This is a genomic window from Ruegeria sp. BG9 (assembly GCF_056538305.1).
Genome location: NZ_JBQFSY010000008.1, coordinates 168091 through 222251 on the forward strand (window position 1 = coordinate 168091; position 54161 = coordinate 222251).

General features: G+C 60.9%; 60 protein-coding genes (2 of these 60 only partly in view). 26 read left to right on the forward strand and 34 right to left on the reverse strand.

Going from position 1 to position 54161, the window contains the following annotated elements; all coding sequences use genetic code 11:
* Window positions 1-1226, reverse strand: the 5' portion of a protein-coding gene (argH, locus tag ACR0I8_RS15085) for an argininosuccinate lyase (RefSeq protein WP_170691532.1). 163 nt of this gene lie to the left of the window's left edge; 1226 of the gene's 1389 nt are visible here — the first part of the coding sequence; the start codon lies at window positions 1224-1226; the stop codon falls past the left edge of the window.
* A 21-nt stretch (window positions 1227-1247) separates the two neighbouring features.
* On the opposite strand from argH, the gene ACR0I8_RS15090 reads away from it, so the two are divergent.
* The 9 genes from ACR0I8_RS15090 (at window position 1248) to yddG (ending at window position 8818) form a co-directional block, all read left to right on the forward strand.
* Window positions 1248-1814: a TlpA disulfide reductase family protein gene (locus tag ACR0I8_RS15090; RefSeq protein WP_170379012.1), complete on the forward strand. Its 567-nt coding sequence runs from the start codon at window positions 1248-1250 to the stop codon at window positions 1812-1814.
* A 64-nt stretch (window positions 1815-1878) separates the two neighbouring features.
* Window positions 1879-2265 carry a hypothetical protein gene (locus tag ACR0I8_RS15095; RefSeq protein WP_480703334.1) on the forward strand — a complete coding sequence of 129 codons (387 nt, stop codon included), beginning with the start codon at window positions 1879-1881 and terminating at the stop codon, window positions 2263-2265.
* Window positions 2262-3233 (forward strand): sterol desaturase family protein, encoded by a 972-nt coding sequence (locus ACR0I8_RS15100; RefSeq protein WP_170691534.1) that lies wholly within the window; start codon window positions 2262-2264, stop codon window positions 3231-3233. Before ACR0I8_RS15095 ends, ACR0I8_RS15100 begins: the two co-directional genes overlap by 4 nt.
* A gap of 94 nt (window positions 3234-3327) precedes the next feature.
* The gene (locus ACR0I8_RS15105; RefSeq protein WP_170379018.1) at window positions 3328-3516 is read left to right on the forward strand and encodes a hypothetical protein; all 189 of its coding nucleotides are present in this window, start codon (window positions 3328-3330) and stop codon (window positions 3514-3516) included.
* A 76-nt stretch (window positions 3517-3592) separates the two neighbouring features.
* Window positions 3593-4426 carry an EAL domain-containing protein gene (locus tag ACR0I8_RS15110; protein WP_170691536.1) on the forward strand — a complete coding sequence of 278 codons (834 nt, stop codon included), beginning with the start codon at window positions 3593-3595 and terminating at the stop codon, window positions 4424-4426.
* A gap of 195 nt (window positions 4427-4621) precedes the next feature.
* Entirely contained in the window at window positions 4622-5797 is a 1176-nt protein-coding gene (locus ACR0I8_RS15115) for an acetyl-CoA C-acetyltransferase (RefSeq protein WP_170379022.1), read from the forward strand.
* A gap of 187 nt (window positions 5798-5984) precedes the next feature.
* Window positions 5985-6707: an acetoacetyl-CoA reductase gene (phbB, locus tag ACR0I8_RS15120; RefSeq protein ID WP_170379024.1), complete on the forward strand. Its 723-nt coding sequence runs from the start codon at window positions 5985-5987 to the stop codon at window positions 6705-6707.
* A gap of 300 nt (window positions 6708-7007) precedes the next feature.
* Window positions 7008-7955 (forward strand): transcriptional regulator GcvA, encoded by a 948-nt coding sequence (locus ACR0I8_RS15125; RefSeq protein WP_170469054.1) that lies wholly within the window; start codon window positions 7008-7010, stop codon window positions 7953-7955.
* On the forward strand, window positions 7952-8818 hold the full coding sequence (yddG, locus tag ACR0I8_RS15130) for an aromatic amino acid exporter YddG (RefSeq protein WP_170661210.1): 867 nt from the start codon (window positions 7952-7954) through the stop codon (window positions 8816-8818). Before ACR0I8_RS15125 ends, yddG begins: the two co-directional genes overlap by 4 nt.
* Here the strand turns inward: yddG and ACR0I8_RS15135 are convergent.
* The 3 genes from ACR0I8_RS15135 to ACR0I8_RS15145 form a co-directional block, all read right to left on the reverse strand.
* Window positions 8815-8979 (reverse strand): YdcH family protein, encoded by a 165-nt coding sequence (locus tag ACR0I8_RS15135; RefSeq protein ID WP_170379030.1) that lies wholly within the window; start codon window positions 8977-8979, stop codon window positions 8815-8817. The genes yddG and ACR0I8_RS15135 overlap by 4 nt on opposite strands.
* 115 nt (window positions 8980-9094) lie before the next feature.
* Window positions 9095-9874, reverse strand: coding sequence for a methyltransferase (locus ACR0I8_RS15140; RefSeq protein WP_170691538.1), 780 nt, complete (start codon window positions 9872-9874; stop codon window positions 9095-9097).
* Complete coding sequence (locus tag ACR0I8_RS15145; protein ID WP_037316655.1) at window positions 9871-10086, reverse strand: putative signal transducing protein; 216 nt, start codon at window positions 10084-10086, stop codon at window positions 9871-9873. The genes ACR0I8_RS15140 and ACR0I8_RS15145 overlap by 4 nt, the downstream gene beginning before the upstream one ends.
* A 56-nt stretch (window positions 10087-10142) precedes the next feature.
* On the opposite strand from ACR0I8_RS15145, the gene ACR0I8_RS15150 reads away from it, so the two are divergent.
* Complete coding sequence (locus tag ACR0I8_RS15150; RefSeq protein WP_170691539.1) at window positions 10143-11141, forward strand: polyprenyl synthetase family protein; 999 nt, start codon at window positions 10143-10145, stop codon at window positions 11139-11141.
* On the opposite strand, the gene ACR0I8_RS15155 is transcribed toward ACR0I8_RS15150, so the two are convergent.
* The gene (locus ACR0I8_RS15155) at window positions 11134-11955 is read right to left on the reverse strand and encodes a 4-(cytidine 5'-diphospho)-2-C-methyl-D-erythritol kinase (protein ID WP_170691541.1); all 822 of its coding nucleotides are present in this window, start codon (window positions 11953-11955) and stop codon (window positions 11134-11136) included. The genes ACR0I8_RS15150 and ACR0I8_RS15155 overlap by 8 nt on opposite strands.
* On the reverse strand, window positions 11945-13660 hold the full coding sequence (locus ACR0I8_RS15160; protein WP_480703337.1) for a tetratricopeptide repeat protein: 1716 nt from the start codon (window positions 13658-13660) through the stop codon (window positions 11945-11947). The genes ACR0I8_RS15155 and ACR0I8_RS15160 overlap by 11 nt, the downstream gene beginning before the upstream one ends.
* 357 nt (window positions 13661-14017) lie before the next feature.
* Between ACR0I8_RS15160 and ACR0I8_RS15165 the strand changes: the two genes are divergently transcribed.
* Together ACR0I8_RS15165 and ACR0I8_RS15170 are read left to right on the forward strand one after the other, a co-directional pair.
* Entirely contained in the window at window positions 14018-16471 is a 2454-nt protein-coding gene (locus ACR0I8_RS15165) for a GcvT family protein (protein ID WP_170642756.1), read from the forward strand.
* A gap of 58 nt (window positions 16472-16529) precedes the next feature.
* Window positions 16530-17543, forward strand: a complete 1014-nt coding sequence (locus tag ACR0I8_RS15170) for an Ldh family oxidoreductase (RefSeq protein WP_480703339.1) — start codon at window positions 16530-16532, stop codon at window positions 17541-17543.
* Between the two features lie 24 nt (window positions 17544-17567).
* Here ACR0I8_RS15170 and ACR0I8_RS15175 read toward each other — a convergent pair whose 3' ends face one another.
* The 8 genes from ACR0I8_RS15175 to soxR all read right to left on the reverse strand — a co-directional run bounded on the left by ACR0I8_RS15175 (window position 17568) and on the right by soxR (window position 25338).
* Complete coding sequence (locus ACR0I8_RS15175) at window positions 17568-18302, reverse strand: SDR family oxidoreductase (RefSeq protein WP_170691545.1); 735 nt, start codon at window positions 18300-18302, stop codon at window positions 17568-17570.
* Window positions 18299-19030 (reverse strand): SDR family oxidoreductase, encoded by a 732-nt coding sequence (locus ACR0I8_RS15180; RefSeq protein ID WP_170691547.1) that lies wholly within the window; start codon window positions 19028-19030, stop codon window positions 18299-18301. The genes ACR0I8_RS15175 and ACR0I8_RS15180 overlap by 4 nt, the downstream gene beginning before the upstream one ends.
* A gap of 3 nt (window positions 19031-19033) precedes the next feature.
* On the reverse strand, window positions 19034-20158 hold the full coding sequence (locus tag ACR0I8_RS15185) for a mandelate racemase/muconate lactonizing enzyme family protein (RefSeq protein WP_170691549.1): 1125 nt from the start codon (window positions 20156-20158) through the stop codon (window positions 19034-19036).
* Window positions 20155-21249, reverse strand: a complete 1095-nt coding sequence (locus tag ACR0I8_RS15190; RefSeq protein ID WP_170691551.1) for an alcohol dehydrogenase family protein — start codon at window positions 21247-21249, stop codon at window positions 20155-20157. Before ACR0I8_RS15190 ends, ACR0I8_RS15185 begins: the two co-directional genes overlap by 4 nt.
* Window positions 21246-22361: a mandelate racemase/muconate lactonizing enzyme family protein gene (locus ACR0I8_RS15195; RefSeq protein ID WP_480703341.1), complete on the reverse strand. Its 1116-nt coding sequence runs from the start codon at window positions 22359-22361 to the stop codon at window positions 21246-21248. Before ACR0I8_RS15195 ends, ACR0I8_RS15190 begins: the two co-directional genes overlap by 4 nt.
* 34 nt (window positions 22362-22395) lie before the next feature.
* A complete protein-coding gene (locus ACR0I8_RS15200; RefSeq protein WP_170691553.1) occupies window positions 22396-22947 on the reverse strand; it encodes a TetR/AcrR family transcriptional regulator in 552 nt (183 codons plus the stop codon).
* A 152-nt stretch (window positions 22948-23099) separates the two neighbouring features.
* A complete protein-coding gene (locus ACR0I8_RS15205; RefSeq protein ID WP_170691555.1) occupies window positions 23100-24746 on the reverse strand; it encodes an electron transfer flavoprotein-ubiquinone oxidoreductase in 1647 nt (548 codons plus the stop codon).
* Window positions 24747-24882: 136 nt separating this feature from the next.
* On the reverse strand, window positions 24883-25338 hold the full coding sequence (gene soxR, locus ACR0I8_RS15210; RefSeq protein WP_170691557.1) for a redox-sensitive transcriptional activator SoxR: 456 nt from the start codon (window positions 25336-25338) through the stop codon (window positions 24883-24885).
* An 88-nt stretch (window positions 25339-25426) separates the two neighbouring features.
* Here soxR and ACR0I8_RS15215 point away from each other — a divergent pair, with 88 nt between their 5' ends.
* The 3 genes from ACR0I8_RS15215 to ACR0I8_RS15225 all read left to right on the forward strand — a co-directional run bounded on the left by ACR0I8_RS15215 (window position 25427) and on the right by ACR0I8_RS15225 (window position 27517).
* On the forward strand, window positions 25427-25807 hold the full coding sequence (locus tag ACR0I8_RS15215; RefSeq protein ID WP_170691558.1) for a VOC family protein: 381 nt from the start codon (window positions 25427-25429) through the stop codon (window positions 25805-25807).
* Between the two features lie 234 nt (window positions 25808-26041).
* Entirely contained in the window at window positions 26042-26512 is a 471-nt protein-coding gene (gene greA / locus ACR0I8_RS15220; RefSeq protein WP_170379061.1) for a transcription elongation factor GreA, read from the forward strand.
* A 15-nt stretch (window positions 26513-26527) separates the two neighbouring features.
* A complete protein-coding gene (locus ACR0I8_RS15225; RefSeq protein ID WP_170691560.1) occupies window positions 26528-27517 on the forward strand; it encodes a hypothetical protein in 990 nt (329 codons plus the stop codon).
* On the opposite strand, the gene ACR0I8_RS15230 is transcribed toward ACR0I8_RS15225, so the two are convergent.
* The 5 genes from ACR0I8_RS15230 to ACR0I8_RS15250 are packed head-to-tail and all read right to left on the reverse strand — an operon-like array spanning window position 27514 to window position 32245.
* Window positions 27514-28107, reverse strand: coding sequence for a GNAT family N-acetyltransferase (locus ACR0I8_RS15230; protein WP_480703344.1), 594 nt, complete (start codon window positions 28105-28107; stop codon window positions 27514-27516). The two genes, ACR0I8_RS15225 and ACR0I8_RS15230, sit on opposite strands and share 4 nt — an antisense overlap.
* The gene (locus ACR0I8_RS15235; protein WP_170691701.1) at window positions 28104-30149 is read right to left on the reverse strand and encodes a molybdopterin-binding protein; all 2046 of its coding nucleotides are present in this window, start codon (window positions 30147-30149) and stop codon (window positions 28104-28106) included. Before ACR0I8_RS15235 ends, ACR0I8_RS15230 begins: the two co-directional genes overlap by 4 nt.
* A 20-nt stretch (window positions 30150-30169) precedes the next feature.
* A complete protein-coding gene (mobB, locus tag ACR0I8_RS15240) occupies window positions 30170-30661 on the reverse strand; it encodes a molybdopterin-guanine dinucleotide biosynthesis protein B (protein WP_170379066.1) in 492 nt (163 codons plus the stop codon).
* The gene (gene mobA, locus ACR0I8_RS15245; RefSeq protein ID WP_170691562.1) at window positions 30658-31311 is read right to left on the reverse strand and encodes a molybdenum cofactor guanylyltransferase MobA; all 654 of its coding nucleotides are present in this window, start codon (window positions 31309-31311) and stop codon (window positions 30658-30660) included. The genes mobB and mobA overlap by 4 nt, the downstream gene beginning before the upstream one ends.
* On the reverse strand, window positions 31304-32245 hold the full coding sequence (locus ACR0I8_RS15250) for a formate dehydrogenase accessory sulfurtransferase FdhD (protein WP_480527333.1): 942 nt from the start codon (window positions 32243-32245) through the stop codon (window positions 31304-31306). The genes mobA and ACR0I8_RS15250 overlap by 8 nt, the downstream gene beginning before the upstream one ends.
* Here ACR0I8_RS15250 and ACR0I8_RS15255 point away from each other — a divergent pair.
* Complete coding sequence (locus tag ACR0I8_RS15255) at window positions 32244-32960, forward strand: AzlC family ABC transporter permease (protein ID WP_170691563.1); 717 nt, start codon at window positions 32244-32246, stop codon at window positions 32958-32960. The two genes, ACR0I8_RS15250 and ACR0I8_RS15255, sit on opposite strands and share 2 nt — an antisense overlap.
* On the forward strand, window positions 32957-33289 hold the full coding sequence (locus ACR0I8_RS15260) for an AzlD domain-containing protein (protein ID WP_170553701.1): 333 nt from the start codon (window positions 32957-32959) through the stop codon (window positions 33287-33289). The genes ACR0I8_RS15255 and ACR0I8_RS15260 overlap by 4 nt, the downstream gene beginning before the upstream one ends.
* Here ACR0I8_RS15260 and ACR0I8_RS15265 read toward each other — a convergent pair.
* The 7 genes from ACR0I8_RS15265 to ACR0I8_RS15295 all read right to left on the reverse strand — a co-directional run bounded on the left by ACR0I8_RS15265 (window position 33278) and on the right by ACR0I8_RS15295 (window position 39776).
* Window positions 33278-33910 carry a hypothetical protein gene (locus tag ACR0I8_RS15265; RefSeq protein ID WP_170553704.1) on the reverse strand — a complete coding sequence of 211 codons (633 nt, stop codon included), beginning with the start codon at window positions 33908-33910 and terminating at the stop codon, window positions 33278-33280. The two genes, ACR0I8_RS15260 and ACR0I8_RS15265, sit on opposite strands and share 12 nt — an antisense overlap.
* Window positions 33911-33927: 17 nt before the next feature.
* Window positions 33928-34062 carry an aa3-type cytochrome c oxidase subunit IV gene (locus ACR0I8_RS15270; RefSeq protein ID WP_170379077.1) on the reverse strand — a complete coding sequence of 45 codons (135 nt, stop codon included), beginning with the start codon at window positions 34060-34062 and terminating at the stop codon, window positions 33928-33930.
* 67 nt (window positions 34063-34129) lie between these two features.
* The gene (locus ACR0I8_RS15275) at window positions 34130-34690 is read right to left on the reverse strand and encodes a hypothetical protein (RefSeq protein ID WP_170691565.1); all 561 of its coding nucleotides are present in this window, start codon (window positions 34688-34690) and stop codon (window positions 34130-34132) included.
* Window positions 34677-36515: a glycerophosphodiester phosphodiesterase gene (locus ACR0I8_RS15280; protein ID WP_170691567.1), complete on the reverse strand. Its 1839-nt coding sequence runs from the start codon at window positions 36513-36515 to the stop codon at window positions 34677-34679. The genes ACR0I8_RS15275 and ACR0I8_RS15280 overlap by 14 nt, the downstream gene beginning before the upstream one ends.
* Window positions 36516-36570: 55 nt before the next feature.
* On the reverse strand, window positions 36571-37023 hold the full coding sequence (locus ACR0I8_RS15285) for a DUF6173 family protein (protein ID WP_170379083.1): 453 nt from the start codon (window positions 37021-37023) through the stop codon (window positions 36571-36573).
* A gap of 3 nt (window positions 37024-37026) precedes the next feature.
* Window positions 37027-38073, reverse strand: coding sequence for an MBL fold metallo-hydrolase (locus tag ACR0I8_RS15290; protein WP_170691706.1), 1047 nt, complete (start codon window positions 38071-38073; stop codon window positions 37027-37029).
* Entirely contained in the window at window positions 38073-39776 is a 1704-nt protein-coding gene (locus tag ACR0I8_RS15295; RefSeq protein ID WP_170691568.1) for an acyl-CoA dehydrogenase, read from the reverse strand. The genes ACR0I8_RS15290 and ACR0I8_RS15295 overlap by 1 nt, the downstream gene beginning before the upstream one ends.
* Window positions 39777-39905: 129 nt before the next feature.
* Between ACR0I8_RS15295 and ACR0I8_RS15300 the strand changes: the two genes are divergently transcribed.
* Window positions 39906-40853 (forward strand): L-threonylcarbamoyladenylate synthase, encoded by a 948-nt coding sequence (locus tag ACR0I8_RS15300; RefSeq protein WP_170691570.1) that lies wholly within the window; start codon window positions 39906-39908, stop codon window positions 40851-40853.
* Here ACR0I8_RS15300 and ACR0I8_RS15305 read toward each other — a convergent pair whose 3' ends face one another.
* Entirely contained in the window at window positions 40854-41408 is a 555-nt protein-coding gene (locus ACR0I8_RS15305; protein WP_170379089.1) for a YqgE/AlgH family protein, read from the reverse strand.
* Window positions 41409-41556: 148 nt separating this feature from the next.
* Here ACR0I8_RS15305 and ACR0I8_RS15310 point away from each other — a divergent pair, with 148 nt between their 5' ends.
* Window positions 41557-42366 carry a protein-disulfide reductase DsbD domain-containing protein gene (locus ACR0I8_RS15310; RefSeq protein WP_480703347.1) on the forward strand — a complete coding sequence of 270 codons (810 nt, stop codon included), beginning with the start codon at window positions 41557-41559 and terminating at the stop codon, window positions 42364-42366.
* 4 nt (window positions 42367-42370) lie between these two features.
* The gene (locus ACR0I8_RS15315) at window positions 42371-42790 is read left to right on the forward strand and encodes an NUDIX hydrolase (protein ID WP_170553721.1); all 420 of its coding nucleotides are present in this window, start codon (window positions 42371-42373) and stop codon (window positions 42788-42790) included.
* Here ACR0I8_RS15315 and ACR0I8_RS15320 read toward each other — a convergent pair.
* From ACR0I8_RS15320 to ACR0I8_RS15350, 7 genes are all read right to left on the reverse strand, one after another.
* Window positions 42787-46188, reverse strand: coding sequence for an efflux RND transporter permease subunit (locus ACR0I8_RS15320; protein WP_170691574.1), 3402 nt, complete (start codon window positions 46186-46188; stop codon window positions 42787-42789). The two genes, ACR0I8_RS15315 and ACR0I8_RS15320, sit on opposite strands and share 4 nt — an antisense overlap.
* Window positions 46189-46193: 5 nt before the next feature.
* Complete coding sequence (locus ACR0I8_RS15325; RefSeq protein WP_170691576.1) at window positions 46194-47642, reverse strand: RND family efflux transporter; 1449 nt, start codon at window positions 47640-47642, stop codon at window positions 46194-46196.
* Between the two features lie 107 nt (window positions 47643-47749).
* Window positions 47750-48292 carry a molybdenum cofactor biosynthesis protein B gene (gene moaB, locus ACR0I8_RS15330; RefSeq protein WP_170691578.1) on the reverse strand — a complete coding sequence of 181 codons (543 nt, stop codon included), beginning with the start codon at window positions 48290-48292 and terminating at the stop codon, window positions 47750-47752.
* A 6-nt stretch (window positions 48293-48298) separates the two neighbouring features.
* Window positions 48299-48919 (reverse strand): LysE family translocator, encoded by a 621-nt coding sequence (locus ACR0I8_RS15335; protein ID WP_170691580.1) that lies wholly within the window; start codon window positions 48917-48919, stop codon window positions 48299-48301.
* Window positions 48916-49515 (reverse strand): metallophosphoesterase, encoded by a 600-nt coding sequence (locus tag ACR0I8_RS15340; RefSeq protein ID WP_170691582.1) that lies wholly within the window; start codon window positions 49513-49515, stop codon window positions 48916-48918. The genes ACR0I8_RS15335 and ACR0I8_RS15340 overlap by 4 nt, the downstream gene beginning before the upstream one ends.
* Window positions 49515-50279: a uracil-DNA glycosylase gene (locus ACR0I8_RS15345; RefSeq protein ID WP_170691584.1), complete on the reverse strand. Its 765-nt coding sequence runs from the start codon at window positions 50277-50279 to the stop codon at window positions 49515-49517. Before ACR0I8_RS15345 ends, ACR0I8_RS15340 begins: the two co-directional genes overlap by 1 nt.
* Before the next feature lie 107 nt (window positions 50280-50386).
* Complete coding sequence (locus ACR0I8_RS15350; protein WP_480703350.1) at window positions 50387-50527, reverse strand: hypothetical protein; 141 nt, start codon at window positions 50525-50527, stop codon at window positions 50387-50389.
* A gap of 192 nt (window positions 50528-50719) precedes the next feature.
* Here ACR0I8_RS15350 and ACR0I8_RS15355 point away from each other — a divergent pair, with 192 nt between their 5' ends.
* From ACR0I8_RS15355 to pyrC, 6 genes are all read left to right on the forward strand, one after another.
* Entirely contained in the window at window positions 50720-50995 is a 276-nt protein-coding gene (locus tag ACR0I8_RS15355) for a hypothetical protein (protein ID WP_480703352.1), read from the forward strand.
* A gap of 163 nt (window positions 50996-51158) precedes the next feature.
* Window positions 51159-52094, forward strand: a complete 936-nt coding sequence (locus ACR0I8_RS15360) for an aspartate carbamoyltransferase catalytic subunit (protein ID WP_170491099.1) — start codon at window positions 51159-51161, stop codon at window positions 52092-52094.
* Window positions 52091-52609, forward strand: coding sequence for a hypothetical protein (locus tag ACR0I8_RS15365; protein ID WP_170691588.1), 519 nt, complete (start codon window positions 52091-52093; stop codon window positions 52607-52609). Before ACR0I8_RS15360 ends, ACR0I8_RS15365 begins: the two co-directional genes overlap by 4 nt.
* Window positions 52594-52980 carry a hypothetical protein gene (locus ACR0I8_RS15370; RefSeq protein ID WP_170379112.1) on the forward strand — a complete coding sequence of 129 codons (387 nt, stop codon included), beginning with the start codon at window positions 52594-52596 and terminating at the stop codon, window positions 52978-52980. The genes ACR0I8_RS15365 and ACR0I8_RS15370 overlap by 16 nt, the downstream gene beginning before the upstream one ends.
* Window positions 52977-53429: a hypothetical protein gene (locus ACR0I8_RS15375; protein ID WP_170691589.1), complete on the forward strand. Its 453-nt coding sequence runs from the start codon at window positions 52977-52979 to the stop codon at window positions 53427-53429. Before ACR0I8_RS15370 ends, ACR0I8_RS15375 begins: the two co-directional genes overlap by 4 nt.
* Window positions 53426-54161: the 5' portion of a dihydroorotase gene (pyrC, locus tag ACR0I8_RS15380; RefSeq protein WP_170691591.1), read on the forward strand. It continues 545 nt past the right edge of the window; 736 of the gene's 1281 nt are visible here — the first part of the coding sequence; the start codon lies at window positions 53426-53428; its stop codon lies beyond the right edge, outside the window. The genes ACR0I8_RS15375 and pyrC overlap by 4 nt, the downstream gene beginning before the upstream one ends.

The window sequence follows — 54161 nt, forward strand, 5'->3', positions numbered from 1 at the left end:
GGCAGGTCGCAGCCCTTGTTTTCAGCCATCGCAACCAGCGAACCAGTAACATGGTGAGCATCACGGAACGGCAGACCCAGAACCCGCACCAGCCAATCGGCCAGATCGGTCGCGGTTGAGAAACCCGAACCGGCAGCGGCGGCCAGGCTGTCGCGATTGGCGGTCATATCCTTGACCATGCCCTCCATCGCCGCCAGCGCCAGCATCCAGTTATCGGCGGCGTCAAAGACCTGTTCCTTATCTTCCTGCATATCCTTGGAATAGGCCAGCGGCAGACCCTTCATCACCATCATCAGCGCGGTGTTGGCACCAAAGATGCGACCGACTTTGGCGCGGATCAGTTCCGCAGCATCCGGGTTTTTCTTCTGCGGCATGATCGACGAACCGGTCGAGAACCGGTCAGACAGCGTGACAAACCGGAACTGGGCCGAGGACCAGATGACCAATTCTTCGGCAAAACGCGACAGATGCACGGCGCAGATCGACGCGATCGACAGGAACTCCAACGCGAAATCCCGGTCGCTGACCGCATCCAGCGAGTTTGCGGCGGGGCGATCAAAGCCCAGCGCTTCGGCAGTCATGTGGCGGTCGATGGGGAACGACGTTCCGGCCAGCGCGGCTGCTCCCAGCGGGGATTCGTTCATCCGGGCACGGGCGTCGCGAACGCGGGACAGGTCGCGGCCAAACATCTCAACATAAGCCATCATGTGATGGCCCCACGTCACCGGCTGCGCGGTTTGCAGGTGGGTGAAGCCGGGCATGACCCAATCCGCCCCGGCCTCGGCCTGCGCCAATAGCGCGCGGATCAGAGCTAGAAGGCCGGTTTCTGCCGCGTCCAACTGATCGCGGACCCACAGTTTGAAGTCGGTCGCCACTTGGTCATTGCGGCTGCGGCCCGTATGCAAACGGCCTGCAGGCTCACCAATAACTTCCTTCAGCCGCGCCTCGACATTCATGTGGATATCTTCCAGCGCGGTCGAGAACTGAAATTCTCCGTTCTGAATTTCTGACAAAACGGTGAGCAGCCCTTCCCGAATGGCTTCGGCGTCACTATCAGTAATAACGCCTGTGGCGGCCAGCATGGCGGCATGGGCGCGCGAGCCTGCGATGTCCTGGGCTGCCATCCGCTGATCGAACCCGATCGAGGCATTGATTGCCTCCATGATCGCGTCTGGACCGGCGGCAAAGCGGCCGCCCCACATCTGGTTCGAGGATTGATCGGTCATGTAAGAAAACCCGGAGTTGATATGCGCCTATTTCGTCTGATCCCCCTTTATATGGCCCTTGCGCTGGGTGCAAATGCCGCTTTGGCGACCGATGCCGAAACGCTCGGCCCCTTGCGTGAAGACAGCCTGAAACGGCTGATCCTACACAAAGAACCCAAACCGGTGACGCCGGTTGATTTCCAGCTAGAAGATGACGGCGGCACGGCCTCACTTGCGGACTATAAAGGCAAATACGTCTTGCTGAACTTCTGGGCCACCTGGTGCGCGCCCTGCCGCAAGGAAATGCCCCAGATCGCCGAGCTACAGGACGAATTCGGAGGCGACAAGTTCGAGGTTCTGACACTGGCAACTGGGCGCAACTCGCCTGCCGGGATCAAGAAATTCTTCGAGGAAAACGGCATCGTTAACCTGCCCCGCCATCAGGACCCCTCGCAAGCAGTGGCGCGTGAGATGGGTGTCATCGGACTGCCGATCACGGTCATCATCGACCCGGAGGGCAATGAAATCGCCCGCCTGATCGGCGATGCTGAATGGAACTCGGAGAGCGCGAAGGCGATCATTTCGACTTTGGTCGAGGCCAACAGCTAAGCTGACGCAACGCCACCTTTGACAGCCCATCCTCCGATCCGCACTCTGTGCGCAGGAGGATGGAATGCCACTGGAAATTCTGTTGGTGCTTGTGGTCGGCGGAATTGCCGGGGTCACTCTGTTGCTGCATCTGACCGGCAGATCGCAGCGGTGCGTTCTGTCTCCTGAAACCGCGCGCGATCAATGGGTCCGGCATTTCCCGGAAGACACAATTATCGACGTCACGGTTTCCCATGATCGCCACGCCGCGCTGGTGCGGACGGAAAAAGGGCCGGGTCTCCTCTGGTCCTTTGGCGCGGATACTGTGGCGCAGCATCTGCTGGACTATGACTTGCTGGATCGCACCGACGGGTTTGAGATTCCGTTCCACGATTTCGGCACACCCAAAGCCATCATCCATCTGGATGACCTCGAGCGCCCCCACTGGCGCAACCTGATGGAGCCCGCATGACCGACCAGATCACCTTTCCCGACGCCGTCCAATGGGCGGTCCCTTTCTTCATCGCCGCCATTCTGGCCGAGTTCGTCTGGATCGCCGTCAAAGGTCGCGGCGGGAGGTATGAGACGCGCGATGCGGTGACCTCTCTGATCATGGGGGCGGGCAATATTGCGTCGGGGTTCCTTCTGGGGTTTATCGCCTATGGGTTCTTCATGTGGCTGTGGCGGATCACGCCGCTCGATCTGGGTACGTCGATCCCGATCATCATCCTGTGCTTTGTGCTGGATGACCTACGGTACTACTGGGTGCATAGGTTTGGCCACCGTATCCGCTGGGTCTGGGCCAGCCATGTGAACCATCACAGCTCGCAGCACTACAACCTGACCACCGCGCTACGGCAGACATGGACCTATACGTTTACCTTCATGATGGTGGTGCGCGCGCCGCTGATCCTGCTGGGCTTTCACCCGGCGATGGTGCTGTTCGTGGGCGGCATCAACCTGATCTACCAGTTTTGGATTCACACAGAAGCCATCGGCAAAATGCCCCGTTGGTTCGAAGCGGTGATGAACACCCCCAGCCATCACCGGGCGCATCACGGCCGCAACGCGCGCTATTTGGATTGCAACTATGCTGGCGTTTTCATCATTTGGGACAAGATGTTCGGCACTTTTGTTCCCGAGCAAGATTGCGACCGCGTCGACTATGGGCTGGTTCACAACATCGCCACCTTCAACCCGCTGCGTGTAGCCTTTCACGAATGGGTCGGCATCTGGCGCGATGCGACCCAACCGGGGCTGACGCTGAAGCAACGCCTCGCCTATTGTTTTGCCCCGCCCGGCTATAGCCATGATGGAAGCCGCGACAGCTCAGCGCAGATCAAGGCAAAGCATCTGGCCCGCCACCCTGAAGATCTCGGAACGCCCGGATTCGAGCAGACTCGCGAAAACCTGCCTAATTCCGCAGCAAAACAGGCCTGATCCTGGCGTTACACCACGCCGCTTTGGTTGAAATCCGGCCCGAACGGTCCATATGGAGCGTCAGGTGTGACGTAACCAGTGACCGGAGGCCGGAATGACCCGAGTGACAACCGTATCAACCACAGTCGGACTGCTAGGTGTGCTTCTGGCCATGTTTGCCGCCATCGCAACGGCAGCATCAGCGCTTGTCCTGATCGGGTTTTCCATGATGATCCTTGGCGTAACGGGCGCGGTGTTCGGCGCCGCGGCCTCCCTCAGCCATGCGTGGCAATCTGCGCGCTAAACGTCACCTGCATTAACCGCAGATTCATCTGTTTCCTGCGACACTGCAACCGAAGAGCCATTCGGGATCAGCGCGCATGCGGGACAAGACAGGTGCAGAGTCAGGGGAAGGGCCGGACAGCCCTTTGACCTCGGCAGTTTCCGGTCGGGATCAATCCGTATTGCAGATGGCCTCGGATGCGGTTCGGCACAAACAATGCAAACTGGCCTTTCAGCCGGTGATGCAGGCACAGGCGCCTCATAACGTTGCCTTCTACGAAGGGCTGATCCGCGTTTTGGATGAAACTGGGCGGGTCATCCCTGCACGCGATTTCATGCCTCAGGTAGAAAACACGCCCATCGGGCGAGAGTTGGATTGCATCGCGCTAGAGATGGGGCTTCAAACACTGATCAGGAACCCTCAGATCCGGCTGTCGATCAACATGTCGGCGCGTTCGATCGGGTATTCGCACTGGTCCCGCATTCTGGATCGCTTTCTCAAACGGGACAGCAATCTGGGAGAACGACTGATTTTGGAGATCTCCGAGAAATCGGCGATGCAAGTACCCGAACTGGTGATCGACCTGATGGACAGGTTGCAGGAGCGTGGTATTGCCTTTGCGCTGGATGACTTCGGCGCAAGCAATTTCTGCTTTCGGCATTTCCGGGAATTCTTGTTTGATGCCGCCAAGATCGACGGTCAATTCATTCGTGGCATCAGCACCGACCCCGACAACCAGGCCCTCGTCCGCGCATTGATCGCAGTCGCGCGAGAGTTCGAAATTCTGGTCACAGCCGAATCAGTCGAAAATCCGCAAGACGCAGCTTTCTTGAGCGCAAGCGGTGTCGACTGCATGCAGGGTTTCCTGTTTGGCGCACCGTCGTTGTCGCCGCCGTGGAAGGCAGAAAGAAATTCCAAAACAGGGACTTAGTTGACTCACCGGCGCGCGAACACTTGCCTGATTGCCGCCTGAGGCAAGCTGTCCGTTGCTGCAAGTGCAGCATTGCGCTATTGCAGAAGGCACTAGAGGGGGGAGAAATTGGCGCTCTGGTACGGGCAGAGGGAGCCCTCTGCGGTCCGCGTCGTCACATTTCCCGCTGGACCACGACGGTAAAGGACAAATTATATGACCAATGTAGTAATCGCATCCGCCGCACGTACAGGTGTGGGCAGCTTTGGCGGCTCGTTTGCCAATACCCCCGCACATGATCTGGGCGCTGCCGTCCTTGAAGCCGTCGTCGAACGCGCCGGCGTCGACAAAGGCGAAGTCAGCGAAACCATTATGGGTCAGGTCCTGACCGCCGCTCAGGGCCAGAACCCCGCACGCCAGGCGCATATCAACGCCGGTCTACCGCAGGAAAGCGCGGCCTGGGGCATCAATCAGGTTTGTGGCTCTGGCCTGCGCGCTGTTGCGCTGGGTGCGCAGCACATCCAACTGGGCGATGCGGATATCGTCGCCGCTGGTGGCCAAGAAAACATGACCCTGTCTCCCCACGCCGCTGCCCTGCGCGCGGGTCATAAGATGGGCGACATGAAATACATCGACACTATGATCCGCGACGGTCTGTGGGATGCGTTCAACGGCTATCACATGGGCCAAACCGCCGAGAACGTCGCCGAGAAATGGCAGATCAGCCGCGACATGCAGGACGAATTCGCCGTTGCCTCGCAAAACAAAGCTGAGGCTGCGCAGAACGCAGGCAAGTTCGCAGATGAAATCGTTCCGTTCACCATCAAAACCCGCAAGGGCGACATCGTGATGGACAAGGACGAATACATCCGTCACGGCGCAACAATGGAAGCAATGGCCAAACTGCGCCCGGCCTTCACCAAAGACGGCTCGGTCACCGCAGCAAACGCTTCGGGCCTGAATGACGGCGCGGCGGCGACCCTGCTGATGTCGGCTGAGAACGCCGAAAAGCGCGGGATTGAGCCACTGGCCCGTATCGCATCCTACGCGACTGCCGGTCTAGACCCGTCGATCATGGGCGTTGGCCCGATCTACGCCTCGCGCAAAGCGCTGGAGAAAGCAGGCTGGTCGGTCGACGATCTGGATCTGGTCGAAGCCAACGAAGCCTTCGCCGCGCAGGCCTGCGCCGTGAACAAGGACATGGGCTGGGATCCTTCGATCGTGAACGTGAACGGTGGCGCGATTGCAATCGGCCACCCGATCGGAGCATCCGGTTGTCGAGTTCTGAACACGCTTTTGTTCGAAATGAAGCGCCGCGATGCCAAGAAGGGTCTGGCCACCCTCTGCATCGGTGGCGGCATGGGTGTCGCCCTCTGCGTGGAGCGCGACTAAGTGCGTTGACATCTAAATAGAAAAGGGCGTCCACTGGACGCCCTTTTTTGTTACAATCAAGCTTTACACAACCACTGCGACAATATCGCCAGACAGAAAGACAAGATCGAACACGAAACGATATTGCGCAACATTCTCTCTCAGAGTAACAGAATTACCAAGACGACCAAAATTGGAGGAGTCATCCATGGCACGTACAGCACTCGTAACCGGCGGTTCTCGCGGCATCGGCGCAGCAATTTCCAAGGCGCTCAAGGCCGAAGGATACAATGTTGCCGCCACCTATGCGGGGAATGACGAAGCCGCAGCAAAATTCACCGAGGAAACCGGCATCGCCACCTACAAGTGGAACGTAGCCGATTATGACGAATCCAAAGCGGGTATCGAAAAGGTCGAGGCCGAGGTCGGTCCCATCGACATCGTCGTCGCTAATGCGGGCATCACGCGCGACGCGCCCTTCCACAAGATGACGCCTGAACAGTGGCATCAGGTCATCGACACCAACCTTACCGGCGTTTTCAACACCGTACACCCCGTCTGGCCCGGCATGCGCGAGCGTAAGTTCGGCCGCGTCATCGTCATCAGCTCGATCAACGGTCAGAAAGGCCAGTTCGCTCAGGTGAACTACGCAGCCACCAAAGCGGGCGATCTGGGTATCGTGAAGTCGCTGGCGCAGGAAGGCGCGCGTGCGGGCATCACCGCCAACGCGATCTGCCCCGGCTACATCGCAACCGAAATGGTTATGGCTGTGCCTGAGAAGGTCCGCGAGTCGATCATCGGCCAGATTCCGGCCGGTCGCTTGGGTGAGCCTGAGGAAATCGCGCGCTGCGTCGCCTTCCTGGCGTCGGACGATTCTCAGTTCATCAATGGGTCGACCATCTCGGCCAACGGCGCTCAGTTCTTCGTCTGATTTCAGCGCACTGAACGAAAACGGGCCGGTCCTTTTGGACCGGCCCTTCTTTATCCCGTAAGTCCGCGCGCGCTGCGGTCAGCGGGAACCAAACACCCATCCCAGAACTTTGTGAACAAGCTTGCTGCGCTCTTCATGGGCACGACGAATTGCAATCTGGACAGACGGGTTTGTTGACATCTCGATCATGGCAGATCCCCTTTGCTAAAGCTGAACTTGACTTGCCCTAAACATGACCCTTGATTGAAAAAGGCACAAACGAGAGTTTTCAAGCATTCAGATAAGTATTACTTAAGTGACATGAGTGATCGCCTTCCCCCTCTCACCGCTTTGCGCGCCTTTGACGCTGCCGCGCGGCACATGTCCTTTGCCAAAGCCGCAGAAGAGTTGAACGTCACGCCCGCGGCGCTGTCCTTCCAGATCAAATCGCTTGAGGATCACTTGGGCCATCCGCTGTTTCGCCGCCTGAATCGCGCGGTCGAGCTAACCGAGGCGGGAAAAGCGCTCGCCCCAGGGACTGCCGAGGGGTTTGCGTCGCTCAAAGCCGCGTGGGCCGCAACACGCAGACTGCAGGACAACACGACCCTCACCGTGACGGCCGGACCAGCGCTGACCGCCAAATGGCTGGCTCCGCGCCTTTACGATTTTGCCCGCGCACATCCCGAAATTGACCTGAGATTTTCGGCCACCCTGCGCAATATGGACCTTGAGAGGGATGACGTGGATGTCGCGATCCGGTTTGGCTATGGCGGGGATGATGGCCTCTATTGCCTGCCGGTTCGCAAAGAGTGGCTGACCCCTGTTATGACGCCCGAACTGGCCGCCGAGTTCACAACGCCCGAAAGCCTGCGCGACGCGCCTCTGATACATGACGATTCGATTGCGTTTCTAAAACCTCCAGCGGATTGGCCGACGTGGTTCCGCGCTGTTGGCGTCGAGTTCACGCCGACCCACGGGGCGCATTTTTCCAACGCAGACCACGCGATTGACGCGGCCGTCGCTGGAGTGGGCGTGGCCTTGGGGCGACGGGCGATGATCATCAAGGACATGATGGAAGGGCGGCTTGTCGCGCCGTTCAAAACCGCCATCGAGACCAAAGGCCGCTTTCGATTTCTCTGCCTGCCCGGAGCGGAAAACCGGCCTCAGGTCGCAGCATTTCGCGATTGGTTTGTTGCGGAGATTGAAAAAACCGCTCATATCTCGGATGAATTCACCATCGTTCCTGTAGAAGACGTCTCATCCACATGACCAGACAACGCGCCACCGCCATCGGCTTCATTGCGGTTTTGCTTTGGGCGCTGCTGGCCCTGTTCACGGTCGGGTCAGCCCCAACGCCGCCTCTGCTGCTGAATGCGATCTGCTTCAGTATCGGCGGTACTTTGGGGCTTGTCTGGACGTGGCGATCGGGCGGATTGTCCCAGCTGCGCCGCATCAGTTGGAAAGTCTACGCCTTTGGAACGGTGGGCCTGTTCGGCTACCACGCGCTGTATTTCTCGGCCCTTCGGATGGCCCCGGCGGCCGAAGCAGGGCTGATCGCCTATCTCTGGCCGCTGCTTATCGTCCTGTTCTCGGGCCTGTTACCCGGAGAGAATCTGCGCGCTGGCCACCTGATCGGGGCGTGCTTGGGCTTTGCCGGGGCTGCGCTGATCATCACTGGAGGCGGCAGCGCCGGGTTTCAAGCCGACCACCTACCGGGGTACGCGCTGGCGTTCCTGTGCGCCCTGACATGGTCAGGTTACTCCGTGTTGTCGCGGAGACTGGGTGAAACGCCCACAAGCTCGGTCGCTGTGTTCTGCGTGTTCACGGCGATCGCCTCATGGGGCCTGCATTTCGCGCTTGAGGCACCTGTCTGGCCGGACACCACGCTCAGTTGGTTATCGACACTGGCCCTTGGTCTGGGGCCGGTCGGTCTGGCGTTCTATGTCTGGGATATCGGGGTCAAGCAGGGCGACATTCAGATGCTGGGCACCAGCTCTTACGCGGCGCCTTTACTGTCTACCGTGGTTTTGGTTTTTGCCGGGATCGCCATGCCGACATGGACATTGGCGATCGCGGCGGTCTTGATCACCGGCGGGGCCGTGGTTGCGGCGCGCGCCAGTCTTAAAGGTTAGGTCGATAAGCGCTCGATCTCTTCCTTCAGCCTTAGCTTCTGTTTCTTTAGCTGGGCGATATGAAGATCATCAATGCCTGGCGCGCGTTGAGCTTGTTCCACTTCGAGACCGAGAGATTCGTGCTTCTTCTTCAGTTCCGTCAGATGTGCGCTCACGCTCATGGCGATCCTCCTTGTTTACGTGTCTAGATGTCACGTAAGAAGTTGAGCATATCGTTTCCACCCTGTCACGCCGCAGACGCGAAGAAAAAGTGATAAATCCGACAAATTCGGCTGGTCATTGCCGATTGACGTGAAACGGCCCCAACGCAGCGCCTTGCCGCAGCACATCCGAGAGTTCCGGCGTATAGCTGTCACCGTCGCGCTCATGCCATAGACCTGCATGCAGGATGATAGGCGCATGCAGCCGGAACGCCGCCCGCCCGCCTTTGCGGGCCCGTAGAATCACAAGCTCGGCCTCTCGCCCTACGCGGGCCGAAAGCGGCAGCACTTCGACCGAGCCCAGACGTCCCCGACAGGCCAAAAGCATATCTTGCAGGCGATCCGCCTTTTGGATCATGTGCAGATAGCCGCGCGGGGCCAGCCGTTTGGCCGCGACATCAATCCAATCGGCAAGAGGCGTCTCCTCCCCCAAAGCCACACTGCGCCCTCGGTCCATGGCTGCGCTGTGGGCCCCGGCGCGATAGTAGGGCGGGTTGGCGATTACATGGTGGAACTGGCGCTGCTTTAGATCGGAGGGCAGCTCATTCAGATCAGCCGAGACGACCTCCAACACCTTATTGTTATCGGCGGCATTGCGGCGGGCCAGATCCGCATAGGCCATTTGCAGTTCCACGCCGCACAGGTCCAAACCTTGGACCCGTGTCGCAAGACACAAGATTGCAGCGCCGGCCCCGCAGCCAAGCTCCAGCACCGACTGACCAGAGGTTGCGGGCACGCTGGCCGCCAGCAAAACAGGGTCAACCCCTGCGCGATAGCCCGACACGGGTTGCCACAGGCGCAACCGCCCGCCGAGGAAATCGTTCCGGCTTAGCTCATCCTCCTTGAACCCGGTCATCGCCCCAGCGGGATCTCGTTGTCGCGCATCACACGCTCTGCTCGGGTCAGGTCGTCAGCCCGAACCATCAGACGGCGTGGGAAAATTCCGATGCCGCCTTCGAGGATGCTCATATTTACGTCCATCTGAAAGCAGTCTATATCCTCGCCCTCAAGAAGAGCGGATGCAAAGGCCAGGATTGTCGGATCGGTGCTGCGCAATAGTTCTTTCATGGGGATGGATGTAAGGGCAAGGCAAGGCGAAAGTCGAGCCTTGTATCAGGAGTGTGATGGGCATCAGCACAATCTCGAAGCCGCACGAACGGCTGACCGAAATGTTGACCGGCGAAATGGAGGCGGTGAATACGCTGATCCGGACCCGGATGGCGTCCGAACACGCGCCCCGTATCCCCGAGGTGACCGCGCATCTGGTCGAAGCGGGCGGCAAGCGCCTGCGCCCGATGCTGACATTGGCGGCGGCGCGACTGTTTGGCTATTCGGGCGAGCATCACGTGCGTCTGGCCGCGACGGTCGAGTTTATTCACACCGCGACCCTGTTACATGACGATGTGGTCGACGAAAGCGCTCAGCGGCGCGGGCGGCCTACGGCGAACCTGTTGTGGGACAATAAATCCAGCGTGTTGGTGGGCGACTATCTGTTTTCCCGCAGCTTCCAACTGATGGTTGAAACCGGATCGCTGCGCGTTCTGGACATCCTCGCCAATGCCTCGGCCACGATTGCCGAAGGCGAGGTGCTGCAGATGACCGCTGCCACCGACCTGAACACAGATGAGAGCATCTATCTGCAAGTCGTACGCGGCAAGACCGCAGCCCTGTTCTCCGCAGCGACCGAAGTTGGCGGCGTGATTGCGGAAGCCTCAGATGCGCAGGTCAAAGCTCTGTTCGACTATGGAGATGCCTTGGGCATTGCCTTCCAAATCGCCGACGATCTGCTGGATTATCAGGGTGACAGCAAGGCAACTGGCAAGAATGTGGGCGACGATTTCCGCGAACGCAAACTGACCCTGCCGGTGATCAAAGCCGTTGCGCAGGCCACAGCGGATGAGCGTATCTTCTGGGAGCGCACGATCGAAAAAGGCCGCCAGCAGGATGGCGATCTGGAATATGCGCTTGGGCTTATGAACAAATACCAGACGCTCGAGGCGACCCGTCAGGACGCGCTGGGATGGGCGAACAAGGCCAAAGCCTCGCTCGAGGATTTGCCTGATCACGAAATCCGCACTCTGCTGCGCGATCTGGCCGACTACGTGGTCTCGCGCCTTAACTGAGCATCGTTGCGCGGCACCACCAATCTGGCTGGGCCGCGCCGATCTCATAGGCTGCGAAATGCGCGGCCTTCATCGACGGGTAGAGCGCAAAACAGGTCGACCCTGACCCCGACATTCGGGCCAGCAGCACATCCCTTGTGTCCGCCAATTCCTCCAACACACGCCCGATTTGCGGGGCCTGGCTTATGGCGGGCTGTTCAAGGTCGTTTCTCTGGTTCGAGAGCCACGCGACGCAGTCTTCCACGCCCGCGAATGAGGGGATTTGATCTGGCAATCCCGGATTGTCCCGCGACGCCATTGCGCCGAAGACCGATCCGGTCGAAACCTCAACCCCAGGATTGACCAGCAGGGCAGGCAATTGGGGCAAAGCGATCCGGTCCACCTGCTCGCCAATCCCCCGCATCCGCGCAGCCTCGACCACCATGCAAACCGGAATATCGGCCCCTAACGCGGTCGGAAGATGTGGCGGGATATCAAGCCCCTGCGCCGCCGCTTGGCGCAGCATGGCCGCCGCGTCCGAGGACCCCCCGCCAATGCCTCCACCATGAGGCAGCACTTTGCTCAACGTGACATGGCCCGTCCAACCGGCGCCCTCGGCCGCTTTCCAAACGAGATTTCGGCTGTCCGTGGGAACCCCGTCGGCATGCTCTCCGCTCACCGAGATCGACAGGCCTGCGCCCGGCTCAAACACCAGCTGATCGCCAATGTCGGCAAAAACCACCAGCGAATCCAGCAGATGATAGCCATCCGTGCGCTGGCCGGTGACATGCAGGGTTAGATTGACCTTGGCGGGCGCAAAACCGCTAGTTGCCATTGGCAACCTTCAGCGGATCCGCGCCCTCTTCGGACAGAACCGTATCCAGACCGACCTCGAGCTTGCGTCGGATGCGTTCAGGATCAGCCTCACCATCGGTGTCTTCGGGATCAACGAAGGACAGGGCCCGTTTCCACTGGAACTCAGCCTCGCGGGCGCGTCCGACGGCCCAGTAGACATCGCCCAAATGGTCGTTGACCACCGGATCCACCGGCATCAGCTCAACCGCGCGCTCCATATGCTCGACCGCTTCGTCATAGCGACCAAGGCGGAACAGGACCCAGCCCAAGCTGTCGACGATATAGCCACTGTCGGGGCGAGCCGCGACGGCGCGTTCGATCATGTCCAGCGCCTCATCGAGTTTTTCGCGACGTTCGACAAGTGAATAGCCCAGATAGTTCAGAACCTGCGGCTGATCCGGGTTCAGCTCAAGCGCGCGACGGAAATCGGCTTCGGCCTGATCCCATTGCTTGAGGCGCTCATGAGAAATCCCGCGCGCGTAGTGCAGGAACCAATTCGCGGCCGAGACACGCTCCGCCAGATCAATTGCGGTGTTGTAGGAATCAACCGCGGCGGCATAGTTTTCCTCGCGGCGCTGCAGATCGGCCAAAGCGACATGGACACTGGGAAGATCAGGCTTTTCCGCAGCCAGAGATTGTAGAACCTCAACCGCCGCATCGGTTTTGCCGGATTGCCCCAGAACATCAGCCCGGCCCAGTTCGGCCACGTGGTGATCGGTGCTGTCCTTGGGAACCGCGCGATACGCTTCGACCGCAAGATCAAGCTGGTTGAGTTCCGACAGAAGCTCAGCGCTCATCAGAAGGGCGTCGACGTGATCGGGCCGCAGGAAGCTGGCAGTGCGAGCATAGAGCAGAACGTAGTCCGGCGCGGCCTCGTCATTCAACGCAGCACCCACCGAAAAGAAGATCTCGGCCATGCCGTCTTGCGCCGTTCCTGCATGGGTGAAGGGCAGCGTTTCGCCATCAGACAATCGGCTTGTGTAATCTGCGATCGACGGATCGCTTCCGGCCTGAAACACATCGGCCAGGAAGGTCAGAGCGTCCTCATTCCGGTCAAGCTGCGACAGAACCTCGGTCCGGGCTAACGCGGCGCGGCGGGTGAACCGGGCCACGACCCCGTCATCGGCCGCGAAAATCGCCTCAGCCCCTTCGAAATCACCGATCGACGCCAAAGCCATCGCTTTGTGATAGAGGGCAAACTCGCGCAACCCTTCCTGGGTTGTAACCGAGTCGAACTGCTCCATCGCCTTGGTCATCTCACCCTGACCAAGATAGGCCCACGCAATCATCAACCCATCGACCAATGGACCCACGCCCTGCGTTTCGGGATCACGTGACAGCAGGGTCTCCCAATCGCCCTCTGCGATCAGGTTTGCGGCGATGGCAATCCGGGCTGCTTGGCTCGGCAGGCCATTCTCTTCAATGGTCTCAGCGATGGGCAGTGCGCGCTCAACTTCGCCCAGCGCCAGCCGCGCGACGACGACGCTTTCCAAAAGCAATGCGTTCTGCGGATCAGACCGCAACGCCTGCGCATAATACCTTTCGGCGGCGGCATAGTCGTTTTCGTAGATTGCCTGACGTCCGGCCAAATAGGCCCCGGACCCGGTATCCGAAAATGCCGGGATTGCGACCGAGGATGAAAGCAGCGCGGCCAGTGCCACGCGACGAACCAGGGAAACCACCAAAATCCTGCCTTGCTATCGTTGACTGCACGTTAAGCTAGGGCCTCGGCCGGCAAGAGGCAATGGCTCAAGGTTCACGACGCCGCCATTGCACCGGTTTTCGCCTAAGAACTGGCCACCCTGTTGCACGGATCAAGCAGGAGCGCCGTCCAACACTCAATGGCAGCTCATCAATAGGGCTTTTGGTTGGCTCACCCTGGCGGAGGATTTGGGTGCCCTTCGCGTTTCATAAAGCACATGTTCGGTTTGGGTGATTTCAACTCATTCAGAGTGAAATATTTTTGCGATTGCGCAAAAGGCCGACTGACGGAATGGTGCTTCCAAACACTGTTGGCAAACCAGACACGGTATAAACATACGATGAAGTCACATGCGAAAGTAGTTGTGGTCGGGGGCGGCTGCGTTGGGGCCTCTATCCTTTATGGTCTGACTGAACATGGCTGCACAGATGCGGTGATGTTGGAGCGGACGACGCTAACGTCAGGGTCCACTTGGCACGCCGCCGGTTTGCTTGTGACCTTTGTACGGTCGCGAAACGTGTCGAAGATGACCATGGAAACCATCCGCATTTATACCGAGGTTGAGGAAAAGATGGGGACCTCCGTGGGCCTTCGCAAAGTGGGCCAGCTGCGCGTTGCCAATACCGAAAAGCGCTGGGATGAGTTCCAGTCCTATATCTCGATCGCCGAAGCCGCCGGGGTGCCATGCAAGCTGCTGACACCGGAAGAGATTGCCGAGGTTCACCCTCTACTGAACCAAAGCCCGGATATTCGTGGCGGCATCCTGCATACCGAAGACGGCTATGTGAATCCCGCCGACATCACCATGGCGCTGGCCAAGCTGGCGCGCGATGCCGGGGCCAAAGTCTATCAGAACACCGAAGCCACCGCTTATGAAAAGCTTGAGAACGGCCACTGGAAAGTGACCACCAACCAAGGTGAGATCACTTGCGAGCATCTAATCTTTGCTACCGGCAACTACGCCCGAGAAAATGCGCGCCGTGTGGGTCTGGACCTGCCCTGCATCCCGATCGTTCACCAATATTGGACGACCGAGACCGTTCCCTTGCTGAAAGAACGCAAGGCACAGGGTCTGCCGGAATTCCCGATCCTGCGGGACGAGGATTATGGCGCCTATCTGCGCGAGGACGTGGGCGGCATCCAGTTTGGCCCCTATGAATTCACCAAGGACCTCAAGCTGTTCGCCGAAGACCGCGTGCCGCCTGATTTCGGGGCCGACCTTCTGCCCGAAGATTTCGATGCCGTGGAAACCCAGTGGGAACGCGCCATCGAACGGGTTCCGACACTGGGCGAGGTTGGAATCAAGGCCAATACCCGCGGCCCGTTCCAGATGACCCCGGACGAGCTGCCTCTGGCTGGCCCCGCGCCGGGGCACGAGAACCTGTGGCTGGCCGAAGGGATGCCCGGCGGTATCCTGTGGGGCGGCACGGTCGGGAACCGTCTGGCCAAGTGGATCGTGGATGGCGATCCGGGCATGGACATGTCGGAACTCGACCCGCGCCGGTTCTCGGACTATGCCTCGAAACGGTGGACCATGGACAAGGTGCGCGAGACCTGGGGCACCCATATGGATGCGCACATCCCCGGTGAGGATTTCCCCGAAGCCCGTCCGATGAAAACCGCAGGCTCCTACGATCTGTTGACCGCCCATGGCGCCGTCTGGACCAGCTTCAACGGTTATGAATTCCCGCGCTGGTTTGCCAAATCGCCCGAAGAGGCGATCCCCGAACACTCCTTCCGCCGCACCAATCATATGGGGTTGGTACAAGAAGAAGTGCGCCGCACTCGCGAAGAGGCGGGCTTCATCGAGATGTCTCCGATGACCAAATTCACCGTGCGCGGGCCGGGCGCGGCCAAATGGTTGGACGGCCTGATGGCGAACAAACTGCCCAAGGTGGGGCGTATGACCCTGTCGCTGATGCTGAACGACAAGGGCGGGATGGATGCGGAATATTCCATCGTGCGCAAGGCGCAGGATGATTTCTACCTGATCTCGACCCCGAATTGGCAAGCCTATAACTGGGACCAGATGCAGCGTCTGCTGCCCAAAGACGGCTCGGTCGTGATGGAGGACATCTCGGAACAGCTGGGCGTGATCGCTCTAGCTGGTCCGAAATCGCGCGAGATCCTGTCGAACCTGACCGACAATGATCTGTCGAACGAGGCCTTCCCCTGGCTTTCGGCGCAAATGGGTGAGGTAGGCTATGCCAAAGGCGTTCACCTGCTGCGCGTCTCCTACACCGGTGAGCTGGGATGGGAGTTGCACCATCCGGCGGGCTACAACCGTCACCTCGTGGATCTGCTGCTTAAGGCGGGCGTAAAACCCTTCGGCCTTGAAGCGCTGGAGTCCATGCGGCTCGAGAAATCCTACCGGGCCATCAACCGCGAGATCTGCAAGGACCTGACCCCGTTTGAAGCCGATCTGGGCCGGTTCGTCGCCATGACCGAAAAGATCGGCGGGCAAGTGGTCGAACGGGACTTCATCGGCAAACCCGCTCTGCTGAAACAGCAGGAGACGGGAGGATACAACACTCTGGTCACGTTGAAATTGCCATATTGCGATACGTCGGTGATGTTTGACGAAGGCGTCTATTCCGACGGCAAACTGATTGGGCGCGTTACCTCGGGCGGGTTCTCATACTATTGCAACCACGACATCGCGATGGCGCTGGTGCCGCAGAACATGACGGCACCGGGCACCAGAATGCAGGTTCTGGTCCATAACGAGATGCGCGAGGCCGAGGTCATCGACACCTGCGCCGTGGACCCCACCAGCGCCCGCGCACGCGCCTGAAAAGAACAACAAGGGGGCTTGCGGTCCCTTTCACGAACACAAGGACAGGATCTAGCAGATGACCGATATCTCAACGAAAACGCTCTCACTCCAAGAGGTTAGGGAATTGGCGAAATCCGGCCTTGTGGCTGCGGGCATGGATGATCCGGGCAGCGACATGATCGCTGAGATTGTCGTGAAGTCCGAACGTGACGGCCCGCGCAGCCACGGTTTGCGCATGCTGCCGGTCTACGCCCAGAGCTTTACCTCGGGTTATGCCAACCCCGCTGCGCACCCCAAATTCGAGCGTATCGCACCGGGCGTTCTGCGTGGTGACGCAGACAATGGATACTACCAGATCGCCGCGGCCGCAGCACGGGACGAGCTGATCGCAATGGCGCGCGAAAACGGGATCGCTGCCTTTACCTGCGCAAATAGTCACCACCTTGGCGCGTTGCGCTTTGACACCGAACCGCTGGCCGAGGCGGGGTTGGTGGCTTTGGCTGTCGTCAACTCGCTGTCGATGGTGGTGCCTCAGGGCGGTGTGCGCCCTGTCTTTGGCACCAACCCAATGTCGTTTGCCTGCCCGCGTGACGGCATGGAGCCCATCGTTTGGGATCAGGCGTCCTCGACGGTCGCGTTGATGGATATCCGCATGGCCGCCGCCGAAGGGCATGACCTGCCGCGCCCTGCGGGTCTCGCCCCGGACGGCCAGCCCAGTGCCGATCCCAACGCCATCTTGGAAACCCGCAGCCTGTTGCCGTTCGGCGAACACAAAGGGGCCGCGATTGCCTTCCTGATCGAGGTCCTGGGCGCGGCGCTGGCAGGGGGCACCCTCTCGGTCGAAAATGCCGAGCGCGAAGCGCATGGTGCGCTGAACGTCAAGGGCGGCGCGACCCTGATTGCGATGGATCCGACACGGTTCGGAAATGCCGCCTTCAACGACTATGTCACGCGCATCTGTGCCGAGATCGACGGCAACGGCACCGCCCGCATCCCCGGTGACGGGCGGCTGAAGAACCGCGCCGCGTCTCAGGCCGAGGGTGTCAGCGTCAGCACCGAATTGCTGTCGCAGTTGCAAGACTTGCGGTAAGCTCTCGAACCGATGGCACGGGGGTCAGGGTAAGCTCAACTTGGCCATCCGCCCGCCATCGACCGTATAGACCTGCCCTGTGATAAAGCCGCTTTCCTCGGCGGCCAGAAATGCCGCCAATGCGGCCACTTCTTCGGGCCTACCGGTGCGCGCGACCGGGTGAATCTGGCCGATATCCCGGCGAAACGCATCCGGGTCGGGCATCGAGTCGATAAAGTCGAGGTTCAACTCGGTGTCGATCCAACCCGGAGCGATAGCGTTGCAGCGGATACCCTCGGCCCCGTGATCCACCGCCACGGCGCGGGTCAGCCCGTGCAGCCCGGCTTTGGACGCGCAATAGGCCGCGTGGCCGGGGTTGCTGCCCAACCCCTCGATCGAGCCGGTATTGACAATGCGGCCCTTGGTTTTGCGCAGATGGGGCAAAGCGGCCTGAATCATCAGGAACGGTGCGGTCAGGTTGACGGTCAGGTTTTTCTGCCAGTCATCCAACGTCATCTCTTCAACGCGGGCCTCCTGCATCATCCCGGCATTGTTGACCAGAACGTCCAACTGCCCGGCGCGGGCGACGACCTCGGCTATCACCTGTGCAGGCGCAGAGGGGTCGGTGAAATCGGCCGCGATTCCTTCGAAGTGATTATCGCCACCACGCTGAGCGGTGAAGACGCGCGCGCCCTCCTCCGTCAGCCGTGCCGCGATGGCCTGTCCTATCCCGGAGCGGCCGCCGGTGACCAGCGCAACCTTGCCCTCAAACCGCCTCATGCGACCGGCTTCCCGCCATTGACCTCAACCAGCGTGCCACACATGTAGCGCGCCGCGTCCGAGGCGAGGAACAGGACCACATCAGCAATATCCTCAGGCTCGGCGATCCGCCCAAGAGGCACGGTCTTACCCAGTTCAGTCACGGCCTCGTCAGGATCAAACCCGCGCTTGGCAAAGCCCGAGCGCAGCATCGGCGTGTTAACCTCATTCGGGCAAACGGCGTTGATGCGGATGCCCTGATGTGCGTGATCCATCCCCATGCATTCGGTCAGCGAGGCGATCGCCGCCTTGGTCATGCAATAGAGCGCATGGTTTGGCCCCGGCGCCTTGCCGCCCCAGCAGGACGCCGTGTTGACGATGGCCCCGCCGCCCGACTCGGCCATCAGTGGAATGGCAGCGCGGCAGATCCGGAACGGAGCCTCGACATTCACGCCCATGGACAAACTCCAGTCGGCGTCCGAGGTCTCGGTCACCGGGCCGCGTGTGATGACACCGGCATTGTTGATGACGATATCGAGGCCGCCCAAAGCCTGATGCGCGGCAGAGGCCAATTGGTCGCAATAAGCCGGGTCCAGCAGATCGCCGGGCAGATGGGCCTCGGCCTCGATCCCATCGGTCGAACGATCCGCAACCGCGACCCGAGCGCCCTGCGCGCGCAGCTGGTTGACGATGGCTTGCCCGATCCCTCCGGCCGCGCCGGTGACGAGGGCGTTTTTGTCCTGAAACATGTTTCAGTCTTCCCAGATTGCAACGGCCTGCCCCAGCAGGTCCCGGTTCATTGTCACGCCGAGACCCGGCGCATCGGGCGGCAGAACACCACCGTTTTCGATTGGGGCGTCGAACGCACCGGTCTGGATCGTCACCATGTCGCGCGGGTCCAGAACGCAACGAAGCAGCCGTTCGGGCACAGTCGCACCCATATGGAAGATCGACGCGGCAGACAGGGTTGACCCCACCGTGTCCTGCACACTGATCGTCAACCCTGCAGCGCGGCAGATGTCGCGGTGACGGCGGGCATGGGTCAGCCCCCCGGCTTTCGAGATTTTCAGCCCGATGCCATCGGCCACATCCAGCGCCACCAGCTTGGCGATGTCGCCATCTTCTTGCGCCAACTCGTCCAGAATGATCGGCACGTCACAGCGCTGGCGCAGGGAAAGCGTTTCGCGCCATGTGGCGCAGGGGGCCTCCAGCACGAAATCCAGCCCGTTCGGCAGGGCACGGAGCATCCGCAGCGCGGTTTCCGGGATCAGGCCGCCATTGGCGTCAACGATGAAGTATTCGCCCGGTTGCCGATCTGCCAATGAGGCCGCGATACGTTCGGCATCCAGCGCCGGGCCGCCTTCGGAATCCATCGCACCGACTTTGACCGAATGACCCATATAGCCCATCGCGCGGTGTTCCGCGACGCGGGCGCGCATATCCTCGGGCGTGCCCGCGTAGATCGAGCTGATTGCGGGCAGACGATTGCCTGTCGCACCGCCCAGCAGTTTATAGACCGGCAGGCCAACCGATTTGCCGAACAGATCCCAACAGGCCAGATCAAGCGCCGATTTCGCGTGGTTGTGGCCCAGCAGAGCCTCATCCATGGCGTCATTGATCCGGTCCATATCGCGCGGGTCTCGGCCAATCAGATAGGGGGCGATTTCCTCAACCCCGGCGCGCGCGCCCCGTGCATGGGCGGCGATGTAGTTCGGGCCGAAGGGCGTGGATTCGCCCCACCCCTCGGACCCGTCATCGGCGGTGATACAGACGATGACACTGTCAAATCCGGTGTAAATTCGCCCGCCCGACAACTCATAAGAGCCGCCTGCATAGGGCAGATGCAGTTCATAGAGCTCGATCTTGCGGATTTTCACGAGGCCACCTGCGGCGGGATCAGCACCAGCTGCCCGGTATGCGTTTTGGTCAAAAACTCTTCCTGCGCTGTCGCAATCTCGCTGAGCGGGTAAGTGTTGGCGACAACGGGGCGGATATCTCCGGCCTCGATGTATTTCACGAGGTTTTCGAACACGATGTCCTCCTGAAAGGTGCAACCAAACAGGGTGAGGTCTTTCAGGTAGAGCGTCCGCACGTCGATTTCACAGATCGGTCCGGCAATGGCCCCGGCGGTCGCATAGCGCCCGCCCCGGCGCAGCACGTCCAGCAGGCTTGGCCATTGCGGTCCGGCCACCAGATCGACCACCACGTCGATCGAGCCTTCACCCAGTTCAGCCACCAGATCGGCGTTGCGGTCCAGCACGCGGTCTGCACCCAAAGCTAGAACGGCCTCGGCCTTCGTGGGCGAGCACAGAGCGATCACATACGCGCCGCGCCGTTTCGCCAGTTGCACCGCAGCCGAACCAACACCGCCCGAGGCGCCGGCAACCAGAACAGTGTCGGCTCCAACGCTGGCGCGGTGCAGCATGCCCTCAGCCGTGGAATAGGCGCAGGGGATGGCGGCCAGTTCCACATCCTCCCAGTCGCAATTCACGGCATGGGTTTCCTGCGAAGGTGCGACGCAGAACTGGGCAAACCCCCCATCACATTCGCTGCCGATGGTCCAGCATTCATAGGGGCGGTAGTCGACATAAGTCCGCAGCATGTTGCGCACGATCACACGCTCGCCAATGCGCGCCGGGTCGACCCCATCGCCTACGGCAGCAACATGGCCACAGACATCCGCGCCCTGAATGCGCGGGAAGGTCAAGGGCGTGCCCGACCAACTGGCGTCGTCATCGTCCACGGTCTCAAAACCCGAGGCACCGCCGGTATTGGTGTCCTCGGTGACAGCCTTAGAGTACCAGCCGATCCGCGTGTTGATGTCGGTGTTGTTCACACCCGCGGCAGCGACCCGGATCAGCACCTCTCCGCGCCCCGGCGTCGGGACCGGCACGTCCGAGCGGTAGTCCAGCATCTCAATACCGCCATGGCCGGTCAGTTGGACCGCATGCATGGTCTCGGGGATCATTGTGTTCTCCTTAATATGAGGCGACAGGCGCGCCGAACAGCGTTTCGTCGGGGGTGACGCCCAGACCCAGCCCGGTCGGGCGTTGGATGTGACCGCCTTGGATAGTGATGCCGTTTTCGGGATCGTAGTTGCCTTCGATATAGGGGGCGGCGAACCATGCGCTCCATCAGCGTCGGACGCACGGTGGATGCAATCTGCGTGCAGGCGGCGGCGATGATGTCCCCGCCCCAGCTATCATCGCAGGTATGCGGTAGATTGCGCGCTTCGCAGATGTCGCGGAAGGTGCGCATGTTCTGCAGGCCGCCGATGCGGGTGACTTTCATGCCAAACCCGTCCACCAGCCCGGTCCCGGCAGCCGAGATCACGGTGTTCAGGTCGACGCTGTTTTCATCCATGTAGATGCCATGGGTCACCTGAGGGCGGATCTTTTCCAAGTCCTGATAGGTGTTGCAGGGCTGTTCCATGATGAAGGGCACATGCGGGCATTCGCGGCTGACGCGCAGCGCATCGCGCGTGGTCCACCCGCGATTGCCATCGACCGCAAGGCGCATGCCTGTTCCGCCGACAACCTCCCAGACTTTGCGGATGGTTTCGATATCAATCTCGACCGGACGGCCACCCACTTTGATTTGCAGGCGAGGATAGCCCTCGGTCAGCTTCTCTTTGGCAAGGCGCGCGATATCGTCCGGCGCGCCCACACCCGTCGCGTAGTAAGAGGGCACGCGATCGGTCTGCGCGCCGCCCAGCAGGTCGGCGACATTGACGCCCAGTTTCTTGCCAATCAGGTCATGGGCCGCGATGTCGATGGCCGCCTTGGCATAGTTGTGCCCATTGAGCAGCCCGTTCATCCGGTGGTGCAGGGCCACAGGCCACAGATCCGCGCCGATCAGGCCCTCGGCCATTGCTTTCAACGCAGCCCGCGCGCCCTCTGCATGCGCTTCAGCATAGGTTGGGCCGACCGGGCAGGTCTCTCCCCAGCCGGTCGTGCCATCCTCGGCCACCAGCTTGACCAGCGTGGTGTCAAGCGTCCAGACCTCGACGTTTGCCATGGTGTAAGGGCCGTTTTTGACCGGCAGATCATGGGCGTAGATGTGGATTTCCTTGATCTTCATATCCGTCTCTTCTGTCGTGTGCCGGATGCCCGGACTAGTGAATATCGGCAGCGGCCAGCAACGCGCGGGCGCAACGCATTGTGGCCGCGGTTGCGACCTCAGCCCCCATTAAACGCGCGCTCTCGGTCAGGCCTTCGTGCAGGATGAAAAGAGCCTCGGCCAAAGCCTCGACATCGCAATCGGGGGCCACGTGGATCAGCCGCGTACGGAACATGTCGCGGACATGCTGTTTGTGCGTCGTGACGGCATCGCGGATCGCATCACTTTCGGGGTAGGCCGCCAGCGCATTGCGGAACAGGCATCCGGTGTTTGAAACCTCGCGCAGCCAGTCCGCCAGGCGGGTCAGAACGTGCAACACGTGATCCGCGCCCCTGAGTTGATCCGTGCCGATCCAATCGGAATAGGCAGCATCGCGATAATCCAACGCACCTATGACCATCGCTTCGCGGCTGGGAAAATACTTGTAGAGCGTGCGCAGGGAAACATTCGCGCCCTCTCGCAAGGCTTCAACACCTTGGGTGGCAAATCCCATCTCTGAAAACTGCCGATCAAGATTCTCCGCGATTTTCTGCTGTGTCTCGGTCATGACACGATGGTAGAGCGATCACTCTACCCACACATCACCGTTTGCGACACGGACTTTCTTGCCAACGACAAAAAATGCCACCGGCGGGACCGGTGGCATGAAACAAGGGCGGGATGGCGGCAGGGTCGCGCCGCCAGTGCCGGAGTTTTCAGTTACATGTTTGGATAGTTCGGGCCGTCGCCACCCTGCGGCGTGGTCCAAGTGATGTTCTGGCTCGGGTCCTTGATATCGCAGGTCTTGCAGTGGACGCAGTTCTGGAAGTTGATCACGAACCGCGGACCGTCGTCATCCTCGACCATTTCATAGACGCCAGCCGGGCAATAGCGTTGCGCGGGCTCGGCGAATTTGGGCAGGTTGACACCAACCGGGATCGACGGGTCGCCCAGCTTCAGGTGGCAGGGCTGGCTTTCCTCGTGGTTGGTCATCGCGAAGGAGACGTTGGTCAGACGGTCAAAGGACAGCGTGCCATCGGGCTTGGGATAGTCGATCGGCTTGTGCTTGCTGGCCTCTTCGGTCGACTCGGCGTCATTCTTGCCGTGACCCAGCGTGCCGAAAAGCGAGAAGCCGAACGTGTTGGTCCACATGTCCAGACCACCCAGCGCCAGCGAGGGCATGAGGCCCCATTTCGACCACATCGGCTTGACGTTGCGCACTTTCTTGAGGTCCTGACCAATGGCCCCTTCGCGCACGTCGGTTTCATAGGCCGTCAGCTCATCACCCGAACGGTCCGCCTTGATGGCGTCAAAGGCGGCCTCGGCTGCGGCTTTGCCCGACAGCATCGCGTTGTGGTTGCCCTTGATGCGCGGCACGTTGACCATACCCGCCGAACAGCCCAACAGCGCCACGCCCGGAGCGACCAGCTTCGGCATCGACTGATAGCCGCCCTCGGTGATTGCGCGGGCGCCATAAGCCACGCGCTTGCCGCCTTTCAGCAGCTCGGCCACCATCGGGTGGTGCTTGAAGCGTTGGAATTCCATGTAGGGATACAGGTGCGGGTTCTTGTAGTTCAGGTGAACCACGAAGCCGACATAGACCTGGTTGTTTTCCAGGTGATAGATGAAGGAACCGCCACCCGCGTTGCTGCCCAGAGGCCAGCCCATCGTGTGCGTGACTGAGCCTTCCTTGTGCTTGGCCGGGTCGATCTCCCAAATCTCTTTCATGCCAACGCCGTATTTCTGCGGCTCTTTGCCGGCAGACAGGTCGTATTTGGCGATGACTTCCTTAGACAGCGACCCACGGACACCTTCCGACAAGAACACGTACTTGCCGTGCAGTTCCATGCCCGGTTCGGTGCCGGGACCGTAGGAGCCGTCTGCCTCCAGACCAAAGACACCGGCGACCACGCCTTTGACTTCGCCGTTTTCGCCGTAGACCAGCTCGGAACAGGCCATGCCGGGGAAGATTTCAACGCCCAGCTCTTCGGCTTGCTCGGCCATCCAGCGGCAAACATTGCCCATCGAGACGATGTAGTTGCCGTGGTTGTTCATCAGCGGCGGCATCGGCGCGTTGGGGATGCGGATCTTTCCGGCCTCACCCAGCATGTAGAAGTTATCTTCGTTCACCGGCGTGTTCAGCGGCGCGCCTTTTTCTTTCCAATCCGGGATCAGAGCGTCCAGCCCGCAAGGATCAAGCACAGCGCCCGACAGGATATGCGCGCCCACTTCCGAGCCCTTTTCCAGAACCACAACATTCAGGTCGGCATCCAGCTGTTTCAGACGGATGGCCGCCGACAGGCCCGCGGGGCCTGCGCCCACGATCACCACATCGTATTCCATCGCTTCGCGTTCAATCTCGGCCATCGCGGGCTCCTTAGCTAACTTTCCGAATTGGCGCTTTTCTCATGCGGTCGGCGCAATTTTGTTTCTCGGCTGATTACATGGTGAGAAAGACTCAGGTCAATCGAAACACGGCGTAACAATGCCGCTATTCGACACTTCACGCCTTTGGCGAGTCGCCCATAAGGTATCTGGGACCGCTACCATGTGATTTGGCGCGGTCATCGGGGTTGTAAAGGGCGCATTTCGGCAGGCTGAGGCACCCGCAGCCGATGCAGCCGTCCAGATTGTCGCGCAATCGCGTCAGGGTATTGATTCGCTGATCCAGATGGGCGCGCAGCGTGACACTGATGTCTTTCCAGTCCTGCGGCGTAGGGGTTCGGTTGCCCGGCAGGCCCGATAGAACCTCACGGATCTCGGGCAGGGTCAGGCCGAATTGCTGGGCGATCATCACAAAGCTCAACCGCCTGATATCGGCCCGCTGATACCGCCGCTGCCCGCCTGCGTTGCGCCAGGGCGAGATCAACCCCTGCGCCTCATAGTACCGGATCGCCGACACCGCCAACCCGGTACGCCGTGCCAAAGCGCCAATTGCCAGACCTTCGGAAACTGCCATTTCACCCTCGCAAGAAATACCTTGACCTAAAGTTAGGTTTAGAAATTACGCTGAGTCGTGACAAGCCTGAAAAAGGAAAGGACCTGCCATGATGGCCACGCTTGAACACACCAACTTCACCGTCAACGATCCCAAAGCCTCGGCCGCGTGGATGCACAAAGTGTTTGGATGGGATATCCGCTGGGAAGGCGCCGCGATGGCGGGCGGCTATACGGTGCATGTCGGCACCAAACACACCTATCTTGCCCTCTACCGCCCCGAACACCCCGAGCCATCAAACGAAAGCAGCTATGACGTGGTCGGCGGCCTGAACCACGTGGGCGTTCTGGTCGAGGATATCGACGCGACCGAGGCCAAGGTGCGCGCGGCAGGTTTTACACCGCATAAACACGCCGATTATGAGCCGGGCAAGCGGTTCTATTTCGACGATGACAACGGGATCGAGTTCGAGGTGGTGCAATATGATTGAGATGTTGTGGCTCTGCACCCCGTCACAGCGGTGGCGCAGGAACAAGCCCCCGGACCACCGCCACAGGCGCGAACCGCCTCAGCGGAACGGCGTTAAGTCGCAAATCGACGTGTGACGCCCTCTTGGCCTCTTGCATTTCACGCTCCATTTGGGTCAGGTACTGAACGACCCATCATTCGCCCCGACGCTTTCCCCGCGGCGGGGCGGCTCAATTTATGCGTGGACAACAAGATTATGGAAAAGATTCCAATGACGCCTGCGGGCAATGCCGCGCTCGAGGCGGAGCTGAAAAACCTCAAATCCGTCGAGCGCCCGGCGATCATCGAAGCTATCGCTTCGGCCCGCGAACTGGGTGATTTGAAGGAAAACGCCGAATACCACTCGGCCCGTGAAAAGCAGGGCTTCATCGAAGGCCGCATCAAAGAGCTTGAGGGCATCCTGTCGCTGGCCGATGTAATTGATCCGGCCAAACTGTCGGGTGCGATCAAGTTCGGCGCCAAGGTCACGCTGGTCGATGAAGACACCGATGAGGAGAAGACCTGGCAGATCGTGGGTGAATATGAGGCCAATATCGAAAAAGGCCTGCTGAACATCAAATCGCCCATGGCCCGCGCCCTGATCGGCAAGGACGAAGGCGACAGTGTCGAGGTGCGCACCCCCGGCGGTGTCCGCTCTTACGAAGTTCTCAACATCGAATTCGCCTGACCCGGAGGGTCTGTCATGTCGGGGCCACAACCTGACCAAGAAAGCGAACGACCGACCTCGCTGGGCATCTATGATCGCCCTCAGCGCCCGTCCGTGACCTCGATCGAGATTGCGGCCGGGGTGCTGAGTGTCATCTGGCTGGTTGTCTCGGTCCTGTTCCTTGTGCTGCCCGACCAGACACAAGGCGGCGGGTTCATTGTGACCCTGTTGGCGGTTTTCCTGCCGGTAGCCATGATCTGGGTTGCCGCAACGGCGATGCGTGCCAGCCGCGTCATGCGCGAGGAAAGCGCACGGTTGCAAACCGCGATTGATGCAATCCGTCAGGCCTATGTCGTCCAGCAACAGCGCGCCGCCAGCTCGTATGAGCCGACGGTGTCCAAGAAGCTGGACGAAATCGCCGCTGTGACGAAAAAGGCCGAGGACGCCTTGGCCACCTTCTCCAGCAAGCGGCGTGAACCCTTGCAGGTCGACCCACCTGCGCCGGGCGGGCAGACCTCTCTGGCGCTCGGCACTACCGCCGAAGAGATTACACCGCCGCTGACCACCGATACCTTCATCCGCGCGCTGAACTTTCCCGAGACCGAGAAAGACACCGAAGGGTTCACCGCGCTTCGGATGGCGTTGAAGGATCGAAAAGCCTCCAAACTGGTGCAGGCCTCGCAGGATGTTCTGACCCTGCTCAGCCAGGAGGGCATCTATATGGATGACCTCCGACCCGATATGGCACGCCCCGAGGTCTGGCGTCAGTTTGCGCAGGGCGCACGTGGACGCTCGGTCGCGGCTTTGGGTGGAATTCGGGATCGCTCGTCCCTGGCGCTGACGGCGGCGCGGATGAAACAGGACCCGATTTTCCGGGATGCGGCGCACCATTTCCTGCGCCGCTTTGACAACATGATCGTCGAATTCGAGGCCAATGCCAGTGACGCGGAGCTGACCGCCCTTGGTGATACAAGAACCGCGCGGGCCTTCATGCTGTTGGGGCGTGTGGCCGGAACCTTCGACTAGGTGGTGGGTACAGGCCAGCTCATCTTGGTGGCGCGGCTGAAGCCGAACAGGTGCCGAAACGGGCCGGTTTTCTCAATACTTACAGGTTTGAACCCTTCGCGTTCATACAGGGCCTGCGCGCGTGGGTTGGTGTCGATCACATCCAACTGCACCTTGGCCATACCACGGCGCTGCGCCTCGGCCTTGATGGCACAGAGCAGCGTTGTGCCAATGCCCCTCCCGCGGGCCTCAGCCGCGACAAAGATGCCGTCCATCTGGAACACACCGGGCTGCAGATCGCGCTCCAACACGCTCAGAACCACGCCGCGCCAGATCGATCCGAACCAGCCATAGACGCGGGCAAGGTCCGACAGGCTGCCACCCGCCAAGCCGCCTTTGTTGGTCTTGAACCCCGCAAGGCCCAGCATCCGGCCTTCAGCGTCACGCGCAACCAGCGCGAATTCCGGGTCGAGGGCCGTTTCAAAGAAGGCCAAACCTTTTTCATCCGGCCCCATCACCTTGTGCAGCTTGGCCGCAAAGGCCTGCCAGAACAGGGCTGCAGCTTGGGGTCTTTCAGCCTCTTTAAAGCCTTTGGAAACCGTGACCGTCACAGTCCAAAACTGCCGTAAGGGATAAAGCGTACCGGGTCGCCGGGCTGAATGTGGCGCGCGCCGTCTTCGATCTCAACCAGCCCCTCAGCCCAGCTTAGCCCGCTGATCCTGCCAGAGCCTTCCGAGTGGAAAACCTCGACCCGCCCCTCGCGAATACGCGCGCGCAGATATTCGCGGCGACCGGGTTTCTTGCGTTTCTCAAAAGCGGCGGGCACTTCGAAACCCTGTGGCTCTGCCCATCCCTGCCCCGACATCTGGCAAAGGGCCGGGCGGGCGAAGATCAACGTGCAAACCTTGGCGGCCACCGGGTTGCCGGGTAGCCCAAAGACCGGTGTACCCGACCACATGCCCAGAGCCAGAGGGCGACCGGGTTTGAGGGCAATCCGCCATTCCTGCATCGCCCCTGCCTCGCGCAGCAGGGCTGAGACATGGTCCTCATCCCCCGCCGAAGCGCCGCCGCTGGTCAGGATCACATCAGCTTGCGTTGCGGCCTCATCCAACTTCGCCCGCAAGGTTTCGCGGTCGTCGGCGACACGTCCCAGATCGACCGGCACAAAACCCATGCGGTCGATCAAAGACAACAGCATTGGCCGGTTCGCGTCAAATATTTGCCCGATGCCAGCAGTCTCTCCCGGCTCTACAAGCTCATCCCCGGTGGACAGAACGGCCACGCGCAGAGGTTTGCGCACGGCCACCTCGGAAATACCGACCGCGGACAAAAGCGCCATGTCGGCCGGTGTCAGCTTGCGACCGGCTGTAAGAGCCACCTCGCCCGCTGCAATATCCTCACCCGCGCGGCGCGTGTTTGCGCCCATTTTCAGAGGGCCGTGAAAGGCAATGTGACCGTCCTGAACCGTCACGTCCTCTTCCAGGATGACCGTGTCCACGCCTTCTGGCAGGGCCGCGCCGGTCAGGATGCGCAACGCATGGCCTGCAGGCACCGAGTCGCCGAACGGAATACCCGCCGCGGCGCGCCCCTCGGTCAGAGGCATCACCTGCGCGCCCTCAGCCGCGGGGCCAGCGAACCCATAACCATCCACCGCCGTGTTCGGCTGCGGCGGGTTCGAACGCTGCGCCACCACGTCCTCGGCCAGAACGCGGCCCATCGATTGCGCAAGCGGCAGAACCTCGGCCCCCGTGACAGGGCGCAACCGATCCCGCAGCAACGCGAGCGCATCATCTACGGGCGTCCAGTTCACCCCGGCGGGCAAGGCAAAACAATCGTTTCGCAATGGCGGAGGCGATATGTTCGGTTTGTCCTGCGCTACACCCAAGATCCACCCCTCCTCTGAGGTTGAAACGTTCAACTGTCTGTCCAATTCCTGATCCGTCATCCGCGACAGAGTCAAGGCAACCTGTTCGACCTGCCACGCATCCTTGATCCGATCCGGGGGCGCTGCACCAAGGTTGAGCGAGGGCCAGATCTCGACAAACGCCACCGGTTTATCCAGTGGCTGAAAGGGCCAAATGGCGATCTTGCCCGCGAAATTGTGGCGGAGCCGGTTCAACACGGGCAGACCCATCATCACCTGTCCGCCGACGGCGCCTGCGCCTGCCATTTGCCAGCAGGTAAAACTGCCCTTCGCCAAATGCTCCACCGCGCGTCGATCCGGAAACGGGTTGCGATAGTCCTGTTTCGTGCGCGGCAACCCGGCAATATCGCGCCGCAGGCCATTCATCCAGAACGGGCCTTTGCCGCCGAAGCTCATATTGATCCGACCGGCGAGGTCAAAGCGGTTGTTGGCGGTCAGAGAGTCCTCGATCTGGTCTTCGAACCAATCCCACAGAGCAAGCGGATCATGTGTCCCGGTGATCGCCGTGGCAAAGCCTGCGGGATAGCCGAAGGGGAAATCAAACCCCAGCATCAGGCGACGTCCTGCAGACAGTTCAGTGTCGATCAGGTCGCGCAGCCAATCCTCGGCAACCACCCGATTGCGCAGATAGTCCAACGCCTGCACTGCGCCGTCGCGCACCACGCAGGCCCAGATGGCATCTTTGCGAGGGCGCGGTCCAGTGTCGTTGCCACCGGACCAATCGACCATCGCAAAGCTGTCGAAAAGGCTCACAAACCAACCTCGGAGAGGATGAAATCCGCAATGGCCGCCGTGTCGTTCAGATCGAACACGGGTCGGCCCAACTCCATAGGAGTATCACTGGCCACAGCGCGGATCGTGTCATCCGACGGGGCGATCAGGTCATTGCCCGGCTCGGCGCGGAAGGCTTCGACCTTGGGGTGGCGTTCGCGTTTGTAGCCCTCGATCAACACCAGATCGACCGGCGAGAGGCGAGCGAGCAGAGAGACCAGCTTAGGCTCATCCGCGCCGCGCAGCTCCTGCATCAGGGCGACGCGCTGCCCCGAGGCCAGAAGAACCTCGCTGGCGCCTGCCATTCTGTGGCGATGGCTGTCGCGACCCGGCTGATCGACGTCAAAGGAATGATGCGCATGTTTGACAGTCGAGACGGTGAAACCGCGTCCAGTGATCTCGGCCACCAGTCGTTCCATCAACCCGGTTTTGCCTGCGTTCTTCCAGCCGGTGACGCCGTAGATCCTCATGCCTGCTCCAACAGTTTTTCGGCGCGCGCGAGGTCGTCCGGTGTGTTTACATTGAAGAACGGATCGAACGGGTCTGCGGGAAACAGCGCCTCGCGCCCGTCATGCTTGTCGGTCCACAGTACGACCTTACGCAGCCCGTCGTTCAAAGCGGTACGTAGATCATCTCGCAGCGCCACGGGCCAGAGGCCAAATGTCGGGTGTCGGTTGACCCGCTTGCCGCCTGACTTCAAAGCCTCGTCCCCGGTGCGGGGCGTCGTGGCAAGGACCAAAGGGTGCGTTTGACCTTGAGCAGCCTCGGTCAGCCGCGCAACCAAATCACGCGGGAAGAACGGCGTGTCTGCGGCGGCGGTGACGATACTGTCAGCCCCCAGTTCTGCTGCCCAATCCAGCCCGGCCAAAACCCCAGCCAAAGGGCCTGCAAACCCTTCAATCGAGTCTGGCAGAACGGGCAGATTCCATTCCGCAAATCGCGCTGCGTCTCCGTTTGCGTTCAACGCGAGGCCATCCACCTGCGGGTCGAGCCGGTCGATTACATGAGACAACAAGCTTTGCCCGCCGATCTGCAAAAGCCCTTTGTCGCCGCCTCCCATCCGGGTCGCAAGGCCACCTGCGAGTATCACTCCGAGGGGTTTGGTTATACCATCAGCCATTGGCACTTTTCCGGCGATGTTTCTTGTCCTCGGCGGCCACGCTTGCCGGGTCCACGTCGCGCAGCAGGCGATCCTCACCGGACAGGCACACAAAGCGCTGCCCGCGCATGCGGCCGATCAGGGTCAGGCCGACCTCGCGGGCGATCTCGACGCCCCAGGCGGTGAAACCGGACCGGGACGCCAGAACCGGAATGCCCATCATCGCCGTTTTGATCACCATTTCAGAGGTCAAACGCCCGGTGGTGTAGAGGATCTTGTCCTCCGCCGTCTCGTTCTCGGACAGCATCCAGCCGGCGATTTTGTCGACGGCGTTGTGGCGACCCACATCCTCCATATACACAAGCGGCCGGTTTTCATGGCAGAGAACCGTGCCGTGAATCGCGCCGGCCTCAAGGTACAAAGAAGGCGTACGATTGATCTTGGCGGCCAGATCGTAGAGCCACGAGGTCCGGACCGACACTTGCGGCAGGCGCACGTCTTCCAACCCCTCCATCATGTCGCCAAAGACCGTGCCCACGGCACAGCCGCTGGTGCGGGTCTTTTTCTTCAGCTTGTCCTCATAGGAGGTTTCGCGCGCTGTCCGCACAACTACGGTTTCGAGGTCATCGTCATAGTCAACCCGTGTGATTTCATCATCAGCCAGCAACATCCCCTGATTGCGCAGGAAGCCCAGCGCCAGATACTCGGGATAGTCGCCAATGGTCATCGCGGTCACGATTTCCTGGGAATTGAGGAAGATCGTCAGCGGGCGCTCCTCGACCACCGAAATCTGGCTGACTTCACCATTCTGGTCCACACCTACGACGGCGCGCGTCAAACGGGCCGCGCCGGGATCGGGGGCGATGATATAGTCCGAGACATCCAGTTCTGTCACCAATTGCAACCCCTTCCCAAGACCGCTACTGCTGCTGCGAATACCATAGGATTTAGCCATGGCAGACGCCACATCCAAGTCATACTTCTGGAAAGGGTTTCGCGACGGGACACCCTTCATTTTTGTCGCGATTCCATTTGGCACCCTGTTCGGGGTTTTCGCCGCCGAGGCCGGGCTGGATATCGTTCAGGTCGTCGCATTCTCGGCCACGGTTTTCGCCGGAGCAGCGCAATTCACCGCCCTGCAATTGCTGCAGGAGAACGCGCCGACAGCCATTGTACTGGCCTCGGCCCTTGCGGTGAATTTGAGAGTGGCGATGTATTCAGCCTCACTGACGCCCTTTCTGGGGGCTGCCCCAATGTGGCAGCGGGCCTGCGCCGCCTATCTGACGGTTGACCAATCTTATGCCTGTTCGATCGTGCAGTTCGAGAAAGAGCCAAAGATGACCGTGCCGCAGCGCATGGCTTACTTCGTCGGTTCGGTCACGCCGATCACACCCTGTTGGATTTTGGCGACCTATCTGGGCGCGGTTTTGGGCACCCGGATTCCCGAAAGCTGGGCTTTGGATTTTGCCTTGCCAATTACCTTTCTGGCCATGCTGGGGCCGATGATGCGGACGCTGCCCCATGTCATTGCGGCCCTAGTAGCTTTGGTCGTGTCGTTGCTGGCCGTGAGCGTACCGTTCAATCTGGGCCTGCTGATCGCCGGAACCGCAGGCATGATCGCAGGTGCACAGGCCGAGGTGATACTAGACCGCAGAAAGGCGCGCGCATGACGCAGATCGACCCCACCACCATGTGGACCGTCATTGTCGGCCTGGCCATCGGCAGCTTTGCCCTGCGCTTTGTGTTCATCGGCTTTGTCGGAGACCGCCCGATGCCACCCTGGCTGCTGCGCCACCTGCGCTACACCGCCGTGGCGATCCTGCCCGCTCTGATCGCGCCGCTGGTCGTGTGGCCCGCCGCGACCGAGGGCCAACCCGATGCGGCCCGAATGGCGGCTGCGGCAGTGACGCTGTCTGTTGGAGTGTTCACCAAAAACGTGCTGGCCGCGATCTTTTCAGGCGCGGCCACACTTTACGGTCTGCTTTATCTACTGGCTTGAAGCCGCGTCCAGCTGGTTCAGAGCGGCGTTATTGGCTGCCAGACCTTTTTGTAGATCGGCATCGTCATTCTCGCGATATTCTTCAGTGATGACACCGGGAATTTCGGCGAACTGTTCCGAAAGCTTGATCGGAAAGAAAGTGACTTCGATCTGCTCGAATCCGGGTACCTGCTGCAACAGCCGCGCGGTTGAATTGGCGCAAAAAGACCCTGCGACAGGCCCGGTCTGCTTGGCCAATTGCAGCGCGATCTCAGCCTGTTGCGGCGTCACCTGAATGGTCTGGATGCGGGCAAAATGCGTCTCGCGCGCGTGAGAGCTGCGATAGGCGCGCTCAACCGCTGGGGTGATGCCGTATAGAACATCATCCCGCACCGGAACGATATCCGCCCGGAACGAGCCTGCTGGGTCAAAAATCACCCTCTCGCTGGCACCGATCATCAACGAGGTATGCGCCCCCGAACCGGAGCGCGTGTTGATCATCGTATAGAGCGTCAGGGTCGACGGCCCAGGATCACGGTAGGACCGCGATACGATCTCAGCCTGTTCTGCCTGAGGGCGTTTAGAATTCGCGCAGCCAGCCACTGTTGCCGCCAAAAGGCAGGCGATCAAAATCCTGAACACGGTCGACCCCGAAAGATTTAGGAAGCGTAAAGCGCCAGCAGGAACGCCAGTATCGCGATGGCGACACAGCACCAGACGGTAGCCTTGATGAAGCCCTCAAAGGTTTTGGTTTGAACGGTGATGTCCATTTCGCCGTGCTTGTGTTCAGCCATGAGTCTCAGATTCCCAGTTCGCGTGTTTATCCGCTGGATAATAGAAAATTTCGGGCCTGTCACCACGTCATTCCAGCGCAGGGGCCCTGTCACCCAACACAAAACACCCCGGATAGCCAAATCCCCAGCGCCACGGCAGTCCGCTGCAGGGGCCGCCACCGAATCGGACCGCGCCGTAGAGGGCGTCCGAGGTCAGCGAATGGACCGAGCGGATCTGCTCGGGCGTCATGTCATAGCGTTCCGCGTAGGCCTGCGCGTAGGTCTCGCCATGAGTTTCGACACAGGCCTGCAAAGCCTGATCGGCGGCGAGGCGCGCGTCATAGCTGTCGGAGGCCGTCTGCGCACCACCAGCGTCGTGATAGGTGCGGTCATGGGTCACGCAGCAATACTCCCAAGGCGGGTGTTCTTGATACAACTCACCGATCTGTGGGAACGTATCGGCCACCCAGCGCCAACTGGCCGACAAGCCGCCCGAGCATCCGTCAGTTTCGAACGGGATCAGATCGGCATCGCCGCGTTGTGCGATCAGGGCACGGTGCGTGGGCATCTCGACCGCGCGCATCAGGTCTTGAGCTGTGGCCGGGCTGGCCATTAGGAAAAGACCCAGCGCCAGTTTACGGGCTGTCATCGCGCATCGCCTCGGTGTCGACGGTCATGCCAAAGGTTGTGGCAAGCCAAAGTAGCACGCGTTCGGCCGGGCCCATCTCGGCGCGGACGCGTAGAACTTCGCGCGCCATGGCCGGGCGGTCCGTGATCAGCCCGTCCACCCCCATCGAGGCCATCGCCGACATCTGCAGCGGGTCGTTCACCGTCCAGACATAGATCTCCTTACCCGCCGCGTGGACCGAGCGGATCAGTCCCGGGGACACTGTTGCCGCGTTCACAGCAACAAAATCGCCTTCCAGCCCCGCCAGGTTGCCCACCGCCGTCGCAGCCAGCACACCCGCGCGCCAATCCGGGCGCAGCGCCTTCATCTTTTGCACGGCCGGATATTTGAGCGACATGGTGGCGATGTCGTCCTGCATTTCGAACTCTTCGACCAACGCGGCGACCCGGTTTTCCAGGTCAACGTCGTGGCCGTAATATTTCAGCTCGATAATAACTTTGGATTTGCCTTTTGTCGCCTCCAGCACCTCACGCAGGGTTGGGGTGCGTTGGTCGGCATATTCAGGGCCAAACCAGCTGCCGATGTCGATGGTTTCAACATCCTCCATCGTGGCGTCCCAGATTTTTGTCGGGACCCCGGCCAGTTTCATGAAGTCACTGTCATGGGCCACGATGACAACACCATCGGCTGTTTCCTGTACGTCGATCTCAACCCAATCCGCGCCATCTTCGATTGCCTTAAGAACCGAGGCCATGGTGTTTTCGGGCCGCAGCGCCGCAGCGCCCCGGTGGCCGATAACATCGGCATGATCTTCGGCCTGTACGCGTTCCAGCAGGTTGTGGCCGAACCAGCCACCCAGCAGAAGGGCAGCTACCGCCAGCCCGACCGCAGTGAACAGCGAGGCCTGCATGCGGCGCGGCTCGGGGTGGGGCGGCTCATCCGTCTGAGGTTCAAAAAACTTGTCCAGCAGAACCGCCAATGCGCCCAGCGCAGAGGCCGCCAGAACCAGCCCGGCCAGAGACCACAGCCCTGCAATCGCGAGGCTATAGGTCAGCGCCAATTTTAGGTTACTGCTGCCTTGCAACGGCACCAGTCCAAACAAAAGCCCGGCCACCCATGCAATCGCCGCCGCAATTACAAGGCGCATCGCCAGCCATGCGACCAAGGCCAATTTCAAGCGCCCGCGTTTGCCCTCCATCCGGGACGTGCTGATATTGAACACATGCGCCGGGTGGACATTTTCAAACAGCACCAGATGAAGTGACAGAGCCCAGCCCGACAGCTTGCGGATCAACACCCACGCCATGGCCAAAGCCACCGCGCCGATCAGGGCCACAGCCACCAAAAAGGCGGGCGGATGGAAGGTCAGGTAGTAGTTGATGTCGTATTCGGTCAGCGTCCACCATGCGATCAACGCGGCGACCGCCAGAAACGGCAGCGCCAACAGCAAAACCCGCAGAATGAACCGTGCCGCAAAGCCAAAAAGCGACGGCAGGCGCGACAGGACCAAACCGATCGCCGCACTGCCCGCGCGCCACGGATCGGCCTCTCCCATCCTCAGAGAGGCAGCCATGACCGCGAACACAAACACCTCGGCCAATAGAAACAGGCTTAGCACCACGATGGCCGCTATAAACCCGGCGGGCGAGAGGATGAAGGCCGCGATATCCTGATCCGTCAGCGCAGTCTGATCGGACAGCGAAACCGCCAAATTGACCGCCAAAGCGACACCGGGCGCGACCAGCGCGATCAGCAGCAGCCGCACCGCCAGATAGATGGGCACAAAGACCCTGCGTCTTGCCCAGGCGCCAGAATAGGCATTTGTAACGGTTGAGAAAACGGACATGTAAACACCCTTGAATGATGCATGCATTCAAGGGTGTGCAGGCATGAATTGCAAGTCAGCTGTCTTCGAGATCCGCAGCCAGACGGAACCCGATGCGGTTGGCGGGCTTGTCCTCGACCGATTTGGGCAAGGCGCGCAGCATCACGTTCAGCTGGCTGACATGCTGCACCAGCTGCGTGCGCGCGCCCGTTCCGTCCGAGCCGAAGAACGTGATGATATCGGGGTCGAAATAGCCCATCCCCTGAATACGCATCACACCCGCGTCACCGCCGGTAAAGCCCATTGCGACCTCGTGATCGCCATCCAGCGTTTTCTCGAAGTTCTGAATATAGAGGATCAGACGTTCATACGCCCATTGCGCGGCGCTTTTGGTTTCAACCGGTTTTTTCAGCTGCCCCGGCAGGGGCTGGGTGCCGGACTCGGCCTCGGAATCCGCGTGAACCTCATAGCATCGCGGCAGGGCATCCGCTTCGGCAGCCTCAGCCGAGGTTTCGATCTTGTCCTGCATTCATCACCCTTTGCGCTGAAACACCCATGCCCCGTCCGCGCGACGCGTTCGGGTTACGGCTCCACTGTGATAAAGATGGTTCATATGTGCAACCGCTTCAACCAGCGCCAGCCCGTATTCGCCTTCGCGAATGGAGCGTTTGAATAGCGGGGCGAAGCACTCGGCAGCGGCTTTGGGTTGGTCGAGATAGTCCAGCAGACGCTCCAGCGCGCCGTGGTGGTTTTCGATCAGCTGACGCATGCGCAGCGGCAGGCCGGTGAAGGGCAGCTTGTGGCCACCCAGAACCAGATGATCCGGGCGGGCCAGTTTTTGCAGCCGCTCGCAGGCCTCGATCCAGTCCGAGACCGGATCGGCCAGGGGTTCGGTCGCATAGACCCCCAGATTGGGGCTGATCGAGCCAAGGATCTGGTCGCCGCTCAGCACCAGATGATCGTCGCGGCTCCAGAGTGTTACATGTTCGGGCGCGTGACCGTTGCCCATATGCACGTCCCAGTCGCGCCCACCGATGCGGATCACGTCGCCCTGTTTAATCCGTGTGAAGCCGAGGGGCATGGGGTAGACCGTATCGGCAAAGTTGAACGGACGGTCGGCCTTGCGCTTCTCCAGAAAGGCAGGGTCCATCCCGGCGCTTTGGTAGAAATCCAGCGTCTCCTGCGGCCAGTTCTCCTGCACGTCCAGCGTGAGCATCCGCGAAAACAGCCATGCGGTGCGGCTGGTCACTAGCTCGACCTCATGTTCGGCCTGAAACCAGCCTGCATTGCCCACGTGGTCGGGATGGTGATGGGTGACAACAGCGCGCCGAATGGGCTTTCCGGCCAGAGGGCCCGACATCAACTCAGCCCAGATGCGGCGGGTCTTGTTCGAGGACATCCCGGTATCAATCACCGTCCACCCGTCGCCGTCATCCAGCGCGTAGATATTCACATGGTCCAGCGCCATTGGGAGCGGCAAGCGCATCCACAGCACGCCCTCGGCAATCTCGATGGCTTCACCGGGGGCGGGCGGCTCGGGCCAAGGGTATCTGATGCCCGAAGGCTCCACGCCGTCCATCACGCGCCCAGATCCTCGGCGCTGAGAGCAAAGAGGTCATCCGCCCCGTTCTGCGCCTGCGCAAGCAGACCGAGATATTCGGGCAGCAAGGCGTTGATGTAGTAGCGCGCCAGTCGCGCCCGCGGGCCATCCGGATCGGCAAGGGCTGCGGCCAGATGGTAGTGCCCGCCCAAAACCCGCGCAAAGGCGCGCAGATAGGCGGCAGCACCCGCAAAGCGCGCGTTCATGTTGTCCTGCGCCACCATCCACTCGGTCGCTTCGCGCAGGGATTCCGTGGCCTCCCACACCGGACCGGCGAGATCGGGCATCTTGGAGCGGGCCTCTTCGGCGTGATCTTCGATCTCATCGAGCAAGCTGGCAGCAGCGTCTCCACCGTCCATCATCTTGCGGGCGACCAAATCCATTGCTTGGATGCCGTTGGTTCCCTCATAAATCGCGGTCACGCGGACATCGCGGTAGTACTGGGTTGCCCCTGTTTCTTCGACGAAGCCCATGCCGCCATGAACCTGTACACCGGTCTCGGCGACGCGCATCCCGGTCTGAGTGCCAAAAGCCTTGCCAATCGGGGTCAGCAGAGCAGCCCGCGCGGCCCAGTCGGCATCTCCGGTCGCGTGCGCCATATCAATCGCTGCGGCATTCGCCAGCATGATCGCCCGCGCCGCAAATACATCCGCCCGCATTTCGGCCAGCATCCGGCGCACATCCGCGTGGTCGATGATCGTGCCCGAGGGCGTCTTGCCCTGCTTCCGCTCCATCGCATAGGCCAGCGCGTGCTGATACGCGCCCTCGGCGACGCCGACACCCTCACCACCGACACCCAGACGTGCGTTGTTCATCATGGTGAACATGGCCGCCATACCGCCATGCTCCTGCCCGATCAGCCAACCCGTGGCCCCGTCATACTGCATGACACAGGTCGGAGAGCCATGGAGACCCAACTTGTGTTCCAGCGACACGACGCTTAGGTCGTTGGCCGCGCCGGGGTTGCCCTGTGCGTCCGGCAAGTATTTCGGCACGAGAAACAGCGAAATCCCCTTGGTGCCCGGAACCGCGTCGGGCAGACGGGCCAGAACCAGATGGCAGATATTCTCGCAGAAATCGTTGTCGCCCCAGGAGATATAGATCTTCTGCCCGGTGACCGCATAGGTGCCGTCCCCTTTGGGTTCTGCTCGCGTCGTCAACGCACCAACATCCGATCCGGCCTGCGGCTCGGTCAGGTTCATCGTGCCTGAATAAGCGCCCGACATCAGCTTGGGCAGGTACAGCGCCTTGAGCTCGTCACTGGCATGCGCCTCAAGCGCTTCGATCTGACCCTGCGACATCAAGGGGGCCACCTGCAGCGACAGGCAGGCCGCGCTCATCATCTCATTGACCGCCGACGTGACGGCCATCGGCAGACCCATGCCGCCATAGTCGGGGCTACCGCTCATCCCGATCCAGCCGCCTTCGGCGATGGCTTTCCAACCGTCCGAGTATCCGGGTGAGGTGCGCACGACGCCATTTTCCAAACGCGCCGGTTCCAGATCACCGGGGCGTTGCAGCGGAGCAAGAACCTCTTCGCACATCTTGCCCGCTTCCGTAAGGATCGCGCTGACCACATCCGGGGTTGCGTCAGCGAATCTCTCGGTGGCCGTGATCTGATCCAGACCCACCACATGGCGGAACAGGAATTCATAGTCAGAAACTGGGGCGCGGTATGGCATGGCTTCCCTTGCGGTCTGTCGGCACGGCCGCACTTGGAATCTGCGATCAGCGCCGGTATGCATCTTTGCGTATTGGGATTACCTACTCTTCCCCATGTTGCAAGCAACCAAAACGCGGCGTCACCAGATATGATCCCCACCACTCTTGAGCTAACAGCCGACCCCGAAGGTATTGCCCGGGCCGCTGATCTGTTGCGTCAGGGCCTGCTGGTCGCCTTCCCGACCGAGACGGTCTATGGCCTGGGAGGTGATGCTAGAGACGGTGAGGCCGTGGCCGGGATTTACGAGGCCAAGGGTCGGCCCAGTTTCAATCCGCTGATCGCCCATGTCGCCTCGGTTGAGGCGGCGCAGCGGTTTGTGCAGTGGTCGGATCAGGCCGAGCGTTTGGCGAATGCGTTCTGGCCCGGTCCGCTGACCTTGGTTCTGCCGCTGAAGCCGGGGCACGGTGTGTCATCGCTGGTTACTGCAGGGTTGGATACTTTGGCCGTTCGCGTGCCTGCGCATCTTACGGCGCGCGCTTTGCTGGCGGCAGTTGACGGGCCGGTTGCGGCGCCATCGGCCAATCCCTCGGGTCAGATTAGCCCAACGACGGCAGCACATGTTCATGCGGGCTTAGGTGGTCGGATCGCCGCCGTTCTGGATGACGGCCCCTGCGGTGTCGGGTTGGAATCCACCATCGTCGGACTGGCCGGAGAGCCCAGCCTGCTGCGCCCCGGAGGCGTCGCGTTGGAACAGATCGAGACCGTCTTGAACACCCGTCTTCACCTGCACAAAGCGGGAGATATGCTGACCGCTCCGGGGCAGTTGCAGTCGCACTACGCGCCAGATGCACCGGTCAGGTTGAATGCCGAAACCGTGCAAGGGGATGAGGTTTTGTTGGGGTTCGGCCCGATCGCCTGTGACATGAACCTGTCTGAAACAAGCAATCTGACCGAGGCTGCGGCCAATCTGTTCGCCGCGCTACACAGCCTGAATGAAACCGGGCGTCCGATCGCCGTCTCACCGATCCCCGATCATGGGGTGGGGGCTGCGATCAATGACCGTCTACGCCGCGCCGCCGCGCCGCGCGACAGTTAGCTAGGCACGGCCTGCGCTGGCCGATAGGGTCAGCGGGTCGACACCCAGCGTAGCCAGGGCCTTTTCCCATTTGTCGTCATCGGGCACATCGAACACCAACTCCGAGGATGCATCCGCCGTCAGCCAGCCATTCATCGCGATCTCATCCTCTAGTTGACCGGGGCCCCAGCCGGAATAGCCCAGCGTCAGCATCGCGTTCAGCGGGCCACGCCCAGCGGCCATATCCTCCAGCACATCCAGCGTGGCCGTCATGCTGAAGTCATCCGAAATCTGCATCGAATGCAGGTTCGCATCGTAGTCGGAGCTATGCAGAACAAAGCCACGCGACATCTCGACCGGGCCTCCGAAATGCACCAGACGCTCGCCTATGATAGGAATGCGACACGGGATGTTGAGCTGCCCCAGCAGGGTTTTGAACCGCAGATCAGAGGGTTTGTTGATGATCAACCCCATCGCCCCATCGTCGCCGTAGCTGCAGATATACACCACCGAGTGGTCGAAGCGCGGATCGCCCATCCCCGGCATCGCAATCAACAGTTTTCCGGTCAGGTCCATGCGAGGTTTCTCTTGCTCGTTACCCCTAAACAATGAACCTGCGGCACTGGTATTGGCAAGGGAGCAAAGCTGATTTCAGCAGATTTCACACAGGTGACCCGAACGTGACTTGGATTTCAGGTCCGCACGGCGCATGTAATGGGGTATGATGACTCGCATGAAATCTTCGGTTGCCCTTCTGCTCGCCTGTCTGGGCCTGTCCGCACCCGCCTCGGCGCAGGGTTTGGACGGCGTTGTTGCGCTGGATGTTCTGGACGGAGGACGCACGGCCAATGGGACCTATCTGGGCGCGCTGCGCCTGACCCTCAAAGAGGGTTGGAAGACCTATTGGCGCGCGCCGGGCGACGCCGGGATCCCGCCGCAATTCGATTGGAGCGGATCCGGAAATCTGGGCGACGTGCGTATCACCTGGCCCGCGCCCGAGATTTTCGACCAGAACGGCCTGAAATCCATAGGCTACGAGGATCAATTGGTGCTGCCGGTTGAGATCACGCCCAAGAACCCCGCCAAACCCGTGCGCCTGCGGGGTGAGGTGGATCTGGGGGTCTGCAAGGACGTGTGCATCCCGCAGCGTCTGGATTTCGACCATAAGGTTAACACCAATGCCGGGCGCAACCCCGCAATTGCGGCCGCGTTGGCGCAGCGCCCCTACTCGGCCCGTGAAGCCCGTGTGGCCAAGGCCAGCTGCCACCTGACCCCAACCTCGGACGGGATGCAGATCGAGGCGCGGGTGACCATGCCTTCGGCCGGCGGGCAAGAGGTTGCGGTGATCGAGCCGGGGAACCCGATCCTTTGGGCTTCGCAACCCGAAACGCAGCGGCAGGGCGGCACACTGATTGCACGATCCGAGGTGATCAGCGCCTCGGGCGCACCCTTTGCGCTGGACCGGTCTGAAATCCGGATCACGGTTCTCGGCGCCAATCACGCGGTGGACATTCAGGGATGCTCTGCAGGCTGACCTTATGACCCAATCTCCCAAGATCGGTGCGCTGGCTGTTGTCCTGCATCAGGAACACGTTCTGCTGGTGCAACGCAGTAAGGAACCGGATCGAGGCCTGTGGGGGTTTCCTGGCGGCCATGTGGAATGGGGTGAGACCGTCCTTCAGGCCGCAGAAAGGGAATTGTTTGAGGAAACATCGGTCACGGCTGAACCGTTGCACTATCTGGACAATCTAGACCTGCTGAGGAGGGATACGGATGGGCAAGTCTTGTCGCACTACCTACTGGTAGGGGTGGCCTGTCGGTACCAATCCGGCACGCCTTTGGCAGGGGATGATGCGCTGGACGCGCAATGGTTTCCTATCGAGCGAATCCTCAAAAGCGACCTGCCGATGAGCAACCGTGTGGCCAGCCTGTTGCAGCTTGCGCTAAAGGCAGGCTAGGCTCCGGCCCGGCTTTTGAACCGGGCATAGAACATCCCAGACAGCAGCACGCTCAGGATCACGATGGGGATGGCACCCGCCACAAACGCTCCCAAACCCATGCGCAGAATCTCGGGGGCCTCTGCACCTCCATAAAGACCGACCAATGGGTCTACAGGCGCACCCGAGACCATCGGCCAGACCAGCGTCACCGCAAACCAGAGCAACAGCGCCAAAGCGGTCGCACCCAGCGCGGCCTGCACCACGCGGTCCCGCGCATAGATCGCCCGGCGCATCGCGGTCATTGGGCGCGCGAAATCGTTCAGGATCGCCAGCAGAGCGGGCACCAGAACCAGAACCAGGACCATTCCAAAACCCAGCCCATAAACCAGCGTGATCACCGTTGGCTTGAGGAACTGTGCCTGTTGCGAACCCTCATACAGAAGCGGCGTCAGACCCAGCACCGTCGTCAGCGTGGTCAGCATTACGGGGCGCAAACGGTCGGCTGTACCTTCGATGATTGAGGGCACCAACCCCCTCTCCTGCTGGTAGCCATCAATGGTGGTCACCAGCACAATCGAGTCGTTGACTATAATGCCTGTCATGCCCAGAAGCCCGACAACAGTGAACATGCTCAGCGGCACGTCCCAGATATAGTGCCCCCAGATCGCGCCCACCAATCCGAACGGAATGATCGACATCACCACCAGAGGTCGCGACCAGCTGGCGAACACCCAGGCCAGAACAAGATAGATGCCGGTCAGGCACAGGATCAGACCGGTGCGCGCCTCGGACAGGAACTCGTCCTCTTGTTCGCTCAGGCCAGCCATACGCCAGTCGACCTGATATTCGCCCGCAATGCGCGGGAGGATCTCTTCGTTCATGGCACGACCGATTTCGGCGGCGCGGGCAGGATCATCCTCGGAGATATCGCCATTCACCGAGATCACCCGCAACCCGTTCTCGCGTCGGACCGTTGAAAAGCCTGATTTACGCTCGACCGAGACGATGTCGGCCAGCGGGACATAGACCCCGTCTGGGGTGCGCATCAGGGTGCGTTCCAGGAAATCGGCGGTCAACTCACCCTCGGGCAGTTCCACGCGGATCTCGGCGCTGCGGGGGCCATCGGGGAAGGTCGCGGCCTCAATCCCGTTCAACCGGTTGCGCAGCACGCGGCCCAGCGTTTCGATGCGGAAGCCCAGCGCCTGACCCTGTGCCGTCAGGTCGAGAATGTATTCCTCTTTGTCATAGGCCAGATTGTCCTCAAGCGCCGAGACTTCTGGGTATTTTGACAGTTCTGTCTGCAAATCCTCAGAGGCGGCTTTCAGCGTGTCCACATCCGCGCCGTAGAACTGCACGTCAATCGCATCCCCTCCGGGACCCGAGCGCCAGCCCCGGAAGCTCAGCAGCTCAACCTTGGGATGGCGGGGGACGAAATCCTGTAACTCACCAACAAACTCGAAGCTGGAATAGGGGCGCAGGTCGGCGTCGATCAGCTCGATCGAAATACCGCCCAGTAGGTCGTCATCCTTGCCCTCAGCGGCGGACAGACCGAACCCTGCACTGCCGCCAACTTCGGCCAGAACATATTCCAGAGGATTGCGCCCGTGGCGCTCCTCGTAGATCTGGCCTAGCTCTTCCGTGGCGCGCTGCAATTCGCGCATCATGGCAATCGTGTCAGCGCGCGTTGCGCCTTCGGCCATGATGAAATTGCCAGTGACCGAGCCACGCTCGGGCGCGTTGAAGAACCGCCAGTTCACATCGCCGCGAATGAACAGGGCAGCCTGAGTCGCGAGGATCACCAGCATCAATGCAACCACGACATAGCGCGCCCAGATGACCCAAGCGATCAGGGGGCGAAACAGGGTGTCCCGCACCCAGCGAAAGCCCCGGTTCACCACCCGGTTGGGCAGGTCGTACCAGTGTTCCTTGGCCGAATGCGCAATGGCGTGGGACATGTGGTTGGGCAGGATCAGGAAGCATTCGATGAGTGAGGCCGCCAGCACCGCGATCACCGTAAAGGGGATATCGCGGATCAACTCTCCGAACCGGCCACCCACAAGGGTCAGGCCGAAAAAGGCGATCACGGTGGTGATGGTGGCCGCAAAAACCGGCATGGCCATGCGGCGGGCGGCGCGTTCGGCGGCCACGATGGGCGGCTCCCCCAGTCGGCGGGCGCGGAAATCAGCGTGTTCACCCACAACAATGGCGTCATCCACCACGATCCCAAGCGTGATAATCAGACCGAACAGAGACACCATGTTCAGCGACAGGCCACCGATATACATCAGCGCAATTGCCGCTGACATTGCAACTGGAATGCCCGCCGCAACCCAAAACGCAATACGCGCGTTTAAGAACAGAAACAGCAGACACACGACTAGGCCAAGGCCGACCAGACCGTTGTCGATCAGAATATCCAGACGGTCGGTGATGGCCTGCGCGCGGGTACGGATCATCTCGACCGAGACACCTTCGGGCAGGCTGGCCTGCATCTCGGTCACCACATCCTCGACCGTGTGCTGGATCGCGATGGCATCCCCCAGATTGGACCGGTCCACCCGAACCGACATGGCCGGATTGTCCCCGACAAAGTAGCTGCGGTTGCGATTGACCCCTTCCACCCGGATCTGCGCCACATCACCAACAAACAGTTTCGAGCCGTCCGCAAATGTCCGCAGAGCGATGGTCTCAATCTCTTCCGGCGTGCGCTTTTCTGCGCCGGTCCGGATGCGCGCGTTGGCGCCCGTCACGTCCCCAGCAGGGCTGGCATTGACCTCAGCCGAGATGGCCGAGGCAATGTCGGCCAAAGCCACATCATTGGCAATCAGCTGAGCGGTCGGCACCTCAACCACCACACGCGGGGCGGCGAGACCGCGGATCGTGGTGCGGGTCACGCCAGCGGCAAACAGGCGGTTGATCAGCTCATCGGTAAACTTGGCCAGTTGGTCCGGATCAACTGGGCCGGTGACGACAACATCTGTCACCCGATCGCGCCAGGCCCCCCGTCGGATCGTGGGCTCTTCGGCATCTTCGGGCAGATTGGTGACGCTGTCGACGGCGGTGCGCACCTCCTCAACGGCGCGGGACATGTCCCAGTTCGGCTCGAACTCCAGCCGGATACTGGCAGAGCCTTCGCGAGAGGTCGCCGTGGTGCTTGCCACGCCTTCGACCGCCAGCAATTCAGGTTCGAGCAGTTGGACAATGCCATTGTCCACATCTTCGGGGCCAGCCCCTTCCCATTCGACATTCACGTCGACCCGTTCCAGAACCACATCCGGAAAGAATTGGGCTCGCATATTCGGGATAGCCGCCGCGCCCAGAACCAGCATCACCAGCAACAACAGGTTGGCCACGGTTCTGTGCCGGGTGAAATAGCTCAGGATACCACCGGCAGCGCTAGGGATGTCGCGCATCATGGCGCTTAGCCCCCGGCCAGGTTTTCAATGCGACGCACCAGCGAGACCGGAACCTTCGCCTCTTCCAACTGGCTGAGCATGCGTGTTTTCTCGGCCTCAGGCATATCCTTTCTCGCCTCGACATGAGTGATCAGTTCGGCCCGTTTCGCATCGGTCAATTCAACCAGATCAGGATCGGCACTGGCCTCGGGACGCAGGGGGCGCACGCGAACCCCAGACCCCAGCAGAGGCGTGCGGCCTATCACGACCTCGCGCCCTTCCAGCCCTTCGCCACGCAACAGAACCTCATCGCCCTGACGGCGGATCAGTCGCACAGGCAGGACTTCCAGACGATCATCCGCACCCAGAACCAGAACGGTTCCAGCTGCGTCCAGAACTGAAGACGGAAGGCGTGCGACCTCTTCCAAGGGCTGTTCCTGCACCGTCACGGTCACGAAATCACCGGGCTTGAACCCCGAGGCATCGTCGAGCCGGGCATAGATCAGACGCCCGGTTTGCCCCTCACCTGCCGAGCCGCTGTCACGGCTGATCCGGCCCCTCGCGGTCAGGTCGGCCCCTGTGACCTCGAGCGAGATAGTGAAAGGGGCGTTGATCAGCGCTCCGTCTTTGTCCAGCAAACGCACGAATTGCGCGGTTGAAACGCGGAAGGCCACCTCCAATGCGTTGGGGTCCACCAGTTCGGCCAGCTTCTCATTTGCTGAAACCAAACGCCCTTCGACCAGCGTGACATCTGTCAGCGTGCCTCCAAACCTTGCGCGGATAGTCATGTCCTCCAAGTCACGCTCTGCCGCTTCCTGCGCGATCCGTGCGCGGGCCAGCAGGGTCGTAGCCTGATCCACCCGCGATTCCGCCTGCGCAAGGGCAATGCGGCGCGCCAGAACCGATTGTTGTGCGGCGGCGGCGATCAATTCGGCCTCTTCCACACTGGCAGGTGCCCCCACACCGCGGGATTCAAGATCGCGCTGACGCTGCAGGGCCCTTTCACGCAGCTCAGCCTGCGCCTCAGCTGATTTCAATTCATCCTGCGCCAGCAGCAATGACCGTTCAGCATCACGTTCTTCAAACTGAGCATCCAGAACGTCCGACTTGGCACGATCCAGAGCCGATTGCGCATCCGCCGGATCAAGCTCGACCAAAACCTCACCTGTGGTGACGGTGCCGCCATCCACGAAATCATCAGCCAATGCGATCACGCGGCCGCCCAGTGCCGCGCGCAACTCCAGACGGCGGCGGCTTTGCACCTCGCCGAAGGCTTCGAGATTGGGCGTGACGGTTTCGAATACAGCCGGACGGACGGTCACCGCAAAGACCCGCTCGCGCGCTTTGGGTTGCTCATTCTCGCGGATCAGGACCTCTTGCACGGCGCCTGTGACGATCTGAACGGCGACAAACAGCAATGCCAGCGTCAGCGACGCCAGAAACACACCGACCAGACTCTGCCTTAAAAAACGCATCTATTATTCATCCCGGTTGCAAATGGGCTGCCCTGCGGAAAATGTAGCGGAGGCACGAAATATGCCAAGCCACAAAGCGGTTATAAGGTTTTGAACGTGCGACCAGTCTACTTCCGTCGCAGATGTTCGTCCAATCTGGGCAATATTTCCACGAAATTGCAGGGTCGGTGGCGATAGTCGAGCTGTTTCTCGAGGATTCCGTCCCAAGCGTCCTTGCAGGCCCCGGGGCTGCCCGGGAGCGCAAAGAGGTAGGTTCCGCCTGCCACGCCACCTGTCGCGCGCGACTGCACCGCCGAGGTTCCTATTTTTTCCATCGAGATAATGGTAAAAACGGTTCCGAAGGCGTCGATCTCTTTTTCATAGACGTCGCGATGCGCCTCGACCGTCACGTCCCGCCCGGTCAGCCCAGTGCCACCGGTCGAGATCACCACGTCGATCCCCGCATCCGCCACCCAGGCGCGCAGTTGATCGGCGATCTGGGCGCGCTCGTCGCGGATGATCTTGCGATCCGCAACCACATGCCCCGCCTTTTCGATGCGCTCCACCAGTGTCTGTCCCGAACGATCCTCATCAACCGAGCGCGTGTCCGAGACGGTCAGAACAGCGATGCGAATGGGAATGAACTCAATCGTTTCGTCGATACGTGACATCAGGCGTCAAGCCCTTTCCATGATTGCAAGCCGCAGCGCCAGCGCGGTGAAAATCCCGCCCGTCACCCATCCCATAATGCGCGAGGCGCGTGGATTTCCGATCAGCAACCGGCCGGCACCGCCAGCGAACACGCCAACCAATCCGTTCACGACAAAACCACCCAATGCGATGATCGCGCCAAAGATCATGAATTGCCCAAGGATCGGGCCTGCTGCGGGATCAACAAATTGAGGGATAAAGGCCAGAACGAACAGAATGATCTTGGGGTTTGTCAGGTTGACCACCATCCCGTCTCGGAACGCCATGCGCGTCGGCCTTGCTGGCCCTTCGGTCGAGACCGCTCCGTTGCGGATTGCGCCCCAGGCCAGATACAGCAGATAAGCAACACCCATCCAGCGGATGACATCAAACAGCCATGGCATCGAATTGACCAAGGCCCCAAGGCCCAGCCCTGCCAGCAGGACATGCACCATCAGTCCCAGCGATATCCCAGCACTTGCCACCAGCGCCGGTCGGGGTCCGGATTTAAGGCCCTGCCCGAAGCAAAACATCATATCCGCGCCGGGTGTGAGATTCAGCAACATCGCGGCGGGGACAAAGGCCAGCAGAGTAACGGTCTCGATCATATCGCAACCTCAAACCAATTTGTTCTGGGGCCAAGATTGGCGATTTCTGAACGACCCAATGACCCGCGATAGCCCCAGCTATCGTGGATATGCCCACAAAAGACCAGTTCCGGTTGCAGGCGCTCGACCGCATCGCGCACCGCGACCGATCCGACGGACATCCCCTGTGACGTAGTATCGCCAAACCCCTTGGGCGGAGAGTGAACAACCAGCACATCTGTTCCATCGCAACGGTCCAGCATCTCTGCGGCTTCGGCCTCGCTCAGGTCACAGGACCAGTCGCCAAACGGCGTGACTGGCACGCCGTAGCCCAAACCAAACAAGCGCAACCCGTCGACCGTCATGCCCGTGCCATGCAACACATGGACCCCCTCAGGGGCCGCGTCCGTCAACTCAGCCGCGCTTTCGGCATTGCCGGGGACCAGAACCAGAGGTGCCGCTATGTCCGAGAGCATCTGCATCGCTTCATCCAGACCCTGCCGCATGTTGCAATAATCTCCGGCACCGATCACCAAATCCGCATCAGTGCTGGCGGCCACCAGATCGGCCGCCCGGTTGCGTGCCATGTGAAGGTCCGAGAACGCCAGGATACGCATCACCCGGCCCCCAGTCGCGCTTTCAGCTCGAGCAGATCCGCCCAGGCCTGTCGTTTCATCTGCGGCTGTCGCAGCAGGTAGGCGGGGTGGAACATCGGGATGACGGGCAGGTCCAGCGCCTGATCCCAACTCCCGCGCAAGCGCGTGATGCCGCGTTTACCCAAAACCGCCTGACAGCTGATATTGCCCATCACCACCAGCACCTCAGGCTTGGCGAGCGCCACGTGACGCTCCAGAAACGGCTTCATCATGCCGATCTCTTCGGGTTTGGGATCGCGGTTCTGCGGCGGGCGCCACGGCAGCACATTGGTGATGTAGACATCCTGCGCGCGGTCCAGATCAATTGCCGCCAACATACGGTCCAATAGCTGCCCGGCCCGACCAACAAAGGGTTTGCCTTCGCGATCCTCATCCCGGCCCGGAGCCTCGCCAATAATCATCACTCGCGCACCCGGCGTACCATCGGCAAAGACCAACTGCCGCGCGCCGCGCTTCAGCTCACAATGATCGAACGCCTCCATCACCGTGCGCAACTGGTCGAGGGATCCGGCGCCTTGAGCGGCTGCTTTGGCAATCGCCACCGGATCGACCTGTTTGGGCTTTTCCGGCGCGGCTTGAGGAGTCGCGGGCTTCTTCGCCTTGGGCGTCGTATCCGGCAAGGCATAACGGTCAATCGGCGCGTCCCCGATCGCCTCGGTCGCGCCCAGTTCGATCTGCCATTCCAGCAGCGCCTTTGCAGTGTGATAGTCCAAGCCCGATTCCATGCCCTCAATCTAACCAGCTTTTGCCTGAGGGAAAGCGAATAGACCTTGCCTCGGCACCGGGACAGACCGACCATGCGGGCGTCATGCTGTCTTTTCTGCGATTCCTTCTAGTTGCTCTGGTGCTTGCCTTCGGCGGCGAGCCCGCCTCGGCCCAGTTGCTTGGCGGGGCGGATCAATGCCGGGCGGGTCAGTTTGCCTGCGGCAGTCGGTGTTGCTCGGGTGGACAGAGATGCAGCTTTGACGGCCACTGCATTCCCCTGGGCGGAACCTATTGCGGCGGCGGGCGCAGCTGTGGCGCGTTCGAGCGCTGCGTTGCGGGTGGCACACGATGTGCACCTGCTGGGGCAAACGCCTGCACCTCAAGTCTGGATTGCCCCTCAGGCAGCTTTTGCAGTGCGCGCGGGCAATGTGAAAAAACCATACCTGACTTGAACCCGAGTTTGCCTGAGGCCCTTGACCCACCGCAGGTATGCGATGACGGCCTGACCTGCGCGCGCGGGTCGTCCTGCCTGCCGGGGGGCGGATGCACACGTCCCGGATGGTTCTTGTGCGAGGAAACCGGATCGCAATGCCGCCCCGGCTTCAAATGCTCGGAACATCAGGGATGCGTTCCGATCAAGGCCATCGACTGCGGCTACGGCAAGTGGTGCAAACCCGGCGAGCAATGCCTGCCCGAAGGCGGGTGCGAGAAACTGCCCGAAGGGTCAGAACCATAGAGCGTTTCGGGTTTAACTTGAGACACGAATACCCTGCCACGCCTGCGGCGTTCGGGGGCACATTCGTGTCGCAGAGTGATTCAGATAAAACCCGAAACGCTTTAGGTTGCCTCTGCCCGCGTGGCTTTCTATAAGCGGTCCGATTGTCAGACAGGAGCCCGCCATGCGTTTTGCCCATCGTCACCTTCTTGGCATCGAGCATCTGTCGCAATCCGATATCACCGCCATTCTGGATCTGGCCGAGAAATACGTCGACCTGAACCGCCAGTCGACCAAGCATTCGGATGTGCTGTCGGGTCTGACGCAGATCAACATGTTTTTTGAGAACTCGACCCGCACACAGGCCAGTTTCGAACTGGCGGGCAAGCGGCTGGGCGCGGATGTGATGAATATGGCGATGCAAGCCAGCTCGATCAAAAAGGGCGAGACGCTGATCGACACCGCCATGACACTGAATGCGATGCATCCCGACCTGCTGGTGGTGCGGCATCCTCATTCAGGCGCCGTGGACCTACTGGCACAGAAGGTGAATTGCGCGGTTCTGAACGCGGGCGACGGGCGGCACGAACACCCGACACAGGCCTTGCTGGACGCTCTGACGATCCGCCGGGCCAAGGGCCGGTTGCATCGCCTGAATATCGCGATCTGCGGCGACGTCGCACATTCCCGCGTGGCGCGATCGAACCTGATCCTGCTTGGCAAGATGGAGAACCGCATCCGCCTGATCGGCCCGCCGACGCTGGTCCCCTCGCAATTCGCCGAGTTCGGCGCCGAGATCTATGACGACATGAACGAGGGCCTAAAAGACGTCGACGTGGTCATGATGCTGCGCCTTCAGAAAGAGCGGATGGATGGCGGCTTCATCCCCTCGGAGCGTGAGTACTATCACCGCTACGGTTTGGACGCCGCCAAGCTGGCGCAAGCCAAGCCCGATGCCATTGTCATGCACCCCGGACCGATGAACCGCGGGGTTGAGATCGACGGTACACTGGCCGATGACATCAACCGCTCGGTCATTCAGGAACAGGTCGAAATGGGCGTCGCCGTACGTATGGCTGCGATGGAGCTTCTGGCCCGCAACCTGCGCGAGGTCGCATGAGCGATCTGACCGTCGCCCCCCATGAACACGGCGTGATCCGCCTGTTCGCGCTGGACATGCGCCCGGAAGAGGCGAAGTTCCTGCGCGAACCCGGCGCGGCCGATCAGGTTATGGGTGTTGATGGTCTGGACCACGATCAAATCGATATCTTCCCGGTCTCCGACCTCGAAGACCTTGGGCTTTATGGCTACCTGCACGAAGGCGGCGGCGTATCCGAGGATCAACTGGACCGCAGCATGCTTGAAGCCATCGAAGGCTGGGTCATGGTCGTGCGCAGCGCGGCCTTTGGTGGGCGCGCGGCACAGCTGAACCCTGATCCTCGCCTGCATTTGCTGGGTCTGTTCACCGAAGAGGCGACGAACTGGACCGGCGGTGCAATTGAAACCGAAAGCGTCAAGCCGTTCTCGGCCCCGCAGGTGCCCATCGACAATGATGCCCCTCGCCGTGTCGGATCGGCCCTGATGGCGGTTCTCGCCCTGCTTGTTATCGGAGGTGCCCTATGGCTGATCCTGTGACCTTCACCCCGGACAAACGCGCCTATGTCCAGACCAACCTGACCCTCGCCGCCATTGCGATGGCGGGTGCGATGCTGGTGCTGTGGTTGATTGGCAACCCCTATGTCTGGACTGGCGCGCCCGCCGGGTTAGCCGCAATCGGATTGCGCGCCTGGTATCTGGCCTCGGAAGAGTTGAACAATACGTGGGAATTGTCTGACACCACCCTCACCGGCCCGGGCCCTCGGGTCGTCGCGCTGAACCAGATCGAAGCCGTCAATACGATGGGCAGCTTTGTTCAGGTTGTGACACGGGGCGGTGACAAGCACCTCATTAAATATCAGGCGAACCCTGCCGCCACCAAGGCCGCCATTGAAAGGGCCGCGGGATGAGCGACTCGTGGTGGCGAACCTATATCCCTGAGGGCGAAGAGGTCCTTTGGACCGGGCAACCGCATCAGGGGTATTTTCCGCCCCATGTGGGGTGGGCTTACCGGATTTTGATCCTCAGCCTCGGTCTGGCTTGGCTGGCCAGCCCGTGGTTCGCCGATACCCTGCGGGACTATTGGAAACTGATCGGGTCCACGGGGTTCGTTGCGTTCCTCATGTGGTACGACCGCCTGCTGCGCACGTGTCGTGTCTATGTGGTGACCACCCGCAATGCATGGTGGATCAGCAAGATCTTCAGGCCCAAATACATCCCCGTCGACCACGCGTTGAACTACCATCGCAGCGGTCAGAACGTGGTGTTTTCGCGCCGCCTGTTTCTTGTCTTCGAATACCTGTCCGACCCTGATGCCGCTTTGGCGGCTTTGAACCAAGCCCGAGAGGCCTCAGCATGACTTCTGTCGTTTTTACCAATGCCCGCTTGATCAACCCGGAGACCGGCACGGACAGCTTGGGCTGGCTACACGCCGAAAACGGGCGCATTGTGGCGCTGGGCGATGGAGACGCCCCTGCCATCAACGGTGACGTCATCGACTGCGACGGCAAATGCCTCGCCCCCGGTATTGTCGATATCGGCGTCAAGGTCTGTGAACCAGGTGAGCGGCACAAAGAAAGCTACAAATCCGCTGGTCTGGCGGCGGCGGCGGGTGGGGTGACCACCATCGTCACCCGCCCCGATACGCTGCCAGCCGTCGACACGCCCGAAACGCTGGAATTTGCCACCCGGCGGGCACAAGCTGACGCGCCTGTCAACGTCCTGCCTATGGCGGCCCTCACCAAAGGTCGCGAGGGGCGTGAGATGACCGAGATCGGATTTCTGCAGGATGCGGGCGCGGTCGCCTTCACCGATTGCGATCACGTCATCACCAACACCAAGGTATTTTCCCGCGCGCTGACCTATGCTAAATCCTGCGGCGCGCTGGTCATCGCGCACCCTCAGGAACCAGGGCTGAGCAAAGGGGCCGCCGTCACCAGCGGCAAGTTCGCTGCTCTGCGCGGATTGCCCGCCGTCTCGCCCATGGCGGAACGGATGGGGCTGGACCGCGACATTGCGCTGCTAGAGATGACCGGGGCCGCCTATCATGCCGACCAGATCACCACCGCCCGCGCCCTGCCCGCACTGGAAC

What these genes read in the sequence shown, in the direction of transcription:
- mobB (WP_170379066.1), bottom strand. Translation starts at nt 30,661, where the DNA reads ATGAGGATCTACGGCGTCACCGGCTGGAAGAACGCAGGCAAAACCGGG.
- ACR0I8_RS15155 (WP_170691541.1), bottom strand. Translation starts at nt 11,955, where the DNA reads ATGGCAACTAGCGGTTTTGCGCCCGCCAAGGTCAATCTAACCCTGCAT.
- ACR0I8_RS15190 (WP_170691551.1), bottom strand. Translation starts at nt 21,249, where the DNA reads ATGATCCCCGAGACCATGCATGCGGTCCAACTGACCGGCCATGGCGGT.
- ACR0I8_RS15260 (WP_170553701.1), top strand. Translation starts at nt 32,957, where the DNA reads ATGACGCAGATCGACCCCACCACCATGTGGACCGTCATTGTCGGCCTG.
- ACR0I8_RS15315 (WP_170553721.1), top strand. Translation starts at nt 42,371, where the DNA reads ATGACCCAATCTCCCAAGATCGGTGCGCTGGCTGTTGTCCTGCATCAG.
- ACR0I8_RS15170 (WP_480703339.1), top strand. Translation starts at nt 16,530, where the DNA reads ATGACCGATATCTCAACGAAAACGCTCTCACTCCAAGAGGTTAGGGAA.
- ACR0I8_RS15095 (WP_480703334.1), top strand. Translation starts at nt 1,879, where the DNA reads ATGCCACTGGAAATTCTGTTGGTGCTTGTGGTCGGCGGAATTGCCGGG.
- ACR0I8_RS15295 (WP_170691568.1), bottom strand. Translation starts at nt 39,776, where the DNA reads ATGCCATACCGCGCCCCAGTTTCTGACTATGAATTCCTGTTCCGCCAT.
- greA (WP_170379061.1), top strand. Translation starts at nt 26,042, where the DNA reads ATGGAAAAGATTCCAATGACGCCTGCGGGCAATGCCGCGCTCGAGGCG.
- ACR0I8_RS15370 (WP_170379112.1), top strand. Translation starts at nt 52,594, where the DNA reads ATGGCTGATCCTGTGACCTTCACCCCGGACAAACGCGCCTATGTCCAG.
- ACR0I8_RS15250 (WP_480527333.1), bottom strand. Translation starts at nt 32,245, where the DNA reads ATGGCTAAATCCTATGGTATTCGCAGCAGCAGTAGCGGTCTTGGGAAG.
- ACR0I8_RS15235 (WP_170691701.1), bottom strand. Translation starts at nt 30,149, where the DNA reads ATGGTCGATTGGTCCGGTGGCAACGACACTGGACCGCGCCCTCGCAAA.
- ACR0I8_RS15335 (WP_170691580.1), bottom strand. Translation starts at nt 48,919, where the DNA reads ATGATCGAGACCGTTACTCTGCTGGCCTTTGTCCCCGCCGCGATGTTG.
- ACR0I8_RS15365 (WP_170691588.1), top strand. Translation starts at nt 52,091, where the DNA reads ATGAGCGATCTGACCGTCGCCCCCCATGAACACGGCGTGATCCGCCTG.
- ACR0I8_RS15225 (WP_170691560.1), top strand. Translation starts at nt 26,528, where the DNA reads ATGTCGGGGCCACAACCTGACCAAGAAAGCGAACGACCGACCTCGCTG.
- ACR0I8_RS15115 (WP_170379022.1), top strand. Translation starts at nt 4,622, where the DNA reads ATGACCAATGTAGTAATCGCATCCGCCGCACGTACAGGTGTGGGCAGC.
- ACR0I8_RS15285 (WP_170379083.1), bottom strand. Translation starts at nt 37,023, where the DNA reads ATGCAGGACAAGATCGAAACCTCGGCTGAGGCTGCCGAAGCGGATGCC.
- ACR0I8_RS15310 (WP_480703347.1), top strand. Translation starts at nt 41,557, where the DNA reads ATGACTCGCATGAAATCTTCGGTTGCCCTTCTGCTCGCCTGTCTGGGC.
- ACR0I8_RS15270 (WP_170379077.1), bottom strand. Translation starts at nt 34,062, where the DNA reads ATGGCTGAACACAAGCACGGCGAAATGGACATCACCGTTCAAACCAAA.
- mobA (WP_170691562.1), bottom strand. Translation starts at nt 31,311, where the DNA reads ATGGCTGATGGTATAACCAAACCCCTCGGAGTGATACTCGCAGGTGGC.
- ACR0I8_RS15255 (WP_170691563.1), top strand. Translation starts at nt 32,244, where the DNA reads ATGGCAGACGCCACATCCAAGTCATACTTCTGGAAAGGGTTTCGCGAC.
- ACR0I8_RS15300 (WP_170691570.1), top strand. Translation starts at nt 39,906, where the DNA reads ATGATCCCCACCACTCTTGAGCTAACAGCCGACCCCGAAGGTATTGCC.
- ACR0I8_RS15125 (WP_170469054.1), top strand. Translation starts at nt 7,008, where the DNA reads ATGAGTGATCGCCTTCCCCCTCTCACCGCTTTGCGCGCCTTTGACGCT.
- ACR0I8_RS15375 (WP_170691589.1), top strand. Translation starts at nt 52,977, where the DNA reads ATGAGCGACTCGTGGTGGCGAACCTATATCCCTGAGGGCGAAGAGGTC.
- ACR0I8_RS15205 (WP_170691555.1), bottom strand. Translation starts at nt 24,746, where the DNA reads ATGGCCGAGATTGAACGCGAAGCGATGGAATACGATGTGGTGATCGTG.
- ACR0I8_RS15345 (WP_170691584.1), bottom strand. Translation starts at nt 50,279, where the DNA reads ATGGAATCGGGCTTGGACTATCACACTGCAAAGGCGCTGCTGGAATGG.
- ACR0I8_RS15340 (WP_170691582.1), bottom strand. Translation starts at nt 49,515, where the DNA reads ATGCGTATCCTGGCGTTCTCGGACCTTCACATGGCACGCAACCGGGCG.
- ACR0I8_RS15360 (WP_170491099.1), top strand. Translation starts at nt 51,159, where the DNA reads ATGCGTTTTGCCCATCGTCACCTTCTTGGCATCGAGCATCTGTCGCAA.
- ACR0I8_RS15275 (WP_170691565.1), bottom strand. Translation starts at nt 34,690, where the DNA reads ATGACAGCCCGTAAACTGGCGCTGGGTCTTTTCCTAATGGCCAGCCCG.
- ACR0I8_RS15140 (WP_170691538.1), bottom strand. Translation starts at nt 9,874, where the DNA reads ATGACCGGGTTCAAGGAGGATGAGCTAAGCCGGAACGATTTCCTCGGC.
- ACR0I8_RS15280 (WP_170691567.1), bottom strand. Translation starts at nt 36,515, where the DNA reads ATGTCCGTTTTCTCAACCGTTACAAATGCCTATTCTGGCGCCTGGGCA.
- ACR0I8_RS15100 (WP_170691534.1), top strand. Translation starts at nt 2,262, where the DNA reads ATGACCGACCAGATCACCTTTCCCGACGCCGTCCAATGGGCGGTCCCT.
- ACR0I8_RS15175 (WP_170691545.1), bottom strand. Translation starts at nt 18,302, where the DNA reads ATGAGGCGGTTTGAGGGCAAGGTTGCGCTGGTCACCGGCGGCCGCTCC.
- ACR0I8_RS15110 (WP_170691536.1), top strand. Translation starts at nt 3,593, where the DNA reads ATGCGGGACAAGACAGGTGCAGAGTCAGGGGAAGGGCCGGACAGCCCT.
- ACR0I8_RS15200 (WP_170691553.1), bottom strand. Translation starts at nt 22,947, where the DNA reads ATGACCGAGACACAGCAGAAAATCGCGGAGAATCTTGATCGGCAGTTT.
- soxR (WP_170691557.1), bottom strand. Translation starts at nt 25,338, where the DNA reads ATGGCAGTTTCCGAAGGTCTGGCAATTGGCGCTTTGGCACGGCGTACC.
- ACR0I8_RS15135 (WP_170379030.1), bottom strand. Translation starts at nt 8,979, where the DNA reads ATGAGCGTGAGCGCACATCTGACGGAACTGAAGAAGAAGCACGAATCT.
- phbB (WP_170379024.1), top strand. Translation starts at nt 5,985, where the DNA reads ATGGCACGTACAGCACTCGTAACCGGCGGTTCTCGCGGCATCGGCGCA.
- ACR0I8_RS15105 (WP_170379018.1), top strand. Translation starts at nt 3,328, where the DNA reads ATGACCCGAGTGACAACCGTATCAACCACAGTCGGACTGCTAGGTGTG.
- ACR0I8_RS15165 (WP_170642756.1), top strand. Translation starts at nt 14,018, where the DNA reads ATGAAGTCACATGCGAAAGTAGTTGTGGTCGGGGGCGGCTGCGTTGGG.
- ACR0I8_RS15290 (WP_170691706.1), bottom strand. Translation starts at nt 38,073, where the DNA reads ATGGACGGCGTGGAGCCTTCGGGCATCAGATACCCTTGGCCCGAGCCG.
- ACR0I8_RS15215 (WP_170691558.1), top strand. Translation starts at nt 25,427, where the DNA reads ATGATGGCCACGCTTGAACACACCAACTTCACCGTCAACGATCCCAAA.
- ACR0I8_RS15325 (WP_170691576.1), bottom strand. Translation starts at nt 47,642, where the DNA reads ATGCGTTTTTTAAGGCAGAGTCTGGTCGGTGTGTTTCTGGCGTCGCTG.
- yddG (WP_170661210.1), top strand. Translation starts at nt 7,952, where the DNA reads ATGACCAGACAACGCGCCACCGCCATCGGCTTCATTGCGGTTTTGCTT.
- ACR0I8_RS15145 (WP_037316655.1), bottom strand. Translation starts at nt 10,086, where the DNA reads ATGAAAGAACTATTGCGCAGCACCGATCCGACAATCCTGGCCTTTGCA.
- ACR0I8_RS15320 (WP_170691574.1), bottom strand. Translation starts at nt 46,188, where the DNA reads ATGATGCGCGACATCCCTAGCGCTGCCGGTGGTATCCTGAGCTATTTC.
- ACR0I8_RS15150 (WP_170691539.1), top strand. Translation starts at nt 10,143, where the DNA reads ATGGGCATCAGCACAATCTCGAAGCCGCACGAACGGCTGACCGAAATG.
- ACR0I8_RS15180 (WP_170691547.1), bottom strand. Translation starts at nt 19,030, where the DNA reads ATGTTTCAGGACAAAAACGCCCTCGTCACCGGCGCGGCCGGAGGGATC.
- ACR0I8_RS15090 (WP_170379012.1), top strand. Translation starts at nt 1,248, where the DNA reads ATGCGCCTATTTCGTCTGATCCCCCTTTATATGGCCCTTGCGCTGGGT.
- moaB (WP_170691578.1), bottom strand. Translation starts at nt 48,292, where the DNA reads ATGTCACGTATCGACGAAACGATTGAGTTCATTCCCATTCGCATCGCT.
- ACR0I8_RS15305 (WP_170379089.1), bottom strand. Translation starts at nt 41,408, where the DNA reads ATGGACCTGACCGGAAAACTGTTGATTGCGATGCCGGGGATGGGCGAT.
- ACR0I8_RS15195 (WP_480703341.1), bottom strand. Translation starts at nt 22,361, where the DNA reads ATGAAGATCAAGGAAATCCACATCTACGCCCATGATCTGCCGGTCAAA.